Below are 57,671 nucleotides of genomic sequence, written 5' to 3' on the forward strand. Positions count from 1 at the left end.
GCTATCACGTCCCATGACGATGTTGATGCGATTGCCTTTACCGGTGAAACAATTACCGGTACTGCTATTATGAAAGCCGCCGCACCAACAATCAAGAAATTATCATTTGAACTTGGTGGGAAAAATCCAAACCTTATTTTTGCAGATGCAGATATTGACGATGTGATTGATACAACGATGCGCTCTAGCTTTATTAATCAAGGCGAGGTTTGTTTATGTGGTTCAAGGATTTACGTAGAACGTTCGATTTACGATGAGTTCCTAGAGAAATTTGCAGAAAGAACAAAGGAATTAAAAATCGGCGATCCATTTGATCCGGAAACAAAAGTTGGGGCATTGGTAAGTGAAGAACATTACCAAAAAGTGCTTAGCTTTTTAGAAATTGCTAAAGAAGAAGGTGGCACGTTCTTAACAGGTGGGAAAATTCCTGAGGGATTGGATAAAGGATTTTTCGTAGAGCCAACGATCATTACAGGGTTAGAAAAAGATTCACGATGTGTTCGTGAGGAAATCTTTGGCCCGGTAGTAACGGTTATTCCATTTGATACGGAAGAGGAAGTACTCGAGCAAGTGAATGATACGAACTATGGACTAAGCGCTAGCGTCTGGACAAGTGATATTAAACGTGCAACTCGAGTAGCGGCACAAATCGAAGCTGGGATGGTCTGGATCAACACTTGGTTCTTACGTGATCTGCGAACACCATTCGGCGGAATGAAACATAGTGGATTAGGGCGTGAAGGTGGAGCACATAGCTTTGACTTCTACTCAGAATTAACGAATATTACGATCAAACATTAGGAGGAAACGTTTATGAAAACGGAATACACACCTAATACGAAAAGCCTTGCCGAACATTTAGCTAGTGCATGGGATAAGAGGGAAGGGGTTCAGCCTGTAACAGTGCTAAGTCCTGACCTATCAGTAGATGATGCATATCAAGTACAATTGCACACGATTGAAGATGAAGTTAAAAATGGACAGCAGATTACCGGGAAGAAAATCGGGTTAACCTCTAAAGCAATGCAGGATATGTTAGGCGTTGGTGAACCAGATTATGGGCACTTATTAGACCAAATGCATGTGGAAAACGGGGGAGAAATTTCATTCTCACGTGTACTACAGCCAAAGGTTGAAGGAGAAATCGCGTTTATCCTTAAAGATGATTTAGTTGGACCAAATGTTACAACGATGGATGTACTTGCTGCGACAGAAGCAGTTGTACCAGCGCTTGAAATAGTTGATAGTCGGATTAAAGATTGGAAGATTACATTAGCAGATACAGTTGCGGATAATGCTTCATCTGGATTGTATGTATTAGGTGATAAAGCTGTAAAACTTACAGATATCGATATAAAGCAAATTGGCATGACTTTATATAAAAATAATGTATTGCAAAACACGGGTGTTGGTGCTGCAGCATTGGGCAATCCAGCAAAATGTGTTGCATGGCTTGCCAATAAACTATCAGTATATGGAATTACGTTAAAGGCTGGGGAAGTCATTTTATCAGGTGCACTTTCGGCTGCGATTGAGGGAGAACCTGGTGATACGTTTTATGCGAAGTTCTCCGATTTAGGCGAAGTACGTGTATCCTTTGTAGAATAAATGGGGAGGTACCCAAATGGACAAAGTGAAGGTTGGAATAATTGGATCTGGAAACATCGGTTCTGATTTAATGGTTAAATTAACAAATTCAGAAGTATTGGAATTAACGACGATGATGGGAATTGATGCATCATCAAGAGGAATGCAGCATGCTAAATATTTGGGTCTTCAAGTATTTGATAATGGTGTGGACGGCTTATTAGAGCAGCCTGAATTAGTGGATATCATTTTTGATGCGACGAGTGCGGGTGCCCATATTCATAATGCAGAGGTAGCAAGAAAGCTTGGCAAACAAATGCTTGATTTAACACCGGCTGCAATTGGACCATTTGTTGCACCTACTGTTAATTTAGATGAGCACCTGGACGCGGAAAATGTAAATTTAATTACATGTGGTGGGCAGGCAACGATTCCGATTATCCATGCAATCAACAGCATCGCACCTGTAGAATATGGAGAAATTGTTGCTACAATCTCTAGTAAAAGTGCTGGACCAGGAACAAGAGCTAATATTGATGAGTTTACGGAAACAACTGCGAAAGCGATTGAACAGGTTGGTGGTGCAAAGAAAGGAAAGGCAATTATTATCCTAAACCCTGCTGAGCCACCAATTATGATGCGTGATACTGTCCATGCAATTGTTGAGGAAGATAAGATGGATCAGGAGAAAATCACAAATGCAATCTCCGACATGGTGAAAAAGGTTCAAACATTCGTTCCGGGATATCATTTACGAACAGAGCCAATTTTTGATGGGAATAAAGTAACCGTATTCCTAGAAATTGAAGGTGCAGGACATTTTCTGCCGAAGTATGCTGGGAATCTTGACATCATGACTGCTGCCGCTGTAAAGGTAGCGGAAGAATTAGCAAAAAATCGTGTAAACGTATCTGTAAATTGAGTGTAGGAAAGGGGGAGCAACATGAGCAATCAATCTAAAATTAAAATTACGGAAGTTGCATTACGTGATGGCAGTCATGCAGTTAGTCATCAGTATACAGTTGACCAGGTTACAGCTACTGCAAAAGCCTTAAACAAAGCACAAGTGCCCTATATTGAAGTATCCCATGGCGATGGATTAGGGGGATCGTCATTACAATATGGATTATCTAAAACGAATGAGCTTGAATTAATTGAGGCTGCTGTTTCAGTTGCTGACTTTTCGAAAATCGCTGTATTATTGCTGCCCGGAATCGGGACGATTGGAGATTTGAAGGAAGCCGCAAATTTAGGGGCAAAAATGGCAAGAGTAGCAACGCATGTAACGGAAGCTGATGTTTCCAAACAGCATATCCAAACCGCTAAAGAACTAGGGATGGAAACCGTTGGATTCTTAATGATGAGTCACATGGCACCAACGGAGAAATTACTGGAACAGGCAAAATTAATGGAAAGCTATGGTGCGGATACGGTTTATGTTGTAGATTCGGCAGGTGCTTTACTTCCACATCAGGTAAAAGAAAGAATTAAGGCGCTAAGACAAGCATTAAACGTAAACATCGGTTTCCACGGTCATAATAATCTATCGCTAGCGATGGGAAACACGTTAGCTGCAATTGAGGAAGGGGCAACTCGAATCGATGGTAGTATCCGTTGTTTAGGAGCTGGAGCAGGGAATACGCAAACAGAGGTATTGGTTGCTGTATTAGACAAGATGGGGATCCAAACAGGCATCGACTTATACAAAATGATGGATATAGCGGAAGACATCGTTGCACCGATATTGCCAAAACCGCAAGAAATTAATCGTGATAGTTTAACTTTAGGTTATGCAGGTGTCTATTCTAGTTTTCTGTTGCATGCTAATCGAGCGGCAAAGAAATTCTCTGTAGAGTCTCGTGATATATTAGTAGAGCTTGGTAAAAGAGAAATTATTGGTGGGCAAGAAGATATGATCTTTGACGTGGCAGCAGAGCTTTCGAAAGCAACGACTAAATAACAATCTTAAATAAGGAATAATAAGGTGTATGGGGGAGAAGGACATGGACAAAGCGTTCATTCAAGAGCTGGCAAATTACACGCATCATGCGGAAAAGGAAAAACGAGAAATAAAAAAAATCACAGCAGAATTATATCCTGAGCTTACAATTCAAGAAGCATACCTTGTTCAAGAAGAACTGGTTCGTCAAAAGCTGGAAGAGGGTCATACAATCGTTGGTCCGAAAATGGGGATTACAAGCGAAGCTAAGATGAAACAAATGAATGTAGATAATCCAATATATGGATATGTATTCGATAATATGGTTGTTGAAGAAGGGGATCCAGTCTCTGTTTCCAACTATATTCATCCAAAAATTGAACCTGAAATTGGATTCGTATTAAAAAGGGATTTAGAAGGACCAGGGGTTACTGCCCTTGATGTGCTGCTTGCAACTGAATATGTATTTCCAGCAGTAGAGATTATTGATAGTAGATACGAAAATTTCAATTTTACATTACCAGATGTAATAGCGGATAATACTTCAGCTGCTGGAGCAATATTTGGTACGTATTTGCGAAGACCGGAAGAATTAGAATTGGATGTTGTCGGGGTCACATTAGCAATCAATGGTGAAATAAAATCACTCGGTACAGGGGCTGCAGTGCTCGGTCATCCAGCCAATTCTGTTGCAAGACTAGCAAATATGTTAAGCGAAAAGGGAGAAAAGGTAAAAGCCGGGCAACCGATTTTAACAGGCGGGGCTACAGCTGCAGTTTCGATTTCTCCAGGGGATTATGTACAAGTAAAATATGGTGGTTTAGGTGATGTAAGCTTTGCAGTCAAGGAATAATCAAAGACATGTCTAGGGGGTGGGGATTTGCCACTAGTAAATATTCAAATCATGGAAGGAAGGACTCCTGATAAAATTGAAGCACTACTGAAAAATATTACCAATGCTGTCAGTGAGTCATTAGATGCACCAAAAGAAAATGTACGTGTTATTGTTACGGAAGTACCGAAAACGCATTGGGCGATTGGTGGGGCATCAGCGAAAGAACTTGGTAGATAATGGAGGGGAGGTAGGGAAACCTACCTATTCTCCAGAATATCTATGATTAATAACGGAGTAGATAATCCTTTTGGCAAGCATCTCAATCTGAGAGTTTATTCGGTATTGGACAAAGACTTTATTCTGGATATTGGTAAGCGCTTTAATTTTTTTGATAACGATAGTTGATTTATATTTCCTATCAATACCAAGCTCGGGAATAATTCCAATACCTAATTCATTTGCAACTGCATTTAAAAGCATTTCGTTATTTTCGACATCAATACGAGTAACATCATGAGCGCTAATGAGTTTATGATCAATAGATTTCCATAACTCAGAGTTTCGCTTATAGCTTAAGATTGTTTCGCCTTTCAAATCTTCAATGGCTAGCGGTTGTTTTTTGCACAGTCGGTGATCGATTGGTAGAACAACGACAAGATTATTGTCAAATAAATATTCTGACGTAATATAAGGGCTATTTGGAAGCATATCTCTTGTAAAAACTAAATCAACTTCTTCCAATAGGACCTTTTCATTTAAGCTAACAGAATCGTAGCCGTCTACTACTTGAACATCGATATTACCAATAGATTTAACCGCTTTCAGTAGTTCGATAATAAAAGAATACGAATACCCTGGAGAGAAGCCAACCTTGATTACAGGGGATTTTACCATATTTTTGATTTCCTTAGAATGTTTCATATTGATTAAAATATTCTTGGCATATTCTGTAAAAATAATCGCTTCCTCCGTTAAGGAAATCTCATGGCCGATTCTAGTAAATAATTCACACTTTAATATATCTTCCAGTGATTTTATTCTAGATGTGACAGTCGGTTGTGTGACGTTAAGTGCATCCGCAGCTTTTGAATAGCTTTTATATTTGGAAACAGTAAGGAAAGTTTCCAATTGGCTTTCATTCATCTAATTACCTCCGAGGCCAACTTAATTAATGTCTAGTACTATGAACCAAAAATGTAATAAATTGTTTGCTTTCGTTTAATTTTGCAGAAAGTTTTCTAATATCAATCCAGATAATTAACAAGCTTCATAGTATAAATGATAGGCCATTAAATCCTAATTAGTCAATTGAAATAGCGTCAATAAATAGAAAAAGAAATATTTTACAAAAAATCAGTATTATAATTATCTTTGAAATTAACGGAAAAGCAAAATAAATTCAATTGGAATCAAAGTAATCAGTCTTCTATAATTAATATAAGCCAAGGTATTAAAATTAGCGAATGAAATGTAAGTGATTACATTAATATTTACCTACAGATGGAGTTAGCTTTGTAACTGGAAGATAACAAATAAAAATGGTGATGGTGATATGCTTTAACCTACATGCTAGCCAAATTAATTCAATCATAAATGGAGGGCTTAAAATGGAGCGCATTATACAAGACAATGTAGAGAAAAGTGAGTTTCTTGTGAATCGACGTGTCTTTACTGATAAGGAAATTTTAGCAAGAGAACGTGCTGAAATATTTAATAAGTGTTGGTTATTCATTGGACATGTAACCGAAATTCCCGAAGCCGGTGATTATAAACGAAAAAAAGTAGGTGGGCGTAACTTACTGTTTGTCCATAGTCAAGATGGTGAAATTAGAGCATTATTCAATACTTGTCCACATCGTGGTGCACTTGTTTGTAGGGAGGATTCAGGGAATTCAAGGGTTTTTCGCTGCTTCTACCATGCGTGGAGTTTTAAAAATGATGGTGAATTAGTAGGGATGCCTGGAAAGGATGGTTTTCCTGAAGGGTTCAATGATGAAGGAACCAAGAATATGAAAGCGGTTAATAGGTTAGAGAACTATCGTGGATTCATGTTTGTTAACTTCGATGAAAATGCTATTTCGCTGGAAGAATACTTAGGAAATGCGAAGGAATATATTGACCTAGTAGTTGATCAATCCGAGTACGGAATGGAAGCCCTTGGTGGGGTTCAGCAATATAGTGTAAGAGCAAACTGGAAGCTATTAGCGGAAAACAGTGTAGATCTATATCATGGTATGCCAACACATAAGACATATTTCGATATTAAACAAGCACAAGATCCTAACTTAAAACGTGTGAGACTAGAAGGAAAAGGAATTAATTTGGGTAACGGACATAGTGTTATCGAATATGTCGCCCCATGGGGAAGACCAGTTGCCCAATGGACCCCGATTTGGGATGAAGAATTTAAAAATGACATGGAGAAAATGAAAGAAAAATTAGCAGAACGTTTTGGAGAAGAACGCGCGAATCGTATCGCAAATTACAACCGAAACATTGTCATTTTCCCAAATCTTGTAATCAATGACATTATGGCTGTAACTGCTAGAACCTTTTATCCGTCATCACCGGGCTATATGGAAGTTCAGGGGTATTCACTAGCTCCTAAGGGTGAAAGTGATAAGCACCGTTTAGCTAGAAATAATAACTTCCTAGAGTTCCTGGGACCAGGTGGCTTTGCAACCCCAGATGATAATGAGGCACTTGAATTATGTCAGGAAGCTTATAACAATAACGGGGAAATGCAATGGAATGATATTTCTAAAGGGATGGTAAGAGGGGAAGGAAATGCATTAGCAACAGATGAACTGCAAATGCGGAGCTTCTGGAGACATTATAATTCAATTATTGCAGCATCCTTGAATAAGGAGGTTGCACATCAATGACTGTAAAAACAATAGAGCGTCAGGATATCGTCGACTTTCTTTACACAGAAGCGAAAATACTGGATGAGTGGAAATTAAATGATTGGGCAGCATTGTTCACGGATGATGGTACTTATATTGTCCCACCGATAGGCGAACCAGAAGCAATCCCAACTAAATCGCTATTCTATATTCATGATAACCGCTCGCGACTTCAAGAACGAGCAGAAAGACTGTTAAAGAAAGAAGCGCATGTTGAATATCCCCACTCTACTACGACTAGAAATTACCATAATATTTTAGTAGGTGATTTGAATTCAGATGTAATTACAGTGGAGTGCAATTTTACAACACACCGTACGAAAAGAGAAGTTGTTGACACGTTTATCGGCAAAATAAAATATGAAATTGTACGTGATAATGACCGTTTAGCGATTCAAAGGAAAAAAGTTGTTCTGAATCTAGACAGTTTACGACCACATGGGAAAATCAGCTTGATCCTGTAGAAATTTACTTCATGAAAGGTGGTGCGTGATATGAGTAACGAGAAAGAAGTAGTTGATATCACCATTATTGGTGGTGGTCCAGTGGGTATGTTTACTGCCTTTTATGCAGGCATGCGCCAGGCAACTGTGAAGTTAATCGAAAGTCTACCACAGCTAGGTGGACAGCTTGCCGCATTATATCCTGATAAATACGTCTATGATGTGGCAGGATTTCCTAAGATAAAGGCTAGTGAGCTAGTGGATCGGTTAGAAGAGCAAATGAAACAATTCGAGCAGAAGATTTGTTTGAATGAAGAAGTTATCGAGGTAACAAAGGAAGATAATGTATTCAAGCTAATTACAAGCACAGCAATCCATTATTCCAAAACAATTATTATTACTGCTGGAAACGGTGCTTTTAAACCGAGGACTATGAATCTAGATGATGAAGCTAAATTTGATAATACGAATCTACATTACAGTATTAAAGACATCCAAGATTTTGCTAATAAAGATGTTGTAATTTTCGGTGGCGGTGATTCAGCAGTTGATTGGGCTTTAATGCTGGATAAAATAGCTGCTAGTGTTTCATTAGTCCATAGAAGAGATAAGTTTCGAGCACATGAGCACAGTGTTAAACAATTAAAGGAATGCTCGGTTAATATTCTTACTCCATATGTTCCTACTGCGCTACTAGGGGACTCAAAGCTGGAATCTATTATTTTGAAGGAATCAAAGACAAAAGAGGAAATCGAGTTAAGGGCAGATCATTATTTAGTGAATTATGGCTTTATCTCCAATTTAGGCCCGATTAATAATTGGGGACTGGAAATAGAGAAGCAATCGATATTAGTCAATTCAAGGGCAGAGACGAATATTCCAGGAATTTATGCTGTTGGCGATATTGCAACCTATCCCGGGAAGGTCGAGTTAATGGCGACTGGTTTTGGTGAAGCACCAATCGCGGTTAGTAATGCGAAGGTATTCATCGATCCGAATGAATCAATGCATGTTGCTCATAGTACATCGATTATGAGTAGAAAGAGTCATCAGAAGAAGAAAGAAACAACTTCGCAGACAAAAGCGCAAGCGTCCGTTTAACGGCATACGGAGGGAAGACTTTTTCTAGTAGTCGCTGGAGATAGGCGTGGCCAACATTAGAATTGGATAGAGTATCTCTATTATTCTATTTCAAATTAAAAATATACTTAGGGGTGAAGGAATATGTCAAAGGTTTCAGAGGAAATAATTCAAGAGTCAGCACAAGTAAGGTTAGATAATTATTTGCGAACGGTTGCACATTTAGGACATGTAGAAATAAGTGTAACTAAATTTGAAGAGTCTTTATCGTTCTATAGGGAAATAATGGGATTAGAAGTAACAGAAATAGATGGGGATCGCGCTTATTTAAGAGCGTGGCAGGATTATGACCACCATACATTGGTATTAAAAGCAGCTAATGTTTCCGAGGTGAATCGTGTTGGTTGGCGTGTAGCAACCAAAGAATCTCTAGAGCTATTCGAAACGCAATTAACTAAAATGAATATTGAGTTTAGCTGGATCGATGGTGGAAGTAAGAAAGCATTAGGTGATGCCATTCATTTTACATCACCATCGGGAATTCCGATTGAGCTATATTGGGAAAAGGAATTATTCGTTACAGACGATCCGAAACTGAAATCTCCATTACCAAGTCATCCAAGTAAATATCCAGCGAGAGGTGTTTCACCACGCCGCTTCGACCACGTGAATTTCATGGTAGATGATGTTCAGAAGGAGCAGCAATGGTGGACCGAATTACTTGGTATTCACCATCGTTACTTCGTTCAAAATAAAGAAGATATCCGACTTGGTTCATGGTTAAGCAGAACAAACATTGCACATGAGATTGCATTTATGAGAAACGGCAACCAAAATGGAGGCATTTTCCATCATCTGGCATACTATCTCGATTCACCTGATGAACTATTACGTGCAGCAAATATTATGGCGGAAAATGGAATTAAAATAGAGTGGGGACCTGGTAAGCATGGAACAAGTGGCGCGCAATTCATCTATGTTTTCGAGCCATCAGGTCACCGAGTTGAAATTTGGACAGGCGGAATTTTAATGTTTGCACCGGACTGGAAGCCAATCGAATGGCCAGCAGGGGTTGGCGAGCTTGGTTTGGAAATGTGGGGAAGCAAGCCGCCAGAAAGCTACTTTACTTACGGCACGAAATTAGGAAAATAAAATGGGCGGAGATAGACATGCTTGATTGTCTATCTCTAAAATTCAAAAATATAAATGCTAGGGGAGTCCAACAATGGGGAAAAGCTTAAGGATTGATTTTCATACACATGTAATATCAGAGGAATTCTTAAATTTAGCTGAAAAATATGGGGATGATCGTTGGCCAATCTTAGAGAAAACATGTGACTGTGGTGCCAACATTATGGTAAAGGGCAAGAAATTTAGAGAAATTACGGATCAAGCATGGGATACTAATACACGATTAAAGGATATGGAGAATGAAGGAATTGATATTCAAGTTCTATCTCCAATTCCTGTTACGTTTAGTTATTGGTCAGATCCAGAACAAGGGTTGGAACTGGCAAGATCCCAGAATGATTTTATCGCTTCAATTGTAAAAGAGCATCCAACGAAATTTATCGGTTTAGCTACTGTTCCGTTGCAGGATGTTGATTTAGCAATCCAGGAAATGGATAGGGCAGTTAATGAACTAGGGCTCCGAGGGGTTCAAATCGGCAGTAATGTTAATGGTAAGAATTTGGATGATGATGCACTCGATTTATTATTCAAGGCTGCGAATGATAAAAATGTGCCACTATTTGTTCATCCATGGGAGACAATGGGAAGAGAAAGAATGCCAAGACATAATTTTATGTATATGGTTGGTATGCCATCGGAAACAGCACTTGCAGCTGGAAGCATTATTATGAGCGGAATGCTTGATAAATATCCTAACTTAAAAATTTGCTTCGCACATGGCGGTGGGTCCCTTCCATATTTATTACCTAGAATGGACAAAGGCTGGAATGTATGGCCACATATAAGAAAGACGGAGAAGGCTCCAAGTCATTATGCTAAATTACTTTATTATGACACGCTAGTTTATGATGAAAACAACTTACAATTTATGATTGACCGTTTCGGAGCGGACCAAATCATAGCTGGGTCAGACTATCCATTTCTGCTTCGTGAAGCACCATCTGGAGAAGTGGTTGATAAAGTAACAACATTGAATGACGAAGAAAAGAAAAGAATCCATGGGCTGAATGCTCTGCAATTTTTAGGATTAGATGTTAATGACTATCAACAGGCTGATCGTAGAGTAATCAATGAACAGGAGGAAGCAACGCCAAATCTTAGATAAAGGGAGAGGGTAATCTTGGCATTTGTCATTACACATCCATGTACAAATGAAAAAGCAGGAGAATGTGTCAGTATTTGTCCAGTAGATTGTATTACTGAAGGACCTGATCAATATTTTATTGATCCAAATGCATGTATTGATTGTGGTGCTTGCGTTGCTGCATGTCCAGTCGAAGCAATCATTGATGAGCATGATTTATCCGAAGAACAAGAAGTATATTTGGAGAAAGCAGAGAGCTTTTTTGGATAGATGATGCGGTGTGCTAAGATGAGTTACTTATAATAGCTGCTAAAGAAATAGGTTTCCATTAAGTGTTTGCTTATTGGTGACCCTTTTCTATTTTCTTCATCTTACCAAATAAAAAAATGGAGAGCTTTATACTGAAACTCCCCATCTGATATTTAAAAATACGATTAACTTTTTAACCTGAGTATTACTTACTCAATTGATCCACTGCTAAGATCGCTGAAGCGACATCGTCTGCTGTGATTGTTGAAGAAAGATTGCCCATTGTTTCACCTTCTTTTGTTGCAGCTTCTCCGACTCTAAGCAGATCCTCATAAGAAACTTCATCCAGATGCATTTCTTTCAATGTTGTTGGTAAACCAAGCGAACGATAGAATTCGATATATTTCAATATTTCATATTGCGGATGTAATTCAAGTACTAGCTGTGTTAAGGTTCCATATGCAACTTTCTCTCCGTGAGTAAGATGGTGAATATCACCTTCCAGCACTGTGAAGCCATTATGAATTGCATGGGCACCAGCTAGTCCACCACTTTCAAATCCAAGGCCGGATAATAATGTGTTTGCTTCAACAACTGCCTCAACATGTTGCGTTACTAGTCCTTTTTCCACTGCCTTTAGCGCTGCTTCTCCATAGGCAAATAGCGTTTTTTCGCAAGCCTCAGCAATTGCGCTGGCAGCAATACTTGTCTTACCGCCTGCCATTGTATCCCCATTGCTTTTTATCGTTGATCTTGCTTCGATCCAAGTAGCCATCGCATCTGCAATCCCTGAGGCAAATAATCGTGGAGGCGCTCCTGCAACTACTTTTGTATCAACGAGTACGAGCTCTGGATTTTTATCATAAAATTTATAGGATTCAAAAACACCGTCATCACTGTAAATAACAGATAATGCACTTGTCGGCGCATCGGTAGAAGCAGTCGTTGGAACAATAATAACACTCACTGCTAAATCATCTGCAATCGCTTTCGCGGTATCGAGTGTTTTTCCGCCACCAACACCAATTACAGTATCAACTGCATATTCTTTTCCTTCGTTGACAACACGCTCGACTTCATTTAATGAAGCTTCGCCGTTAAATTCTACATAATGAAAATCTACATTTTCTGATTTTAAGCTTTCTTCAATTATTGCACCAGTAATCCCCCAAACAACTTCATCTGAAAGAATTAAGGGTTTTTTCCCAATTGATTTTACATGTTGCCCAATACTTTGTAATGCGTCCTTACCTTGAATATACTTACTAGGTGACGTAAAGATAATGTTTGACATGCAATCGCTCCTTTGAATGTAGTTTACGTTTTCATTATACCATAGTAATTTACATATGTGAAATATTTCACATTTAATTGATGTTATTTTGCGAATCTTCACATTGCCCTCGTTCAAAAGATGCTGAAAAATAAATAGTTTAGTAAACTATTATTAGATTAGTCAAAATGAAGTCTAAGCAGGTCATCAAATAGATAAGGGCTAGCGTAATTTGGTAGTAAAGAAAATCCGTATTTCTTTCTACATAAGTTTTCTAAGAAGATATAAATAAAGGAAACGGGGGGAATTGCTATTAATATTCGTGAAATAGAAGAAAAGGATAATCTTATAATTGAAGGAATTATCAAGAAGTCATTAGAATCATTTAAGTTAGATATTCCTGGAACAGCTTATTATGACCCATATTTAAACAACCTATATGGATTTTACCAAACAGAAACAAAGGCGAGATATTGGGTGATTGAAAATGAGGAAGGAGAAGTTGTCGGTGGCTGCGGGATTGGTCCTTTTGATAAAGAGGGAAGAATTGGCGAGCTACAAAAACTCTATTTATCTCCGAAGGCACAGGGGAAAGGGCTGTCTAAGGAACTAATGCAGGTAGCACTTGATTTTGCAAAGGAGCATTATATATATTGTTATTTAGAAACATTTGCGATACTGGAAAGTGCGAATCACTTATATGAGAAATGCGGATTCAAGCGATTAAATCAATCATTAAGTGAAACAACACATGATTCCTGTGATACTTGGTTTATAAAGGAATTGTAGAAGTTGTAATTGGGAATATTTTAATCGACAGTACGAAATACAGTTATTTACATTATGATGTTAGTATTTGTTCATTCGTTGCACCTTTTTATGCCAAAAGTAGTAGTTATTTTGGATGAAGAAAATTAATAGAATATTTACTAGATTTTAATAGTTACTAAATATCTCTCTCCTATACTTAGTATAGTAAGTTAAATTTGAGAGGAGAGTTTACATGTTTAAGAAAATTGGCGTTGTTGCTTTAAGTGCTGGGCTAGTTCTTTCAGGATTAAATTTAGGAACTGCTGATGCTGCGAAGCCAGATTTTACAGGGAAAAATAGTGGGAACACAAATGCAAAGGGGAATAAGGTAGAAAACGTAATCTACATGATTCCAGATGGCTTTAGTGCAGACTATGCTTCAAATTATCGAATTTACAAAGGTGAAGATGCAGTTTGGGATTCTCATTTAAAAGGACTTTTTACGACATATTCCGCTAACTCTGACATTACTGATTCTGCTGCCGCGGGTACAGCAATGGCAACCGGATCAAAAACGAACAATGGTATAATCGGTATTGATCCAGAAGGAAACAAGCTGCAGTCAATTCTTGAAGCATCTGAAGAAAAAGGTAAATCATCTGGTATCGTTGCTACTTCTACAATCACCCATGCAACTCCGGCTTCATTTGCAGCACATGTTGAAAATCGTAATAATGAAACTGAAATTGCAAGACAATACATTGAAGGTGGTTTGAATGTTATCCTGGGAGGAGGAAAGAGTAACTTCTTACCGGCATCTGAAGGTGGAAACCAAGAGGAATTAAACTTAATTGAAAAAGCAGAAGCAGAGGGGTCTACTTTTGTAGAAACACGTGAGCAATTATTAAACATAGATAAATTAAAGATCGATAAAGGGGATAAACTGCTTGGCTTATTTGCAGACGATGCCCTAGCTCCTGAACTGCATCGCGGCGAAACAGAAGAGCCGAGTCTGGCTGAAATGACAAAAACTGCTATCGACGTATTAAAAGAAGATAAAGACGGATTTTTCTTAGTAGTAGAAGGCAGCCAAGTCGACTGGGCTGGACATGCCAATGATGCTGCATGGGCGATGTCAGATGTTGCAGCATTTGAACAAGCAGTTGAAGAGGCAATTGATTTTGCTAAAAAGGACAAGAAAACATTAGTTGTTGTTGCTGGTGACCATGATACAGGCGGCATGACTACAGGTGCAAATGACTCCATGGACTTAAACGCTTCAATCCTTCATGATGTTAAGGCAACTGGTGATTATATGGCTGCACAGCTTAACACAGATCGTTCAAATGTAAGTGAGGTCCTTAGTACCTACACAGGATTTGAATTGTCTGAAGAAGAAGTGCAATCGATTCAAGAAGCGGAAAATGCTTCACTTGCAATTAACAAAGTAATTAGTGATAGAGCATACATCGGTTGGACGAGCTCTAACCATACTGGAGCAGACATCCCAGTATATGCTTATGGACCACAATCAGATAAATTTGTTGGATTCAATGATAATACAGATTTACCAAAAATCATTGCAGAAGCATTGAAATTAGGAAAATAAATATAGTCACACGAGATAATATGCAAAGGAAACTTACCTTCTATTTGGGGGTGAGTTTCTTTTATTTTTAGACTGTATAAAAACTTCCCCTTTACAATTCCCGTGGCAAGAGAGTTTACCGTCTGATTACACATTAAATCGAGCGATAAATGCTATATTGGAGCGCTCGCCTACTAAGTCGGAGCGTTAACTCCAAACCACGAGCTCCTCCCACTGCCTGATATGGAGCGGAAAATGCTAAACCTGGAGAGCTAAATACAAAACTGAAGCTCTTCGCACACTAAGTCGGGAGCTAAATCCAACTCCGGAGCACTCTCCGACAAATAGGAGCACCAAAGGAAAAACGACCACCTCGACACCACCAACATCGGAGAACTCGCGAAGTCAGCGAATCCAATCTCAATCAGATGAAGTTCCACTGGCGACTTGATATAATTGAGGATAACTGAAAGGAGATCATAAAATATGAAACTTAGCGTGTTGGATCAAGCACCAATAACCAAGGGAAATACTGCTGCCGGGGCTTTACAGAAAGCAGAGGAATTGGCAATTTTAGCAGATGATTTAGGATATGAACGGATGTGGATGGCAGAGCATCACGGAACAGATGCATATGCAAGTTCAGCACCGGAAGTGACAGCAGCACATTTAGCAGCGAAAACGAAGAACATTCGAATCGGTACCGGTGGAGTGATGATGATGCACTATTCACCGCTTAAACTGGCAGAAGTATTTAAAACGCTTAGCGCCTTTTCACCTGGTCGGATTGATTTCGGAGTAGGTCGTGCGCCTGGTGGCGATAATTATTCCATTTATGCTCTATCTGAAGGTCGCCAGCCGATGTATGATAATATGTACGAAAAATTTGATACAGCAATGAAATTAATAAATGATGAGGTACCGGAAGATAATTTATACAATAAAAATATAGCGACACCATCGAATATTATGTTGCCTGAATCGTGGTTACTAGGATCCAGCGGGAATAGTGCATTACAGGCTGCAAGAATGGGTGTGGGCTATTCATTTGCTCAATTTTTTAATGGGGAGATGACCAAGTCAATTCTGGAAATGTATAAACATAGCTTTATTCCCTCTGCATTCATGGAAAAGCCGATTATCAATGTTGCTTATATGGTGACAACAGCAGAAACAAAAGAGGAAGCGGAGTTCGAGGCTCGTCCACAGGATCTTTCTCGTTTATGGTTGATGAAAGGAAAAGTAGGGCAGGCGTTAACTCCAGAAGAAGCGCAAAATTATCCACTTACAGAAATGGACCGGATGACAATTAAAGAAAATCGTAAACTGCATTTAGTTGGAGCGGCAAAAGAAATCGCAATCCAGCTGCAGCAGGAACAAGCGCATTACGGTTTTGATGAAGCAATGATTTGTAGCATTCCGCATTCACAAGAGAAACGATTAGATGTTTATCGATTATTAGCGAGGGAGCTTTTTTAAACGCGTTTTATTAGCTGAAAAACACCAAGTAAGGAAAGTAAATTCGATACTTGGTGTTTTTTCATTCAACTAGTTTGACACTTGCTGATTTGCTGTAAGAAAATTCCTTTGCTTAATCATATTATGTGGATCGATGACGAATTTTCTTGATACTCCGCCATCGAATTGTTTATAGCCATCAGGAGCTTCATTAATTGAGATAACAGTCGCGTTAACGGCTTTCGCAATTTGTGCCCTGCCACTTAAGATAGCTTTCATCAGATCGCGATTATATCTCATTACTGGTGTTTGTCCAGTTACAAATGTATGTGCTTTTGCAAATCCTAGACCGAAGCGGATTTTAAGTGTTCCTTCTTTTGCATCCTTGTCCGCTGCACCAGGATCTCCAGTTACGTACAAACCTGGAATACCTAATCGTCCACCTGCTCTAGTTACACCCATAATGGAATTTAATACAGTAGCAGGGGCTTCTCCAGCATCTCTCCCATGCCCACTTGCTTCAAAACCAACAGCATCGACTGCACAATCTACTTCTGGTGTACCTAATATTTGTTCAATTTGTTCGCCAAGATCATCATGTTCACGTAAATTCACTGTTTCACAGCCAAAGCTTCTTGCCTGTGCTAGACGATCTTCATTTAAGTCACCAACAATTACAACCGACGCACCCAGTAATTGTGCGGAGTGTGCAGCAGCTAGGCCAACTGGACCAGCCCCAGCAACATATACCGTCGAACCAGTCTTAACGCCTGCACTTACTGCACCGTGGTATCCAGTAGGGAAGATATCAGATAACATCGTTAAATCAAGGATTTTTTCTAATGCTTGATCTTTGTCAGGAAATTTCAACAATTGGAAGTCTGCATATGGCACCATGACATATTCGGATTGACCGCCGACCCAACCGCCCATATCTACATATCCATATGCAGAACCAGGGCGATCAGGATTAACATTTGTACATATATGTGTATCCTGTTTTTTACAACTTTCACAACGACCACATGCGATGTTGAACGGAACGGATACGATATCTCCCTTTTCGATGAATTCAACATCACTACCGACTTCAATAACTTGTCCAGTTATTTCATGACCAAGTACTAGCCCGCTTGGTGCTGTTGTACGTCCCCTAACCATGTGCTGGTCACTTCCGCAAATGTTAGTTGAAATTACCTTTAAAATAACTCCATGATTACATTTTCTTCCCACGTTTAGTGGATTGACTCCTGGACCATCGCGAAGTACTAGATCAGGATAACCGATATCACGTACCTCAACTTCACCTGGTTTAACATACACTATTGCTTTGTTACTCACAAAAAAACCTCCTTAAATAATTGTTTAGTTTCATTAAAGATGTCTTTGCAGTAAGCGCTATCATTCTAAGTTCAACTATACCAGTTTAAATATAATATTTCAATAATAAGATTAATAATAATTATTCAAAAATTTTAATAAGTATGTTATCATAAATTTTGAATATATTAAATTAGTGTTTGGAATAATTCATACTTACATAAAAGGCCTGGAGAAATTAGCATTTTAAACGTGTCCTTAATTAAAATCTATATATATCTAGTAACCAAAATCAAATCCTACTTTTTCAACTATGTTTCCATGATTTAATTAGGAGAATATTTTAGGAGGATGGTTAATTGGAAAAGGTGAAGAATCGCTGGTTAATAGCTGCATCTGCTGTTGGTGTCCATATTTCGATTGGCTCTGCATATGCTTGGAGTGTTTTTACAAACCCAATGGTTAACCAATATGGCTGGGAAGTAACAGAAATATCTTTTGCTTTTAGCATTGCGATTTTTATGTTAGGTTTTTCAGCGGCCTTTATGGGAAGATTCGTAGAGAAACATGGACCAAGGAAATCAGCACTGCTGTCGGCAATTTTCTTTAGTATTGGTGTTGCGGGTTCAGGTTTAGCAACAGCAATGGAATCGTTATTGTTATTATACTTATTCTATGGAGTAATTGGAGGAATTGGTTTAGGAATTGGGTATATTTCGCCAGTTTCGACACTAGTTAAATGGTTCCCAGATAGGCGAGGGCTTGCAACAGGTTTAGCAATTATGGGCTTTGGTTTCGCAGCGCTAATTAGTGGACCAGCTGCTGCTGCTTTAATTGAAGCAATCGGTATTACAGGTACATTTTTCATACTTGGAATTGCCTATTTCGTCGTCATGGCAATTTCTGCGCAATACTTATCCCCACCACCTGAAGGATGGGCGCCGAAGGGATTTATAGAAAATCAGCAAAGTGGTTCCACTAAAATTAAACAGGATTTATCACAGCTGACTGCTAATGAAGCAATTAAAACGCGCCGATTTTGGATGTTGTGGATGATGCTGTTTCTGAATGTAACTTGTGGAATTGCAATTATTTCCGTGGCATCACCGATGGCTCAAGATATTGCAGGGATGACACCGATTGCCGCAGCGGCAATGGTTGGCATTATGGGCCTCTTTAATGGCGGTGGAAGGCTCGGCTGGGCATCTTTATCCGATTATATCGGACGACCAAATGTGTATACTGCATTTTTTATTATCCAAATAATTGCATTTTTTATGTTACCGTTCGCAACAAATGGGATCATTTTTCAAATATTAATATTTGCAATTTTAACTTGTTATGGTGGTGGATTTGCATCAATTCCTGCTTATATTGGCGATTTATTTGGGACGAAACAACTAGGGGCAATTCATGGCTATATTCTAACTGCATGGGCACTTGCAGGAGTAGCAGGTCCGATTTTATTATCGTTAATTTACGACTCAACGAACAGTTATAATCTAACGATGGTCATCTTCGGCGTATTATTTATTGTTGCGTTTATCGTATCACTTTGGATTAGGGCCGATATCAGTAGAATACGCAATACACAGAAGACAACAAGCAAGACGATATCACAAGTAGCTGAAGAGGTTCAATAGCAAGCTTCAATCAATGAAAGAACCATTTTTTATTGACGCTTTAATTCTTACAGATAGGCTCATATCATGTCATTTGTTGCTATTGATATAAACTGCGAACTAGTGATAATTATTATTTCAGAACTTGCCAGCAGTTACTATTCGTACATGAGTCTCCAGTATTTTGCTACAATCGGCGTCGATAGTTATTGGTCTTGTCATTCTTTTTCGCTAGATTCTGCACTATCCCCAGCGGAAGAAATACTCGAAGACTCCTGCGGGAAGAAGAGCATAGGTGAGACTACGAAGTGCGACAGCACAAGTAGGCTCACCAGCTCCCCAAGGAAAGCGAAGGGTATTTCTGGAGCGGTGGACCAGGAAGCAAAATATCATCCAAAGTTATATCACACTTTATTTAGATTATGAAATATGAATAATCACATAAGAAAGCAAAAAGATTTTATAGAACTTAATTCTGATAAGAGTCTTACAACTAGTTAGTAAGATAAAATAATGTTTTTACCTAATAAGATCATGGCTATTTTAAAAATGGAGGGATTTGCGTGGGGAAAACAAAGCACACTGGTCCAATTAAATTGCCAACGAAACCGGACCCATCACTTTGGGTAAGTAAAGTTCCATTCGGTCTCGGAAAAGTGAAGCCACACCATATTCGCGATACAATGAAAGTTGTTTGGGAAAATAAAGATAATCTGCCATATGCAACGAGGATCCTCACTCAAGGGGTATGTGATGGGTGTGCGCTTGGAGTATCAGGACTTCATGATCAAACATTAACAGGCCCGCATGTATGTACAACCCGCTTGAATGTCCTAAGATTGAATACGATGTCCGCGATTGATGAAAAAATATTACATGCTGACATTGCTGATTTACGCAAAATGAGTAGTACAGAATTGCGAAAGCTCGGCAGGATTCCGTACCCACTTATCCGTAGACCTGGAGAGAAGAAGTTTAGTCGCATCAGCTGGGATGGGGCATTAGAGGAAATTGCGGAGAAAATGAGAACGCTTCATCCGAAGAATTATGCATTCTATACTACATCAAGAGGAATCACGAATGAAGCATATTATACATTAGGGAAGGTATCTCGTTTCCTAGGTACGAACAATGTTGATAATGCATCGCGTATTTGTCATTCCCCATCGAAGACGGCATTAAATCGTTCGGTTGGTGTTGGTGCATCAACCTGTAATTATAAAGACTGGATTGGTACAGATGTCCTTCTCTTTTGGGGTTCTGTTGCTGCAAATAATCAACCAGTATCAACAAAATACATGTATGCGGCAAAGCGCAAAGGCACTAAAATAATCATCATCAACCCATATCATGAGCCGGCAATGGATAATTACTGGGTTCCATCAATTGCAGAATCTGCCTTATTCGGCACGAAAATTGCAGATGATGTGTATCAAGTCAATATTGGCGGCGATATTGCTTTTATGCATGGAATCATGAAGCACTGGTTTGCTATGGAGGAGAATTCTTATGGTTCTGCAATCGATCATGAATTTGTCTCAAGGCATGTGAATGGACTTGAGGAGTTGAGAGAAAAGGCGATTGCTTATGAATGGGAACAGTTGGAAAAGTCGTCTGGAATAACGAAAGAACGAATGGTGGAATTAGCTGAGCTTCTAGCTAAATCAAAATCTGCGGTATTTGTCTGGTCAATGGGATTAACCCAGCACCGATTTGGTACGGATAATATATCGCAAGTAGCGAACCTAGCCCTACTAAGAGGATTCTTAGGAAGAGAGCATTGCGGATTAATGCCAATACGGGGTCACTCCGGTGTTCAAGGCTCAGGAGAGATGGGGGCAGATCCATTTGTGCTCCCAGGTGGTGGATTTGATGAAGCCAACCGGAGCCGGATGGAGTCGATGTGGGGGTTCGATATTCCAATATGGCAAGGTGACATTGTTGGGGTCTCTTTAGAGAATGCGCTGCTTCCAGAAAAGCATGAACGAAAACTAAAGCTTTATTATATGTCCGGCGGTAATTTTCTAGAAACGATGCCGAATCCTGATTTTGTAAAGCAATGTTTAGAAAATGTAGATATACGTGTGCACCAGGATATTATTTTTAATACGTCAACACTAGTAGATGCGAAGGAAGCTGTCATTGTTTTACCAGCGATGACACGATACGAGCAACCAGGTGGGGGAACATCTACTTCTACAGAACGGATGGTATACTATTCCCCGGAAATAAAAGGACCAAGGATTGAAGAAGCAAAGGCAGAATGGGAAATTTACGTAGACCTTGCTAAAAGGGTAAAACCAGAAGATAAGCATTTGATTGATTTTAAAAATCCATTTGAGATTCGGGAGGAAATTGCAAAGGCAGCACCAAATTATAATGGAATCCAGCATTTGAAAGATAAGGGAGATCTCTTTCAATGGGGTGGTGCATGGCTATGTGAGGACGGAATATGCCCAACACCAGATGGAAAGGGGAATCTCATTACGGTTGAGCTGCCAGAACTTCGCAAGCCAGAAGGACATTTTTATGTGACCTCACGACGGGGGAAACAATTTAATTCGATGATTTATAACGATACAGATCCATTCAATAATGCAGACCGTTATGACCTACTATTAAATGAAGCAGACGCAACAGCGATAGGCATAAAGGAAGGCGATGCGGTTGTCGCCTTTAATCAATATGGCACATTTCATGGACGTGCAAAATTTGTAGAAATAAGACAGGGAAATGCCGAAGTACACTGGCCAGAAGGGAATGCACTTATACCTAAAGGTGTCTACGAAAAATATGCAGGCATACCAGAATACAATGCGGCAATTATCGTGGAGAAGGCGGAAACTTATTTTGCACATAAAGATACGAAATATGCGGAAAAGAGAGTAGAGGAGCTTGAGATGGAAATAAGCTAGGGGGAATAAAATGAATGAAACGAAGGAGAATAGCTGGGAAATTATCCGATTTAGTGGAGATTCAAAGTCTATCTTAAATGAAGAAGTTGCAATTGAAAGGCCATTTACCATTATGTTAAATGGAGAAGAGTTTGCGACAATCGTATGTTCACCAACGGATCTTCAGGATCTTATCATAGGATTTCTTGCGGCAGAAGGGATTATTCGTTTCCATGATGAGATAAAATCGATTGCAATCGATGAGGAGCGAGGATTTTCCTATGTTCAATTAAATAAAACGTTAGACGTCATTCAACTTGATCACTCGAAGCGATTTATCGGTTCTTGTTGTGGGAAAAGCCGACAGTTTTATTTTAAAAGTGATGTTCGTACAGCAAAGACGATTACGAGTAAGCTTAGCCTCTCAGTGAATCAGTGTTTCTCCTTAATGAAAGCAATGCAAGCGCAATCCGAGCAATTTATTAAAACAGGCGGGGTGCATAATGCTGCACTGGCAACGCCGAATGAACTTATTACAATCCGTTCCGATATTGGCAGGCATAATGCATTGGATAAATTATATGGCCATGTAATTCAAAATAGAATTGGATTAGGTGATAAAGTCGTCGTTTTTAGCGGAAGAATTTCCTCTGAAGTATTACTGAAAATATCCAAGATGGGTGTTGGTATTCTAATTTCCAAATCAGCACCGACAGATCTAGCATTACAACTTGCAGATGATTTGGGAATTACAGCAATCGGATTTGCACGAGGTAATCGATTAAATATTTACACACACCCTCATCGGATTGTGGAAGCAACTAAGGTGTGAAAATTTACCTTATCAATAGTCGAAGACTTGATGATGGTAAGGGAGGGGAAATCTATTTGGCTATTATAACAGATAAATTTGGACGTCCACTGCAAGATCTTCGTATTTCTATTATTGACCGCTGCAACTTTCGGTGTACATATTGTATGCCGAAAGAAATCTTTGGCAAGGATTTCGCCTTTATGCCAAAGGAACAATTATTAAGTTTTGAAGAGATCGAGCGGTTAGCTAAAAACTTTGTCGAATTAGGAATTAGAAAAATACGATTGACTGGTGGTGAACCACTGCTACGAAGGGATTTGCCAGTATTAATTGAGCAGTTAGCTAGACTTCATGATTTAGAGGATATTGCATTAACAACAAATGGCTTTCTTCTCGGCGCACTGGCAAATAAGTTAAAGGATGCGGGATTACACCGGGTCAATGTTAGTCTAGATGCACTGGATGATAGAGCATTTAAGGAAATAAATGATAGTGGGGTTGGTCCGGCGCGTATTTTAAGAGGAATAACCAAAGCACAAGAGGCTGGACTTGAAGTGAAAGTGAATATGGTTGTTAAAAAGGGGATGAATGACAGCCAAATTGTACCTATGGCAAGTTATTTTAAGGAGCAGGGAATAACATTGCGCTACATTGAATTCATGGATGTTGGGCAAACAAATGGCTGGGATTTCAGTAAAGTAATTACGAAAAAAGAAATTCTGGAAGAACTTTGTAAACATTTTTCTTTAGAACCTGTAGAACCAAACTATATTGGCGAGGTTGCGAAGCGGTATCGTTATGCGGGGACAAGTACGGAAGTAGGCTTTATTACGTCGGTTTCTGAATCGTTTTGTTCCACATGCACAAGAGCGAGGGTTGCAGCAGACGGGAAAGTTTACACCTGTCTGTTTTCTGAAGGCGGTTTTGACTTTAGGGAGCTATTAAGAACAGGAAAAAGCGATGAAGAAATAAAAACAGCCATTATGAATATCTGGAACAGCCGCGAGGATCGCTACTCAGACGAAAGAACGGAAGAATCAGCAAAAAACAAGAAAAAGATAGAAATGTCATATATTGGTGGATAATTAGTCGATTTTATAAATGGTAGTTAAGAAAGTATAAAATATTTATTACTACATAAGTGGCCTAGGGCTGTCACAGAAAGGCTTGAGTTAAACCTAAGTTTTCTAAGAAAGGAATAATGGCTTATGACAGATAGGTATTCCCGTCAAATACTGTTTAAACCAATTGGTGAAAAAGGGCAGAAAAAAATTAGGGGAAAACATGTGCTCATCCTTGGCTGTGGTGCACTAGGAACGGCCAATGCGGAAAATTTAGTCCGTGCAGGTATCGGTAAATTAACGATTATTGACCGCGATTATGTAGAGTTAAGCAATCTTCATCGACAGCATCTATTTACAGAAAAGGATGTAATGAATCAAGTTCCTAAGGTTATTGCAGCGAAAAGTAAGCTGCAGGAAATCAATTCTGATGTCATCATTGCTGCACATATATTGGAGGCGGATGCTGTCACACTTGCACCTTTATTAGATAATGTCGATCTTGTCATCGATGCAACAGATAATTTTGACACAAGGTTTATGATGAATGATCTATTACAAAAAAGGCAGATTCCTTGGATATATGGGTCATGTGTTAGTAGTACAGGCATGAGCTATACCATTCTGCCCAGGCAGACACCATGCTTAAAGTGTCTCCTTAATACAGCCCCTGTTAGTGGGGCGACATGTGATTCAGTTGGAATTATTTCACCAGCAGTCCAAATGGTAGTAGCGCATCAAACGACAGAAGCTTTAAAACTGTTAGTTGAAGATGTACAGGCATTACGATCAAAGCTGCTCATGTTTGATCTTTGGACGAATCAATATCAGATGATTGATATCGAAAAAGCGAGGAAAAGTGAATGCCCTGCATGCGGAATTAATCCTACATATCCTTATTTAACCTATGAATCTGTTACGAAAACAGAAATACTTTGTGGCAGGAATACGGTGCAAATCAGGGCAAATCGACAGGTGGAGCTTGCAGAACTTGCCAGCCATCTGGAAAATATCGGACAAGTAAAAGGAAATGATTATTTATTATCGATTGATTATAAGACCTACCGATTAGTATTCTTCCAGGACGGCAGAACGCTAGTCCATGGAACTGATTCAATTGAGAAAGCAAAGCGCATCTATTATCAATTAACGGGATGAAGGTGACTAAGAATGGCAGTTGAGAGAAGAAATCCAATAAAAGTAAATGAAGCAATCGAGCGGGTCATGACATATAAGCGGGAGGGAAGTATCAGCTATGTGCCGATTGAACAAAGCTATGGTAATTTTCTTGGCGAGGATTTAATTGCTGACCATCCTATTCCACCATTTGATCGTTCGCCATATGACGGATTTGCTATCCAATCTGGGGATACAATTGATGCTTCAAGGGGGAACCCGCTAGTCTTTGAGGTTATTGGGGAGATTGGGGCAGGAAGTGTGTTTACAAATACGGTTGGCAAGATGCAGGCAGTACGGATTATGACAGGTGCACAGATCCCAGATGACTGTGATGCAGTGGTGATGCTGGAAGTTGTAAAAGAGCTGGAGGATGGAGGAAAATCTTATTTCGAGTTGAAGCGCAGCATTGAAAATGGAGACAATATTTCCTTTACCGGTGAGGATACGGAAGCGGGCACAGTGCTTGCGGCAAAGGGAACGCATATTAATCCTGGTGTAGTGGCACTGCTTGCCACATTCGGCTATAAAAATGTTCCAGTTAGTGTGAAGCCCAAGATTGGGATTATTGCAACCGGAAGTGAATTATTAGCGCTTGATGAGCCATTACAGCCGGGGAAAATTAGAAATAGTAATGCATATATGACTTATTCGCAAATCTTAAGAGCGGGTGGGGAGCCAATTTACTTTGGACAGTTTAATGATGATTTAGATACCTGCTTTGAACAAGTACAGGCTGCATTTGAGGAAGTAGATCTGCTAATTACAACTGGCGGTGTTTCTGTTGGTGATTTTGATTATTTGCCAGCAATCTATGAAAGATTGAATGCTAACGTACTGTTTAATAAAATTGGCATGCGCCCGGGCAGCGTGACAACCGTTGCAGAAAAGGATGGCAAATTATTATTTGGACTTTCAGGAAATCCATCTGCATGCTATGTAGGATTTGAGTTGTTTACAAGACCGATTATCCGTACATATTTACATTCTGATGCTCCCTTTTTGAAAAAAGAAATTGCTTTCCTTGGCGCGGACTTTCCAAAAGCAAATCCATTTGATCGGTTTGTCCGTGGACATCTCACTTATAAAGAAGGAAAAATGATTGCAACTCCAGTCGGCTTGGATAAGTCAAATGTTGTAACCAGCTTAGCAGATGCAAATGTTCTGATTGTCTTACCTGGTGGGACGAGAGGATATGAGCAAGGAATGGAAGTTGCCATCATTTTACTGGAAGACCAAGAAGGTGCGACATTTAATCATTTTACCTGGAATGATATTAATTCGAGAAGGAGTCATAGACATGTCTGACGCACTTTTTGAAATTGTCGATGTGCCGGTTCGAATAGAACAATTAATAAAGAAGGTTGAGCGAAGAAAAGCAGGCGCGATAACGACATTTATTGGTACTGTCCGTGAATGGACAAAGGGAAGGAGAACGATTTTCCTCGAATATCAGGCATATATTCCCATGGCAATAAAAATGCTGGCAGCGATTGGCGAGGAAGTTGAAACGAAATGGCCGGAAACGAGGATTGCGATTACACATCGCATTGGCAGGCTTGAGATCTCTGAAATTGCTGTTGGTATTGCCGTTTCTTCTCCGCACCGGAAAGCGGCATATGAAGCGAATGAATATGCAATTGAAAGGATTAAGCAAATCGTTCCAATCTGGAAAAAGGAGCACTGGGATGATGGAGAAACATGGATTGGCGACCAATTAGAAAATGTGCCTTATAGTTCTGGATTCCCAAGTGTTGAGGAGGTTGAAAGTTGATTAAGATTCTTTTATTTGCCCATTTGCAAGAGGCGGTTGGTAAAGGAGAAATTCAATTAGAAATCGGCCAAACTACCGTCGAACAATTAAAAGCTGAATTGCAACAAAAATATCGTATTGCTGGACTTGAACATGTAATGATCGCAATCAATGAGGAGTACGCCTTGGATAACAGCATAATCAATCCTGGCGATACAGTCGCATTTATTCCACCTGTAAGCGGAGGTTAATGATGAAAGTAATTCAAATCATCGGCTATAAAAATAGTGGAAAAACAACAGCCGCAGCAGCATTAATCAGTGCATTATCTGAAATTGGGATTCGTGTTGCTTCTTTAAAACACCATGGACATGGCGGTGTCCCAATTTGTATTGAAAACACAGACAGCGCTAGACATCAGCGTGCTGGAGCACTCGTAGCAGGAGTAGAAGGTGAAGGAATGCTGCAGATAACGAGTCAAAATGATTGGCAATTGGATAAGCTGATAGCAATCTATCAATTACTGGATATTGAGGTCTTGGTGATAGAGGGATTTAAGCAGGCACCTTTTAAAAAAGTTGTAATGCTGGACAAGGAGGAAGATGTTCTTCTCTTAAATGAATCAACGAATGTTCTTGCGGTTATCACTTCTGGTCCTCTAGCCAATGTCTCAATAGATTGCCCAGTATTTGAAAGTAAGGATTTGCAGGGGTTTTGTGACTGGATGATAGAGAGGTTAGACACTCTCTAGTAGACTATTATTTTTTAAAAATTACTAAATTTAAGTCGATGCATTTTCTAATATAAGAACATCAGAGGGGTAATTGGAATGAAATTAATAGGCATTGTTCTGGCTGGTGGAAAATCGCGACGATTTGGTTCACCAAAGGCATTTGCATCTAAAGATAATAAAGCCTTTTACACATATTCCATAAATGCGTTGAAACCTTATATTTCGAGGCTTGTTATTGTGACGAACCCGGAGCTTGAAACAAACTTTACTAGTGAAAATATAACTAGCGATATTATTCAGGATGTCAATGAATATACCGGACAAGGGCCACTTGCTGGAATTTATTCTGCGATGGATCGATATGTTGGCGAGTGGTATATCGTCTTACCGATCGATGTTCCATTTATTGAATCATCGGTGATTGAAAGACTAATAGAACAGATTTCTCCAGAGGTGGATGCAATTGTACCCGTCGTTGCTGGAAAATTACAGCCGCTTATTTCTATCTATCAGTTTAATGTGAAACAGATTATCCAAGAACAATTAGATAGTGGATCCCGTTCTGTGAAATCGGTTTTGGATAACTGTAGGGTAAAGTATGTGGCAATAGACGAAGCAGAGCCCTTCGTCAACATCAACTCCCAGCTGGATTATGAACATTATATCGGTAAGCAAAACGAGTGAGGGGGATTTTAGATGGAAAATGATCAGCATAGTAATATCGAGAAGAAAGTATTATGTGCGGTAATAACAGTGAGCGATACAAGAACTGATAATACAGATAAGAGTGGCAGATTAATAATAGATTTGCTGAAAAGTGATGGGCATCAAGTGAATGAATACATAATTGTCGAGGATGATAGCGGGAAAATCAGGCAAACAGTAGAAGATGTAGTACAGCGTGCTGATATTGAGGCAGTCCTTATTAGTGGTGGAACGGGGATATCGCAACGTGATGTAACCATTGAGTCGCTTCAGCCTTTATTTGATAAAACATTACCAGGGTTTGGCGAATTATTCCGCTGCTTAAGCTATCAATTCGATATTGGCAGCAGAAGTTTGCTTTCAAGGGCAATTGCAGGTGTTGCAAACAACCGCGTAGTTTTCTCTATGCCAGGTTCAACGGGTGCAGTAAAATTGGCGATGGACAAGCTGATACTCCCTGAACTTGGACATGCAGTAAAGGAAATAAACAAAGATTTATTCTCAGATAAGGAGTTTTAAAACTATATTATTTTAGTGTATTCGACAAAATTCGGGGAGTGACAGGCACCATGAAGACAGGCACCATGAAGAGGGTTATGATACTTTTTATTTTTTTAGTTTTGACAGCTTGCGCTGAGAATGAGGAGCCAGTTGAAAGTGCAGAAACGGTGGAGTTAACAGTTTCAGCTGCGGCGAGTTTAAAGGATGCAATGGATGTAATTGCAGATAAGTATGAAGAAGAAAATCAAAATATCACATTGCAAATAAATTATGGCGGTTCTGGATCATTGCAGCAGCAAATATCACAGGGGGCACCAGCCGATTTGTTTTTCTCAGCGGCCGAGGATAAATTCGATTTATTAGTAGAAGAGCGAAATATTGAGGAAGAGGATGGTATCGATTTACTTGGAAATGAACTTGTATTAATAGCTCCAACGGATGGAGCTGAGGAAATGGAAGGTTTCCAAGAACTAATAAATGAGAACGTGGATAAGATATCGATCGGCACTCCAGAAACGGTACCAGCTGGGGCATATGCAATTGAATCCTTTGAGGCAATGGGAATCTGGAATGATATTGAATCAAAGGTTGTGTATGCAAAGGATGTACGCCAAGTTCTATCCTATGTAGAAACTGGAAATGTTAGCGCAGGAGTTGTCTATAAAACAGATGCACTCATTTCAGATGAGGTGGCGATTGTTGAAACAGCAGATCCAAAGACACATACGCCAATTATTTACCCATTAGGCGTAATTAAGGATTCGAAACACTACGAAGAGGCACAGGATTTTTATCAGTTTCTTCAAAGTGAGGATGCATTAAAGGTATTTAGGGACTATGGATTTACTGCAGAATGAGGATTTTTTACAGGAATTTTTAAGCCCGATTATCATCTCTCTCAAGGTGACAGGTATTGCAGGTTTGTTAGTTATCTTGATTGGGACATTGGCAGGTCGATTATTAGCAAGAAAGCAGTTTAGAGGAAAGGCAATGCTGGAAACATTGCTTATGCTGCCAATGGTGCTCCCGCCAACGGTCGTGGGCTTTTTTCTAATTGTTATTTTTGGCAAGCATAGTATTGTAGGACAAGCAATTGAATGGTTTTTCAAGCAACCAATTATTTTCACTTGGTGGGCCGCTGTGATTGCTGCGATTATCGTTAGCTTCCCGCTAATGTACCAGTCAGCTAAATCAGGATTCCAAGAAGTAAATCCTGATATTGAAGCAGCAGCGAGGATGGATGGTGCAGGTGAATGGAAAGTATTTTTATTTATTTCCATTCCACTGGCATATCGGGCATTAATTGCTGGCAGTGTATTAAGCGTTGCACGTGCATTGGGGGAATTTGGTGCAACCTTAATGTTCGCAGGGAATATTCCTGGAAAAACGCAAACAATCCCTACCGCAATCTATATTGCAATTGATTCTGGAAATATGAAAATGGCTTGGCTATGGGTCATCGCGATAATGCTCATTTCATTCTTGATGTTGCTGGTAATTCAGAGGAAACAAAATTAACGAGGATAGCCAATATGGTTCTCCTCGTTAATTTTATGTGCAATATACCAATTGTTCATGAAATCGTAAGAAAGTGGCGATGCAAAGTTACCAATTCACATGATATAATATATACATGTGAATGATAGATTGAGGTCACTTTGCCCTTTGGGGAATAAGTCATAAAAACAGCAGTAACAAACTGTATTTTCTAAAAATGTAAAGGATGAGTAAGCTTGAATGAACATATAAATTCTTCGGTAGCATTAAATAAGTCCGTAACAGGACAAAGCACAACAATACTTCAAGATATAAAATCGCTTGTTAAGTTCATCGTTTTAATAGCGAACGTGCTGCCAGTAATCGCTGGATTTTGGCTAGCAATTCATTTTACCAATACCTCACTTACAGAGCATTGGGGTACTTTTTTACTGACCATGGGCGGAAGTGGTCTCATCATCGCCGGTGCGTTGATTCTTAATAACTGGTATGATGTCGATATTGATAAGGTAATGAAAAGAACACAGCAACGGCCGACAGTTACAGGTAATTTCTCATTAAGAGCAGTTTTAATCGCTGGGATCGTTATCTCCTTAATTGGATTTATTCTTTTATTATTTACTTCGCTTGCAGCAGTTATTTACGGACTGATTGGCTGGATAACATATGTATTTCCCTATACGATGTGGTCAAAACGTAAATATACGTGGAATACAATTATTGGCAGTGTATCTGGTGCAGTGACGCCATTAATTGGCTGGGCAGCAATTGATTCCAGTTTTCATATTATTCCATTTGCGTTATTCTTACTATTATTTATTTGGCAAATGCCACATACCTACTCAATTGCAATAAAGAAAAATGATGAATATACAGCTGCAAAGGTTGCAATGCTGCCTGCTGTACGTGGATTTAAAGTAACGAAAATCCATATGGTTATCTATATTGCACTCCTAATACCACTACCATTTATGATGTCCGCATTAGGATCTGTATTTGTAACGATTGCTTCAGTATTAAATATTTGTTGGTTGATTTTAGCAATTAAAGGATTTAATGCGAAAGATAATTATAAGTGGGCGAATTGGAATTTCCTTTATTCTGTTAACTACATGACGATTTTATTTGTATTAATGATAGTAGTAACACTACCATTCTTTAATAATTAGTGTTTCGTAGACATGTTAGGAATAAGGACAATTGAATATGAGTGAACGGAAAGGAGAATTCGTCTTAGATGAATTCTCCTTTTTGAATAGGATTAATAAATAAGTATTCGTACATAATAAGTATTTTAAGCGAGTATAAGTAGAAAGGAAAGAAAATAGGCATGTAGATAGGGGGCGGAGGTGAGTATGTTGCAAGGCTTGTAAAGCTTGTTTCTTTTGATCTTGAAATTGCTGTTCTATTAATGGCTGATTTAATTGGGCCTCCTGTATAGTTTGTTCCAATTGTTGCTGCTCGAAGCTTTGTGCACTTTCCTCTTGATTCAAGAGAAATCCTCCTATCATAAAAAACTTATTATGAATAGTGTTCTATTTATTCAGGAAGATTATTCATAATTAAAGCTTCCGCCGTTATATTAATCCTCTTGTTGTTAATTGCTCTTTTTAGAATAGATATAAATAATGGGCTGAACGACTTTCTTCAATTGATTATTCATTATTTCCGATGGGAGTGAAGACCATGGCAGTTGTAAAGGCAAGAGATGCAGATATCGATTTATTAGCAAGGTTACTTCGCGCTGAGGCCGAGGGCGAAGGGGAACAGGCAATGTTGATGGTTGGCAATGTGGGGATTAATCGAGTGCGTGTAAATTGTTCCGATTTCAAGGATGTTCGAACGATTGAACAAATGGTTTATCAACCACATGCATTTGAAGCTGTAACACATGGTTATTTCTATTAACGAGCAAGGGAGAGTGAAAAACGTTTAGCTCGCAGAATTGTTGATGGAGAGCGGCTCTGGCCATCGAAATATACGCTATGGTATTTTAGACCTGAAGGCGATTGCCCACCAACCTGGTATAATCAGCCATTAGTCGGACGTTTTAAGCTTCATTGCTTTTATGAACCAACAGCGGAAGAGTGTGAAGATATTTATATGACATATTAGTTCATTAGATAAATAACATTAGCAATCAATTTTAAATAAAGTAAAAAGACCGCTCTATCATGATTCGAGATGGAGCGGTTTTTTCGTATAAAAATGACCAAAATTGGGAAAAAGAAGTGGAGAAGGATTACATTAGCGGATTAGAAAAGGTTTAAACCATACCTGCAATTAAAGCTGTACCCTAATGGCCCCAAAACTGAGGTGAGAGAAAAATGGCACGGACTTCCTTTTTTAATCGACGTAAGATGAAAACAAGCAAGAGCAAGCAAGAAAATCAAATAAAAACTACGATTGAATTAGGAACCAATTTAGCTGATAACTTAAAGAATATTCGAACGCTATTAGGTGAACCGGGCGATTTAATTATTCGCGAAACAACCTTAGGTGAGACGGATACTAAATGTGCAATTGTCTATCTAAGTGGATTGGTTGACCAAGATCTTGTGAATAACAATATATTAAAAGTTATCCAATCTAATATAAATGAGATTGATACCAATCGGATCAATGAAGTATTTCAACAAATAATTGCAATCACAGATATTAAAAAAGGAACCAAGTTCGATGATGTGATTAACTCCTTATTATCAGGAAGTACGTTGTTCTATTTAGATGACATGGATACCGTGTTGATCTTGGGTACTACTGGTGGGGAAAGACGCTCGATTGAAGAACCCCAATCAGAGGCATTAATCCGAGGCCCAAGAGAAGGATTTGTTGAAAGTGTCCACACAAATATTGCATTATTACGTCGAGATATTAAGAATCCAAATTTGCGATTTAAGTCCTATGAAGTAGGGAAAAAGTCGAAGCGAACGATTGTTGTAAGTTATTTGGAAGGAATTATCAATCCGACATTATTAAAGGAAGTAAACCGAAGATTGAAGTCAATCAATCTGGACATTGTGTCGGAATCAGGGTTTTTAGAGCAATGGATTGAAGATAGCTTCTTGTCACCATTTCCACAAATGATTAATACGGAAAGACCAGATAGGGTATCAAGCTCATTGTTACAGGGAAAAGTGGCGATTCTAGTAGATGGGACCCCGTTTGCCTTGATTGCACCGATTACATATAGTGAAACATTAAAATCATTAGAAGATTATTATGAACGCTGGTTGGTTGGTACGCTAATCCGAATACTACGCTACTTAGGAACATTTATTGCGTTGTTTCTACCTGCTATTTATATTGCCTTGGTTTCTTATCACCAAGGCATGATACCGACGGAGTTAGCATTTTCTATTGCATTAACGAGGGAAGGGGTGCCATTTCCATCATTTGTAGAGGCGCTGTTAATGATTATCACGATGGAAATATTACAGGAGGCGGGAGCCCGTTTACCGAAGAATTTAGGTCAGACAATTGGAATTGTAGGTGGGTTAGTGATCGGCGAAGCGGCGGTTAGCGCGAGTATCGTCAGTCCAGTTATGGTCATTGTTGTTGGACTTACAGCCATTTCCTCATTTACAAATCCAAGTTATAGTGCTGGCATTGGCTTTCGAATGCTTCGTTTAACCTTCATGATTGCTGCTGCGATATTGGGCCTGTATGGAATTATCCTGGCTTATATTATGCTTAATATCCACATCGCTAATTTGAAAAGCTTTGGAGTCCCATATTCTGCACCTTTTGCCCCAACATATTTTAGCGATTGGAAAGATACTATTATTCGGGTGCCGATTACAATGTTAGAGAAACAGCCTAAATATATGAAAATAGAGGATTCTAAGGCGAAGTCAAATGAAGAGGAGCAAAAGTAAATATGACCCCGATGGAAGATAAAGATTTACAAATCTCTGAAAAGGATATCGTAATTTTAGTCCCTTCAATCGTTGTGGCAGTTGGAATCCTTTCCTTACCAGCAAAGTTGGCTGGTGTAACGATATCATCAGATGGATGGATTCCGTTGCTTGTAGGTGGAATTATTATGATTTTTGTAACATGGTTAGTCGTTAAATTAGCCACTAGTTTTCCTAATCAAACCTTTCTTACTTACGCATCGAAACTAGTGACAAAGCCGATTGCGATTGTCTTTACCCTTCTCTTTGTTATTCAAGGAATTATCATTGCAGCTATAGAGGTTAGGGAAATAGCTGATATTTCCAAAGTTTATTTGTTAAACAATACTCCTGCTGAAGTGCTGTCACTTAGCTTTTTATTGGTGGTCATTTATGCTGTCTCGGGCTCAAGAGCGGGAATTTTTCGCTTGAATATGCTGTTTTTTCCATTCATTATATTCATCTCACTTCTTATCATCATTCTATCGATAGGCTGGATTAGCCTGGAAAATTTACTTCCTGTATTTCAAACAAGCATAGGGGGCTACGCGGAGGGGATGAAAACGGGTATTATTTATTATGGTAATATCGGCTTTCTTCTATTTTATATGGCATTTGCAAAACAGCCGAAGAAAGCACCAAAAATGGCTGCAAGGGGTATGTCGATTGTTGTTGTATTATATATATTACTATTTTTCGTTTGTATCGGTGTTATGGGAAATGGAGCGACAACGAATTTAATTTATCCTACCATTGATTTAGCAAAGGAGCTGGAAATACCGGGTGGTTTTTTTGAGCGGTTTGAATCGGTCTTTTTTACGATTTGGGTGATGGCAATCTTTACTACTGCTTTAATAGCACTTGATGGCGCAGTTCTGGCGCTTCAGTCTGTAATGAAGAAGATACCAAAGTTAACCATCATTTTTTGTTTAGCACCACTAGTATATTTCATTGGTTTACTTCCGAAAGATTATGTCGAGCTCTCAACATTTGGAACGTATATGGCTTATTTCTCATTAATTCTACTCTTCTGTGTGGTGATATTACTTATGATATTTTCGAAGATTAAAGGGGTGAAATAAGTTGCCTATGAATAAAAAGCTACTTCTTATCCTCTTGATTGGACTTGTATTTCTAACAGGTTGCTGGGGGAAGGTTGAAATAGAGAATAGAGGATTCGTGGTCGGCACAGCAATCGATTTAGAAGAGAAAAAAGGAAATGGAAAGTACAAATTAGTGATGACAAACCAATTAATTAATCCTGCCGCGGCAACAACACCATCGAATGCCGGCAACGCGCAAAAGGGTTTCATGAATATAAGTGTAGACGATGAAAGTCTTTTTGCTGCTTCACGTAAAATGAGGCAGTTAACAAATTTAATTCCTTATTACCAACATTTAAAAGTGATCCTAGTCTCTGAAGCAGTTTTGAGCCAACCAGGATTATTCACAGACGTGATGGATGTATTTGTCAGAAATCATGAATTACGGAGAGGGGTAAAGGTATTTGTTACAAAAGATAAGGCAAATAAAATATTGGAATACGTACCAGAAGTTGAAAAAACGCCTTCCATGTTTCTTGATAAACTTGCAAATAATGGTAAAAATGCTGGGCTCCTAGAACCTAAGAAGATCGATCGACTTCAAAATATTTTTATCTATGAGCGGAGCTATTTTGTACCGCGAGTCAAGCTAGAAAATAATAAAATTGTTTATGATGATGTAGTTGTTGTACAGGGCTCTAATAATCAAATGGTGGGAATACTTAATGCGGAAGAGACGAAGGGATTACTATATATTACCTCCCCTACAAAGGGAGGAAGTATTGAAGCAAATTTTGATGGGAATTCGATAAATGTGGAAACCACAAATGCAAAAACCAAGATTAAATTAACAAACAAGGATAAGGAAAACCTTGCTTTCTCTTTAAAGGTTAATTTTGAAGGTAGTATAGAGGAACACTATGGGCAAGCAAATTTATTAACAGAGAAATCGCTTGTTGAAATAGAAGCAGCTTTAGAAAAGGATATAAAGAAAATGGTGGAGCGGACGATCGAAAAAGTGCAAAAAGAGTATAAATTAGACGTGCTTAAATTTGGTGATACAATCAGAAGAGATCATTATGACTTATGGAAAACGATAGTGGATAATTGGGATCGTGGAGAGAATTATTTTTCAAAAAGTACAGTGGATGTTAAAGTGGAGGCGAATATTATTTCTACGGGCGCTTCGAATCGGATTAAACAGAAGGGAAAACGTGATGAATGATGTGGCAGAACATTGTCGATAGAATACCTAATATGCTGGGGATAGTCTGCACAGTATTGGCCTTTATTATCCCGTATTCGGTCTATAAAATAAATCAAACGCTACATAAACACGGGGATCCACCTTGGAAGAAAGAAGAATCTGAGGAGCAGAATAGATGATACGTTAACGCAATTAAATTACTTTTACCATAGTTGAATGCTACACTAAGATTACTATCTTAAAATGGGGTGTAGTTTTGGATCAACATACATATCTAACTTTAGATGCAACAGAAATGGCAGAATTGGTTAAGAAGAAGCAAGTGACGCCGAAAGAACTGGTAGAAATGGCTTTTGAGCAATTGGAGAAAGTGAATCCGACATTGAATATATTGACAAGCTCGAGAAAGGATAAAGTATTAAAAGAGGCGGAGAATCTTGCATTAGAAAATGCTCCATTTGCAGGTGTTCCAATTTTATTGAAAAATATTTCGCAAAGCGTAGAAGGGGAACCACTCACATCCGGTTCAAAGCTTTTAACATCTTCTATTTCGAAGCATGATTCATATTTCGTTAAAAGACTTCGTGATTTAGAGTTCCTTTTTTTGGGGCATACGAATGCACCCGAATTCGGATTGAAAAATATTACGGAGCCAGAACTTTATGGACCAACAAGAAATCCGTGGAATCTGGAATACTCTCCTGGTGGCTCTAGTGGAGGATCTGCTGCAGCAATTGCAGCAGGTGTTGTACCGCTTGCAGGTGCGAGTGATGGTGGTGGATCGATTCGAATTCCAGCATCATTTACCGGATTATTTGGATTAAAACCAACAAGGGGAAGGACACCCGTTGGTCCAGGGTATGGCCGATCATGGCAAGGTGCCTCGATTAATTTTGTTTTAAGCAGGAGTGTTCGTGATAGTGCAGCAATGTTAGACCACCTCCAAGTTGTCCAGCCTGAAGCGGCATACCAAACGCCACTCTTCCCTGGAAGCTATGTGGAACAAATGAAAGAGGATTTCGCTAAACCATTACGTATTGCCTTCACAACGAAGTCACCTGTAGGGACACCTGTTTCAGAGAATGCTAAAGAAGCAGTTATGAAAACCGTAAAGTGGCTTGAACGAGAGGGACATATTGTAGAAGAAAAGGACAATCCTGTTGATGGTCTCCAATTGATGAAAGACTATTATTTAATGAACAGTGGTGAAATGCATTCAACAATCCGTGGCTTAGAAAAAGCACTCGGACGAAATATCACTGCGGCTGATGTGGAAATCGAATCGTGGATCTTAAGTGAGGCTGGAAAGTCGGTCTCAGCAGCTGAATATTCAGAGAGCCTAGCTTCATGGGATGTAGCTGCAGAACGAATGGCTAATTTCCATCGGATGTATGATTTTTATATTATGCCTGCAACTGCAGATACAGCGCCAAAGGTTGGGCAGTTATCTTTATCTGGTGAAGAACAGTCCGAGCTTATTGTACGTGTCGGCAAAGTAAGTAAAGCCGAACAACAAAAGATGATATATGATATGTTCCTGCCAAGTCTAACCTATACACCGTTTACACAGCTTGCCAATCTGACCGGCCAACCTGCAATATCATTACCCGTTCATTTAGCGGATAATGGTCTGCCACTAGGTGTACAAGTTATGACACAAAAGGGGGAAGAACATCGTTTAATACAGCTCTCAGCGCAACTGGAACAGTCTGAATTGTGGGTAGGTATGAAAGGAAATCCTTATTTCAATGGTATCTATTGATTGGTGGTTTGTGTGGTGAGGAGCGCTCGGCGAAGAGCGCTCCTCTTTTGTAGTTGGAATTCGTATATCGAGCGGGGACATAGCAAATTCGAGCGACTCCATTTAAGGCTCTAACTGCTCCACAAAGCACACTACCCGCTCAGTCAACCCCAAACAAACCAAGTATATAAAACTATTCATCTGTAAATACTGTAAATACGAATAATTCCGCTTTTACTTCTCAATCTTTTCTTGTATAGTTATAGTAGAAGAGATAGAAAATGCCGTTTAGAGGGTGGAGAGAGGGGCAATAAAAAGATGCAAGAGACGCAGACATATAATGAAAAGATTGAAAGAGTTTTATTAAATATAAATAAAGTGATCATTGGAAAAGAGGGGGCTGCAACGCTTAGTTTAGTGGCGCTGCTCGCTGGTGGACATGTATTGTTAGAAGATGTTCCTGGAGTTGGTAAGACAATGCTTGTTCGAACAATTGCGAAATCATTAGATTGTGATTTTAAGAGAATTCAATTCACCCCAGATTTATTGCCATCCGATATTACAGGTGTTTCTATTTACAATCCGAAAGAAATGGAATTTGAATTTCGCGCGGGTCCAATTTTAGGGAATATTATTCTCGCGGATGAAATCAATCGAACCTCACCGAAGACACAATCCTCACTGCTCGAAGCAATGGAAGAGAACAGTGTCACAGTAGATGGCCAAACGATTCCATTAAAAGAACCTTTCTTTGTAATGGCAACCCAGAACCCAATTGAATATGAGGGGACATATCCACTCCCAGAGGCCCAATTAGATCGTTTTATTTTGAAACTGAAAATGGGCTACCCTTCCTATCAGGATGAACTAGAAATGCTAGAGCGTACATCAAGAAATCATCCAATCGAAGCAATCCATTCCGTTTTAAGCAGGGAAGAATTAATCACGATTCAAGAGGAAGTAAAAGATGTCTATATTGACCGGAATGTCCAACAATATATTATTAATCTTGTAACGAGAACAAGGGAAAATTTGTCTATCTATTTAGGAGTCAGTCCGCGTGGCTCGATGGCATTGATGAAGGCAGCGAAGGCCTATGCATATATCCATGGGAGAGATTATGTTTTACCAGATGATGTGAAATTCCTAGCACCTTTTGTTATGGCACACCGAGTTATTTTAACATCAGAGGCGAAATACGAAGGGAAAACAAGTGAAGAAATTATTGCTTCCATTGTAAAAACAACACATATCCCGATTCGAAAGGAATTTCTTGAATGAAGGCATTGCTAAAATTCATCCGTAATTTTCTTTTTGTTATTGTTGCTTTCATTGCTTTATTTGCCTATGCAATGTTTCAAGGTGGGTTTGTTAGTTGGTTTCTTTTTTATGGTTTTCTTCCAATCTTGCTTTATCATTTCAGCTTATTGTTTTACCCGATAAAAAATTGGAAAGTAACCCGACGCCTTAATCATTCTGTTATCCATGCGGGAGATGGGGTAGAGGTTACAATCGAACTAGAGCGATCCGTCCCTTTTCCATTATTTTATTGCATTGTGGAGGAGAAACTTCCAACGACTTTAAATAGAATGGATACCCGTCTTAATAAATATCATTCGATGGACAAGCCGAAGCAATTTTATGGTTATCGCAAAATGAAAAAGGTAATGTTTCCTTTATTTAAGCGGAAGATTGAATTGTCATATAAGCTCCCGCAAGTTCCGCGTGGGGAGCATCGATTAACAGGTATTGGGTTGCAGACTGGTGACGTGTTCGGGTTTGTGAAAAAAGAAAATGTTTTTCCAATTGTTGACCAATTTACTGCATATCCGAATGAACGGCCACTTCGCATCAATGAAAGGGTAAGCAGCTTTGAGCATGGTTCCATTGCTTCTTCAGCTCATAATTTAAAGAACACGAATGTTGCAACAGGAGTTCGCGAATATGCACCAGGTGATCGATTTTCCTGGATTGATTGGAAGCAGACTGCTAGGAAGAATGCGGTCATGACAAAGGAATTTGAACAGGAAAAAAATACAAATATGCTTGTCATCCTCGATCATTGCAATTATCAAGGGATGAACGCCTTAGCATTTGAGGCGACGATTGAATTAACCCTCTCATTAATGGAGACGATTCGCAAACAAGCAACACAGATTGGGTTGGTATCAATCGGTCAAGATATGATGCGATTTCCAATCTATGATACAACGACAAGTGATGTAATCAAACGGCATTTAACAAGGCTTGAACCAACAGGTGAACGACCCTTTTCGTTAATGCTAAAGGAAAAAGTTAAGGAGATAAGCAATGGGGAGTTTGTTATTTTAATTACCACACATTTAGATGACTTCTTCAAACAAACGGTACAGCAAATGAGCCAGCGCATCAATCAAGTCGCTGTTATTTTTATACAGTCTGCAGCACTGATTTCGGAAAAAGAACAGCAGATCATCAAGCAGTTTGCGTATTCAAATGTTGGTATCCAAGTTTTGACGGAACAACAATTAGTGCAGAATCCAATTGAGGTGAGCTTAAGATGAGTAAATCCAAACCATTTCAATCACCAACCGTCTACGCCTCTATTTTGTACTTTCTCGGTCTTTTATTGTTTTTGGAATGGTTATATCCGATTAAGGATGTGACTGATACCGAAAGTTTAACCGTGTTCATTATTTATTCTTTGTTTTGCTTTTTCATCTCAATCTTTCAGCTTAAGTGGTGGCTGTCCTTTCTATTAAAAGGACTTGCGATGGTGTTCATTCTGAATGGCTTATATTTTGATGAGCCGATCTTGAGCAGTCTGTGGTATGAGCAACTAGTAATGGAATTCACATTTAATTTCGAGGCCCTCTTTTCTCAAGAATGGTACGCATTAACGCCGGTATTTCGGAGTTTCTTATTTTTATTATTAATTTGGTTGATGAGTTATCTCCTATATTATTGGTTTGTACAAATGAAACGAATCTTTCTGTTTGTATTGTTAACCATTATCTATGTAGCAGTCTTGGATACATTCACACTATATGATGGGACAATGTCGATTGTAAGAACGTTTATTATCTCCTTACTTGCATTAGGTATTGCAAATTTCATGAAAGAAATCGACATGGAATCGTTTCGATTTCAGTGGTTGAAGCGGAGCCCAATTTTGCTGCTTCCAATCATTGCGGTCGCAATTTTTTCAACGATTATTGGGGTTGCAGCTCCTAAATTAGAACCGCAATGGCCTGATCCTGTTCCATTTATTCAGAGTGCTGCAGAGAATGCTGGCGGGGGAAATAGATCAGTGATTCAGAAGGTTGGCTATGGTGAGGATGATTCAAGACTTGGCGGTTCATTTGTTCAGGATTATACGAATGTATTCTTTGCTACTGTGAAAGACAAACAGTATTGGCGGATTGAATCGAAGGATGTATATACCGGCAAGGGGTGGGAGCTTTCAACGCAACCCAGCTATGAACCACAGCCAAATGGAAATATTACGTTTGAAACGTTCAATCGTAAGGTAGAATCAGAAAGAATGAAAGGAACAATCATCTTAAATAATATGGAGATTGGCAAGCTCATTTATCCATATGGAATTAATCATGTACAGAGTCAAGCGGACTATGCGTTGGATCTGCATTCTGGTGCGATACAATTAACTCCGCATAATGAGGATGCGTTATCACTTCAATTTGACATGACATTTGATCAGCCATCCTTTTCAATTAATGTGCTGCAGGAAAGCAGCGAACCTTACCCGACAGAAATTATCAATCAGTTTACCCAGCTACCGCCGGAATTGCCAGAAAGGATTGTCGCGTTAGCCGAGGAAATTACAGCCACGCATGATAATCGCTATGATAAAGTAAAGGCGGTTGAAAACTACTTTAGCAGCAATGATTTTGTCTATCAAACGACAGATGTACCAGTTCCTAGTCAAGACCAAGATTATGTGGATCAATTTCTATTTGATTCAAAGGTAGGGTATTGTGATAACTATTCTACTTCTATGGTTGTTTTGTTGCGGACATTGGATATTCCGGCAAGATGGGTAAAGGGCTTTGCGAGTGGAGAAATTGTTGAGCGTGGGGCAGATGGCTACAATCTTTATGAAATAACGAATGCAAATGCCCATTCTTGGGTAGAAGTATATTTCCCAGAGGTTGGCTGGGTTCCATTTGAGCCGACACAAGGATTCGCCAATGCAACTGATTTCCATACGGACACCGAGGGAAATCGTGAAGCGGTGGAGAATGATGCCATTACTCCGAAACCAGAAAGCGAGAAGCCGGAAGAGCAAATGGAGGAGCCAGTCGCACCTGAAAAGGAGAATGCAGCTGACAGCAACACAGGGACTTGGTTATTTACAATAAACTGGTGGTATGTAGCGATTGGATTGGTTGTATTCGTTGTTGTCCTATTTATCATTTACAAAACAAGATTCCGTTTGCAAATGCATCTTATTTCGCTGAAATTTACAAATAAACAGGATGCCAGGACATTCCAGGAGGCGTATCACTTCTTAATTAAAATTTTAAGTGGACGCGGCTATGAAATAGAGCCTGACCAAACATTGCGTGAATTTGCAAAGAGGGTCGACGCGCTTTATAGCACAGATGAAATGGGACAAATAACGAGCAATTATGAGCGGATGTTGTATAAGAATGAAATCAATGATGTGGAGTTTCAAAAGCTAACGAAATTATGGAAAAATTTAATTAAACGGATAATGGGTTGACCAGATAGATCTTGCTTAGTAGAATAAAAGCATCTTAAAACATTATATGCCTCGTATATCCTTGGAAATATGGTCCAAAAGTTTCTACCGGAGCACCGTAAATGCTCTGACTATGAAGGCAGAATATCTAGTTATTTTTAAGGAACCTGGATTTCTGTCTTTTTATAGCTATATGAAAATTTTGTATAGATGTGAGAAGCTGAAGTCTAGGCTTTTTTGGTAGAATTAAGGATTCTTAACATAAAATTAAAGAATCCTGTTATGAGGGTTTAGACGCTAAATTAGGAAGCTACTAAATTTCGCAACAATAGAAGGAGCATAATCATGGAAAACAATGAAATGATTCTCGTATTGGATTTTGGAAGTCAATACAATCAACTAATTACACGTCGTATCAGGGAGTTTGGCGTGTATAGCGAATTGCACTCACATAAGCTAACAGCGGATGAGATTAAAGCAATCAATCCAAAAGGAATTATCCTTTCTGGTGGGCCACATAGTGTGTATGATGAAAATAGTTTCCGCCCGGATAAAGATATCTTTGACCTAGGCATTCCAGTTCTTGGAATCTGTTACGGGATGCAATTAATGGCACAGCATTTCGATGGCACCGTTGAAAAATCTAAGAATCGTGAATATGGAAAGGCACTAATTGGTCTAGCACATAATCCGATTCTTTTCAAAGATACACCTACAAAGCAAACGGTGTGGATGAGTCATGGCGATAAAGTTACAGCAGCGCCACCTGCATTCCAAATTGACGCGACAAGCAGTTCAACACCAATTGCAGCAATGAGTAATCCAGAGAAAAACCTCTATGCAGTACAATTTCATCCAGAGGTTCGTCATTCAGAATACGGAAATGATGTATTGAATCATTTTGTGTTCGATGTGTGCCAAGCTACAGGTGACTGGACAATCCAAAGCTTTATTGAAACAGAAATTGCAGCAATTCAAGATAAAGTTGGCGACCGTAATGTATTATGTGCGTTAAGTGGTGGTGTTGATTCATCAGTTGTTGCAGCATTAATACATAAAGCAATCGGCGACCAGCTGACATGTATTTTCGTTGATCATGGCCTGCTTCGCAAAAATGAAGCAGACGATGTAATGAAAGTATTCGCAGATGATTTCCATATGAATATTATCAAAGTGGATGCAAAAGATCGTTTCCTATCGAAGCTTAATGGTGTAGATGATCCAGAAAAGAAACGGAAAATTATTGGTAATGAATTCATCTATGTGTTTGATGATGAAGCAGCGAAGTTGAAGGGCATTGATTTCCTTGCACAAGGAACATTGTATACGGACGTCATTGAAAGTGGTACGGAAACAGCACAAACAATTAAATCCCATCATAATGTTGGTGGATTACCAGAAGACATGCAGTTCGAGCTGATTGAGCCACTAAATACATTATTTAAAGATGAAGTGCGTGAGCTTGGAAGCCAGCTTGGAATTCCAGATCACATTGTTTGGCGTCAACCTTTCCCAGGACCTGGTCTTGCAATCCGTGTTCTTGGAGAAGTAACAGATGAAAAGTTAGAAATCGTTCGTGAATCAGATGCAATTTTGCGTGAAGAAATTGCGTTAGCAGGACTCGACCGTGATATTTGGCAATACTTCACAGTCCTACCTAATATCCGCAGTGTAGGTGTAATGGGTGATACAAGGACGTATGATTACACAATCGGTATTCGTGCTGTAACATCCATTGACGGAATGACTTCTGATTGGGCACGTATTCCTTGGGATGTACTTGAAAAGGTATCTACAAGACTCGTGAATGAGGTAGATCATATTAATCGGGTTGTGTATGATATTACGTCTAAGCCGCCTGCTACTATTGAGTGGGAGTAAGATATATAGGCGATTATGAGGGGGAATGCTGATTTAACGGCATTCCTTTCAATCTAAATTACCTTGAAACCATGCAATACAATTTAGGTCCCTACCAAACACACCACCAAATATTAATAAAGCTCGTTAAGCTTCTCAATTCTCAAAACGTTAATATTATATTAAAGTTTACAAAAACCTTTCTCACATTATGGGAAAGGTTTTTTGTTGTTTAGCGTATTTTTAATATCCAATCAATTTTATAAGCCTCAGGAGTTAGCAATCCACAGTACTAAAGTTATTAAAAGTAAGATGGGAATGCTTGAGAATGATGAGTTAGGATTACAATTATGCATTCAATACACTTTCCATATGGAAGGTGTATTTTTCTTGAAATTAAATTGCAATTAAAATGTTATTACTTAAATAATAGCAATACATAAAGTAAATAATCATACTTGTATTATTAAATGATATACTTATATTAAAAATATGAAAATTAATGATTACGAGAAACTTCTTTAATAAGCCATAATCTAATTAGAGAGGGTCTGTATGATGAGTAAAAATCAAGAATATCAGGATAATATCGGGCAAAGATGCTTGGATTTTGTAAAGAATGATATGAATGAGAAAGATTGTTTTGGACTATCCATTAAACAGTACGTTGAATTGAAAAGATGGTTAAATGAAGCTAAGCCTAATTCCAATAGTAATAAATTTCCCGATTTTGTTTTTAATGATGGCTTTATAGAACATTTTGCAGTTACCTCCTCATTAGAGAACAAAAAAGGTGCAAAGCAGAAAAAAGAATCTATTGTTTTTAAAAAAAATAGTGAAACTAATTTTTTAAGTAATCTTGATAGTATTGAAGAAGAAATACTGTTAAGTCATTCGTATGGTCGAAAATTTGAAGAACATACACATTTTAATATTGTAAATTCAATAAAAAAGAATTGGGGAAAGCATATAGAAAGTTACGATAAAAATATTTCCACATCTAAACATGGTATTTTCCTAATTCAATATATAGATATTAATATCGAAACAGCGGTTTCTAGAGAAAATGAGCCAGCAGAAATTTTTGAGACATATCGAATAAGCGTTGACAAGCATTTGCCAAATTGGATATATACATACAAAGAAAAAATAGATTATTTAATTTTTGTTAATCTTCTCTTGACCTCTATAGAGGTAATAAGAATAGATAATATTCCAGAGCTTATAGAGGGGATTTCAAATGTTATGTATGCATCTACTATAGGGATGGAAACTCATAAATATGTAGGTTTTAAAATTAGGAAAGAAGATATTTAATAACACATTGGTAGAGTAAAATAAAAATTGGTTTGTCAAAAAAAGTGTGTAAGTAAGAGAGCGTACGGCTCTTACTTCGCAGTTTAGTTTACACTCCCTAGTTAATTTGTATCTTCACCAATGTTAATTCAATTTACTGAAATATGAAAAGCTTGTAGAGAATATAACATCCTTCTCTACAAGCAATAAAAGTACTTCTAATATCCAAACTAAATCAAAACACTTTTTCCTCCGTTTTCACCACAGGGAACCAACCTTCAACCTCTAAAATTAATTTCCATAACGGCGTCGGGATGACTGCTTTTTGCTGATCGCTTTCTGTTAAATGTCGATTGATCGTTTCTTCCTCATTATTTTTTACCTTTTCTACCCAATATGGATCAACGACGATTGCACGTCCAATTGCAGCAAAGTCTGTTTTCCCTTTTTCTAACACAAGTGCTGCATCATCTGGTGTTTGAATGCTGCCAACACCAATGACAGGGAGGCGTCCGTTAACATATTCGGTAATTAATTCGGTACGTGATTTTTCACTAACGATGCCCCTTCGTGCTTTGGCCCATGCGTTTGTCGTAGCGATATGAAGATAATCAAGGTCTGCTTGGATAAGCTCGTCAATTAATGCAAAAGTTTCCTTCATTGTTATTCCGGGTGTTTCTGGCTCTTCAGGTGAAAAACGATATCCGATTAGGAATGGTTTTGTTGCATGTTCATGTATGACATCTTTCACTTCTTCAATTATTTTTAGTGCAAATAAATTTCGGTCCTGAAACTCATCTGTTCTTAAGTTCGAGTGAGGCGAAACAAATTGCTGCAGTAAATAACCTGTTGCACCGTGCAGTTCAACTCCATCAAATCCTGCTTCAATCGCTCGACGTGTTGCTTGGCCAAAATCCGTAATCACTTCATATATTTCTTCCGTTGTTAATGCTCTTGGTGTTTGCTGAATACTGTAAAATCCTCGATCACCGAGGGGAGCGACGGCACTTGCACTAACGGTTTCCCCATTTGGAGTAAGTCTTGGGACAGCTAAACGACCGCCATGGTACAGTTGAACAACACCTTTAGCTCCACCTTCATGGATAACGTCAGCTAATTTAGAAAGACCCTGGGTAGTATCATCATGATCGATGCCCATCTGTCCATCAAAACCTTTGCCATTTTTTGAAACATAGGCACAAGCGGTGATGATTGTGCCAACACCATTCGAGCGTTCACCGTAATACTGAAGCTCTTCCTGTGAAACATAATCATTATCATCTGCGGAAAAAGTTGTCATCGGCGCCATCATGAGACGGTTTCTTACATGGACACCACTTTTAAATGTAAAATCTTGAAATAAAGACTGATATTTGCTCTTCATGTTGTTATTCCTCCGTTGGTTTTAATTTAATTTTCATCGTCTAACTTCGCTATTTCCTCCGTAATGGCATTGCTTCCTGCATTCAGCTTTGTGACAATCTCTTTAATATTGCCACGTGAAACTTGATCTGCTGGTGCTCCTATCGCCAATGCTGCAATTACTTCCTTATTACGAAAGACTGGTACGGCGATACAACGGATGCCAATGGTTATTTCCTCATCATCAAAAGCATAGCCATCCTCTTGTATCGTTTTTAAATGATAACGAAATAGCTGTGGATCCTGGAACGTGTTTTTTGTTGCGGGCTCTAATGACATTTTATCCAGTAAGGACTCAAGCCTTCTTTCATCAAATTGAGCCAAAATTACTTTTCCTAAAGCAGTTTGATGCAGTTTGGTTCGGTTTCCGACTTCTTCGCCTGCAGTATGCTGGAATGGAGCATGTAATACTTGGGTCATGACAAGATCCGTACCATCGACTTTGCCTAGGTAAGTGCTCATTTGCAGATTTTGCGCTGCTTGATAAATAGAATGTAAGGATGCCCAGTCCCTAATAGAACGTCTCTCAGATAACTCCATAAAATTCTTGGGATTAAAAAAATATTGCGTTTGAATTTTATAAATATAATCCATATCTTCTAATGTCGTTAATAATCGAAATGCTGTAGATTTACTTAATTGAAACTCTTTCATCACTCCTGCCAGAGTGATTCCCGGGCTTTGTTTTATGAATTCCAATACGAGAAGTCCTTTTCTTAACGTAGCGACTTGATTTTGTGTCATATGACCACCTCATCTACTGTTAGTATAGTTGATTTAAAACTTAATACAAAAAAATTTGATGGAGTTTCATTATTTGAAACTTCGAGGCGAAAATTTGGATTTTTCACGTCGAAAAATTATGCTTATGCTAATCAATGTTGAGGAGGAAGAAACATGAAATATACAAAATTAAAAAAATCCAATATCGAAATATCTGCGATTGGTTTAGGTACAAATGCAGTTGGCGGTCATAATTTATTCGAAAATTTAAATGAGCAGGACGGTAAGGACTTTGTTAGAGAAGCATTAAATCTTGGGGTAACATTTATTGATACAGCGGACATTTATGGTCTTGGTCGTTCCGAGGAGTTAGTTGGAGAGGTATTAAAAGAATTTAAACGTGATGATTTTGTGATTGCAACGAAGGGTGCGCAAAACTTTACAAATTTAAATGATGTCAAAGCAGATAATCGCCCGGAATACTTAAGAGAAGCCGTTGATAAGAGCTTACAAAGGTTACAATTAGACTATGTAGACTTGTATTATTTACACTTTCCAGATAATGTAACACCATTTGCTGAATCAATTGGAGAATTAGTTCGTTTAAAAGAAGAAGGAAAAATTCGTTCGATTGGAATTTCGAATGTGTCCATCGAGCAGTTAAAAGAAGCGAATGCTCATGGTGATATTTCTGTTCTGCAATCTCCTTATAATATGTTAGATCGGTCAGCTGAAAAGGAATTATTACCGTATGCGGTAGAAAATAATATCTCCTTTATTCCATATGGCCCGTTGGCGTTTGGATTACTCGGTGGAGGATTCACAAAGGAATCTAAACTTGATGCTGGGGATTGGCGTCAGTCCATTCCATTATTCCAAGAAGAACAATTTATCCAAACGATTGATAAGGTAGATAAATTAAAAGAGTTTGCGGTAAGTAAGGAAACGACTTTACCTAATTTAGCATTAACATGGTTACTTGCTCAAGAAGGTGTGGATGCAGTAATCCCAGGTGGAAAACGTAAAGAGCGCATACGTGAAAATGTTCAAGCAAGTGAAATTCGTTTATCTCAAGAAGAATTAAGTGTAATCAATGATATTTTAAATAAATAATACAATGGGATGTAAAAGGGTTGTCCTGCCAATCAGTGAAATGATTTTGGAAGGACAACCCGTTTTAATTTTTCTTTTCTTTACGGATGGAATAACTGATTCATTTAACCTTTATTCGAAGCGAACAATCTTAAGCGGCACTTAAGGAGCTTCTAGATAATCAATTTCTTCATTTGTCAGCACTACATCAACTGCCTTTACAGTAGTTTCAACGTAACTAAATTTTGTTGCTCCAATAATAGGTGCTGTTACTGTTTGCTTGTGAAGCGGCCAAGCTAGTGCAATCTCTGCGTTGGAAATCTTCCTTAATAAAGCGAACGTTAAATAAATTTTACATTTTTTTGTTCGTATTTTGTTGACAATACCAATAACGGCTAGTAATATAATAATGTAATTTAAATAAAAGGCGTATAATTTCGGGAATATGGCCCAGAGTTTCTACCAGATCACCGTAAACGATCTGACTACGCAGCGGATGTTTGTATGATTGGTTGTATTGTTATACACGAATCATCTCATTACATTTTCTGAAATCGTAGTTATGTAGCACTCTTGGGAGATTCATAGAGTGCTTTTTGCATTCCATAATAGGAGGAAACGTAATGAAGAAGTATTTTCAGTTTGATGAACTAGGAACAAATTTTAAAACAGAAACAATCGCCGGGATTACTACATTCTTAGCAATGGCATACATTTTATTCGTTAACCCAGCAACACTTGGAGAAGCTGGAATGGATAAGGGGGCAGTATTCACTGCAACAGCACTTGCAGCAGCTATCGGTACATTGATTATGGGACTAGTTGCGAAATATCCGGTTGTGCTTGCACCAGGTATGGGGCTTAATGCATTCTTCACTTACACAGTTGTTATCGGTTTAGGGATTCCTTGGGAAACAGCATTATCAGGGGTATTAGTTTCAGGTATTATTCTTGTTTTACTTACATTAACAAAAATCCGTGAGAAAATTATTGATGCAATCCCTAGTGGTTTAAAACTTGCAGTTGGTGCAGGAATTGGATTCTTCATCGCTTTTGTAGGCCTGCAAAGTGCTGGAATTGTTGTTAATAATGATGCGACATTAGTTGGTATCGGTAATCTAACGTCACCACATGTTCTATTAGCAATATTTGGATTAGTAATTTCCGTTATCATTTTAACATTTGGCAATAAAGCAGGTATTTTTTATGGAATGATTATTACAGCAATTGTCGGGATGGTATTTGGCATTATTCCACTTCCACAAGGTATTAGTGGAATTGTTGGTCAAGTGCCAAGCATCGAGCCGACATTCGGTCAAGCATTTTTAAATTTAGGGAATATCTTCACAGTCGATATGTTAGTTGTTGTTTTAACATTTATGTTCGTTGACTTCTTTGATACTGCAGGGACGCTTGTTGCTGTTGCATCACAGGCTGGTATTATGAAGGATGATAAATTACCGCGTGCAGGCCGTGCGCTCGTTTCTGATTCATCAGGTACTGTAGTTGGAGCGATACTTGGTACTTCAAGTACAACTTCTTATGTAGAATCAACAGCAGGTGTAGGTGTCGGCGGGAAATCAGGATTTACTGCAGTAGTTGCCGCAATATGTTTTCTACTGGCATTGTTCTTCTCGCCATTATTAAGTATTATCACTTCTGCAGTGACTGCACCAGCATTAATCATTGTAGGTGTCATGATGGCCTCACAATTGAAGAATATTGATTGGGATCAGTTTGAAGTGGCTGTACCAGCATTCTTTATCGTTTTAATGATGCCACTTACGTACAGTATTGCGACGGGTATTGCGATTGGCTTTATCTTCTATCCGATTACGATGCTTGTAAAAGGGAAAGGAAAAGAAGTACATCCAATTATGTACGCTTTAGCAGTTATCTTTATTTTGTACTTTATTTTCTTGAGTTAGTAATGAAAAGGTCAGGAGCACGTTTTGTGTTCCGGGCCTTTTTTCACAATAGCCAACGATAATCTTGTCGGCAATCTAATATATAATTAGACAAACATACTTACAAAAATAGCTGTAATAAAGCTTGCCATCGTACCAGCAATAATGGCTTTAAAGCTCATAGAGGCAATTAACCTTTTCTTTGATGGTGCTAAGGAACCAAGACCTACTATTAACTGCCCAATAGAAGAAAGGTTCGTGAAATTACATAATGCAACAGTTAAAATGGCAACAGTTTGCGGGTTTAGTTCCTTTTGGATATTAAGTACCTCTTGGAATGCAATCAGTTCATTAGCTGCAAGTTTTGTTCCGATAATGGATGCAGCACGGAAAGCATCTTCAATTGGAATCCCAACAAGTAAAGCAAAAGGAAAGAAAACATAGCCAAATATAGTAGCAAGATTCGTACCGAAGATGCCAAGTATACCGTCTAAGAGAGCCAATAAACTGATAAACGCAATAAGCAAACCGCCAATATTAGCAGCAAGCTTCACCCCGCTTACAGCACCTTCCGAAATGGCTTCAAAAATATTTGTATGTCCTGCATCCTCCATTTCGATATTTTCATTCGTCATAGATTCTTCCGTTTCAGGTTCCATAATTTTAGACATTACAATAGCGACAAAAGGGACAGAGAATACAGAGATAAGTAAATACTTAATATCAATCCCCATTTGTGCATAAGACAATAGAATCGCACCACTTGCTGAAGCTGTACCCCCAACCATAACGGTAAATAGTTCCGAACGTGTAAGTTTTGATAGATAAGGCTTAATGAGTAATGGGGATTCCACCACGCCTAACATCGTATTCGCAACTGTATTAAAAGATTCAACACGAGTGGTACCGAATACTTTACCAACAAGCCAACCGAGTATGCGTACAACGAAAGGGATGATTCGTAAATAATACAAGGCTGACACTAATGCCGAAATAAAAATAATCACGGATAAGACCTGAATTGCAAAAACAAATCCAACATTCGTTCCTTCCGCAAAAAAACCACCAAATAAGAATTCAATGCCTGCTTGGCTATAGTCAAGTACGTTTTGCACACCTTGGGCAGCGCTTGTAAGAAGAAAACGGCCTAAGGACACATTGAGCATAAAGTAAACGAAAATTCCTTCTAATACCACACCAACTATAATCGTGCGCCATTTGATCGCCTTTTTATGTTTACTTAGAAGCCAAGCTAAAATAAGTAACCCAATTAGGGATAATAAACCATATATAATATTCATGATACCCTCCTATTGTAGCTTCATATATCCTGATAATTAGCAGTCCAAACAATTTTATGATAAAAAAAGTGCATCCTCTTCATCTAAAAAGAAAAAAGAGAATGCACTAAGATTCACGAATGACGTTCGGACTTCACTAATAGTCCGGCATTTTACGGCTGCCAGGTAGAAACTTATGGACCATATTTCCATTGATATAAAAGGATTGTATGAAGTTGATCTGTGAATTTTAACAGAGGCTGTCCGAATATACAATAGATGAATAAAAGGTAATAAAATACTAATTTCTACAATCTGCATTTACTTTGAACGAATATAGAACATGTTAACGCTTAATATAAATTATCTGATTAAAGCTTTAATTACAAAGAAGAACCTCTTCCTGATGAAGAAGTTCCCTTTCGTTTATTCCATTTCCCGGACAGTATTTTCTTTTCCATATGGCAATACATGGTAGAGGATAAGCAATATCGTGCCAATTGCTGTAAGGCAGCCCATTGCAAAATATAATGTGCTCCCGCCAAAAGTATCCATAATCCCACCGCCGACTAAGGAACCAATCACACCGGAAAGTCCGAAGTAGACCGAGAAAAATACAAGATGTCCTGTTGACTGCAGTGTTTTTGGAATTAATCTAGTTACATATTCAAATGAAGCAGTGTAGAATATCGCAAAGGTTAATCCATGTAAGAATTGGAGTGCGATGACATGCATTGGGTCCTCTGCAAAGGCATAAAGGAACCAGCGGATCGTGTAAATTATCGATGCAACAATAATAAAGATTAATGCCCGATATTTTTTAAACCAAAATCTTGCAAGTGCAAAGACTGCGGCTTCCGCGATAACTCCAACAAACCAGGCCTGTCCTACTAATTCTTCACTTCCACCAAGCTCGGTAATGTATAATGCCATGAAATAATCATTGATTCGATGCGTAATCGTGATGAAAACAATCACTGATAAAAAGAGGAGAAATGGCTTGTTTGTAACAATCTTACGAACATCTTTGAAATTAATAGGTTCGGATTCCACCGTTACATCCTTTAATGGGAAAAGGATGCATAGCGCCATCGTCCCAAAAATTAGATATGGCCAAATCATATATTGGATACCGAATCTAGCAAGCACTTCACCGACAATCAGTGAGGAAATTGCAAATCCGACAGATCCCCACATTCTGATGGAGCCGAAAGATACGTTCAGTTCATTTGCTCTCCGTTGTGCGAAGCTATCCGTTAATCCACCGACAGGAGATGCGAAAAAGTAAAAAATTGCACCCATCAATAAAATGGTTGGCAATGTATTCATTTGGAAAAAGAATGTACTACCAATCAGCAGTCCAATCACGCAAATGAATAAGATTTTCTTAACGGTTTTATACTTGTCGCTTAAATAGCCCCAAAATGGTGGTGCAAGGATAGAGGCGAACGATTCAACCGCGAGCACCCAGCCAATTTCTGTACCGTTTAATCCTTTAAATTGTAAATAAAGTGGCAAGAAGCTAATCAAAATGGTATTGGAGGCATGGTAACTTAAAAATAATGTTTTCAATGGAATTAATGAACTTTTTCTAGACAAATTTTTCTCTCCAAACGTATACATCTCATCATATTATTAGTACAATATACCATTATTTCTGTGCTTTGTATGTGTAATTATTATAAAATAATTCATACAATGGAATTGCAGATTAAAACAAGGTACAGTTAAAGTGTGGAATTTTATGAATATTAACAGATTACAGGAAGAAAGGAGCTTGATGATGAGGCCGATAATTGGAGTTACTCCGTCAATGGAGATAAGTCAGGTTAAGTATTCGGTGATGAATGATAATGTAAAAGCAATATTACAGGCAGGCGGGATTCCTGTTATACTGCCATACCTTACATCAGACGCGGATCTGGAGCAAATTGCAAATCAAATCGACGGACTGTATGCAACAGGAGGGGATGATATTGATCCCACTTTATTCGGCGAAGAGCCCCATCCAAAGCTTGGGGCAATTATTCCTGTCCGTGATCAATTTGAGATTGCGCTCGCGAAGAAAATGCTAGAAATAGAGAAACCAATACTTGGAGTATGTCGGGGGGCGCAAATCTTAAATATAGCTGTTGGTGGAGGTATGTATCAGGATATTTATGCGCAAATTGACCGTGATTTATTACAGCATTCGCAAAAGGCACCACGGGGATATGGCTCGCATTTTGTTGATGTGCTCGAAGGTTCGTTATTACATCAACTTACAGGGATGGAGAAACTGCGTGTGAATAGTTATCATCACCAAGCAAATCGCACTGTAGGGATTGGTTTTCAAATAAGTGGATATGCAAGTGATGGTGTAGTTGAAGCAGTGGAAAGCAAGGTGCATCGATTTGTGCTCGGCGTACAGTGGCATCCGGAAGCAATGGTAGCGGGAGCGGATGATACATCGTTGAAGATATATCGGGGTTTTATTGCAGCATGTGATAAATAATTGGCTCTTATTTGATGTGCTAGGCTAGGCACCAAATAAGAGCTCGCTCGAACTAGGAAGCTGGTCGCTCGAATTAGATGTGTGCTCGCTCGAATTAGGAGAATGTCGCTCAAACTAGAAGTGAGCTCGCTCGAACTAGGAAGCTGGTCGCTCAAACTAGAAGTGAGCTCGCTCGAATTAAGAGAATGTCGCTCGAACTAGAAGTGAGCTCGCTCGAATTAAGAGAATGCCGCTCGAAATAGATATAATCTAGCTCGATATGAAATTTTTCTTCAAATTATCAAGCAGGATTTAGCGATAACTGATTATTTTTCCCACGCCTCAGCAATAAACTCGTCTCTTCCAGATTTAGCGCGATCTTCCTCATATTCTTTTGCACTTTTTTTATAAAAGTCCTGATGATAATCCTCAGCAGGATAGAATTTAGCAGCAGGAAGAATTTCTGTCACAATTGGTTTAGAGAATTTACCACTGTCTCCAAGTGCCTGCTTGGAAGCAGCCGCAATTTCCTGTTGCTCTTCATCTTGATAGAAGATTGCAGCACGATATTGGTTGCCGCGGTCTTGAAATTGTCCGCCAGCATCTGTTGGATCGATTTGTTTCCAGTAGAGATCCAGAATCGTTTCATAGCTTATGAGTGCCTGGTCAAAAGTAATTTCAACTGCTTCATAATGGCCAGTGTTTCCTTTTTTGACCTCTTCATATGTAGGATTCTCTAATTTTCCTCCAGTATATCCGGAAATTACACTGTGGACCCCGTCCCATTGGTCAAATGGCTTGACCATACACCAGAAGCACCCACCAGCAAACGTAGCCTTTTTTATATTTGACAATTGAAGCGCCCCCGTTTCAAATTAGTAATATATTTAGTAGAATAAAGATAATATACCATAGAAGTTAGGGGCATGGCATAATGGATGAACCATATGTACATAAAATATTTATCAATAAAGTAACACAGGATATTAATAATGAAATTTGGCTTAGCAAGTCTGGGCTTACAAAGGAAGAAAGTCCAGATTTGGATAGGGCTGTGATGGCTTATCCAATCAAGCATTATACGCATTGGAATGATGAAATAGAAGGTAATGTAATGGAGCCGGGCGAAATTGGGGAAAATTTTTCCGTATTAGAAATGGATGAATACCATGTTTTTATTGGTGATTCTTATCGAATTGGCGATGCAATCATTCAAGTTTCCGAACCAGGTTCTATCGGAAATCTGCCATCAAAAATAGGCTTGAAAACTGGCTGGTATTATCGTGTGCTCAAAGAGGGCATCGTGAAAGCTGGGACAGACATGGAATTAATTGAACGACCATATCCGGAGTGGTCGATTACAGCTTGTAATGAGGTCATGCATGTTTTTAAGGACGATCTTCGCACGGCAGATGATCTAGTATCTTGCAGTCTATTAAGTAATCGTTGGAAGCGAGCATTGAAAAAGAGATTGCGAGGATTTTAATTTGAGCCCGCCTGCTGCAAGGGAACAAAGCAGGCGAACTCACCAATGACTCACGCATCTTCCAGTAATCGTACATTTACTTTATTTCTTCGACTTGTTTCAGAAATCAGCCTGTGAAGCTGAATAAATACGAGTCCATTTTTATATGTTGCTTTAATCTTATCTGCGCGCACAGGGAAAGGCAGTGAAATCTCTCGTTCGAATACCCCTTGGAGGATTTCCTCTTTAAAGACATTACCGCTGACATGCTCAAGATCAATTGTGCCACGAAGCTCCAATGTTGCATAATCAATGTAAATATTCAGCTGATCCAAATCATTTAGTCCAGGTACATTTACAATACACATCATCTCATTTTCTGTATGATACATATTGACTTGAGGAATTGTCGGTTTGATGATACCATCAAATTCATTCCAAAAATTATCTCCGAAGAAGTTATCCAAATTCTTTCTCCACTCGCCCATTTGCTTAAAAGGATCCATACTGTCACCCCATTATTATGATTACTATCGCTTCTATAGGCTATGCCTAGAAAGAATATATGGTGAAAAAATTTTAACTGTAATGATAGCTTTTATAATACGTATTTAAGCTTTGATAAAAAGATCTCTTAATCTGGAGCACCGCCCCGAATCAAACAATTTTTGCATTTTTATTTTCATCTTCCATGGATTTGCTGTATCCTAAGAGTATACAGCTAAGGAGGAATCAGATTGCTTGAAAATGCGTTTATAATGGTATTCATCATATTTGCCGTCAATGTCGTGTATGTATCGTTAATGACTGTCCGGATGATATTGACATTAAAAGGACGTACATATATTGCGGCATTTGTTAGTATGTTTGAAGTGGTCGTTTACATCGTCGGTTTGGGTCTTGTATTAGATAATTTAAATCAAATTCAGAATCTGATTGCCTATGCTTTAGGTTATGGAACGGGGTTAATTATTGGTTCCTTCATTGAAGAGAAGCTTGCACTAGGTTACATTACGGTGAATGTTGTCTCTACAAATCCAGATTTAGAATTCACAAGAAGAATACGTGAAAAAGGATACGGTGTTACAAGTTGGTCTTCTTA

54 protein-coding genes, 1 pseudogene and 3 riboswitches (2 of these 58 cut by a window edge) are annotated in these 57,671 nt (G+C 38.7%); of the genes and pseudogenes, 44 read left to right on the forward strand and 11 right to left on the reverse strand.

The window, feature by feature from the left end; genetic code table 11:
• The 6 genes in view from CWR48_RS05415 to CWR48_RS05440 are tightly spaced (at most 43 nt apart) and all read left to right on the forward strand, a layout consistent with a single transcriptional unit that may run on beyond the window.
• Positions 1-801, forward strand: the 3' portion of a protein-coding gene (locus CWR48_RS05415; protein WP_115772101.1) for an aldehyde dehydrogenase. The gene continues 666 nt to the left of window position 1, outside the view; 801 of the gene's 1,467 nt are visible here — the last part of the coding sequence; its start codon lies off the left edge, out of view; it ends in the stop codon at positions 799-801.
• A gap of 12 nt (positions 802-813) precedes the next feature.
• A complete protein-coding gene (locus CWR48_RS05420) occupies positions 814-1,608 on the forward strand; it encodes a 2-keto-4-pentenoate hydratase (RefSeq protein WP_115772103.1) in 795 nt (264 codons plus the stop codon).
• 16 nt (positions 1,609-1,624) lie between these two features.
• The gene (locus CWR48_RS05425; protein ID WP_115772105.1) at positions 1,625-2,509 is read left to right on the forward strand and encodes an acetaldehyde dehydrogenase (acetylating); all 885 of its coding nucleotides are present in this window, start codon (positions 1,625-1,627) and stop codon (positions 2,507-2,509) included.
• Positions 2,510-2,530: 21 nt separating this feature from the next.
• A complete protein-coding gene (dmpG, locus tag CWR48_RS05430) occupies positions 2,531-3,547 on the forward strand; it encodes a 4-hydroxy-2-oxovalerate aldolase (protein ID WP_115772107.1) in 1,017 nt (338 codons plus the stop codon).
• A 43-nt stretch (positions 3,548-3,590) separates the two neighbouring features.
• The gene (locus tag CWR48_RS05435; RefSeq protein ID WP_115772108.1) at positions 3,591-4,379 is read left to right on the forward strand and encodes a 2-keto-4-pentenoate hydratase; all 789 of its coding nucleotides are present in this window, start codon (positions 3,591-3,593) and stop codon (positions 4,377-4,379) included.
• 27 nt (positions 4,380-4,406) lie between these two features.
• Positions 4,407-4,598, forward strand: coding sequence for a 4-oxalocrotonate tautomerase (locus tag CWR48_RS05440; RefSeq protein WP_115772110.1), 192 nt, complete (start codon positions 4,407-4,409; stop codon positions 4,596-4,598).
• A 24-nt stretch (positions 4,599-4,622) separates the two neighbouring features.
• On the opposite strand, the gene CWR48_RS05445 is transcribed toward CWR48_RS05440, so the two are convergent.
• Positions 4,623-5,504: a LysR family transcriptional regulator gene (locus tag CWR48_RS05445; protein WP_115772112.1), complete on the reverse strand. Its 882-nt coding sequence runs from the start codon at positions 5,502-5,504 to the stop codon at positions 4,623-4,625.
• Positions 5,505-5,968: 464 nt separating this feature from the next.
• Between CWR48_RS05445 and CWR48_RS05450 the strand changes: the two genes are divergently transcribed.
• From CWR48_RS05450 to CWR48_RS05475, 6 genes are all read left to right on the forward strand, one after another.
• Complete coding sequence (locus CWR48_RS05450) at positions 5,969-7,246, forward strand: aromatic ring-hydroxylating oxygenase subunit alpha (protein WP_115772114.1); 1,278 nt, start codon at positions 5,969-5,971, stop codon at positions 7,244-7,246.
• Positions 7,243-7,731, forward strand: coding sequence for an aromatic-ring-hydroxylating dioxygenase subunit beta (locus tag CWR48_RS05455; RefSeq protein ID WP_115772117.1), 489 nt, complete (start codon positions 7,243-7,245; stop codon positions 7,729-7,731). The genes CWR48_RS05450 and CWR48_RS05455 overlap by 4 nt, the downstream gene beginning before the upstream one ends.
• A 30-nt stretch (positions 7,732-7,761) precedes the next feature.
• Complete coding sequence (locus CWR48_RS05460; protein ID WP_115772119.1) at positions 7,762-8,811, forward strand: NAD(P)/FAD-dependent oxidoreductase; 1,050 nt, start codon at positions 7,762-7,764, stop codon at positions 8,809-8,811.
• 123 nt (positions 8,812-8,934) lie between these two features.
• Positions 8,935-9,942 carry a VOC family protein gene (locus CWR48_RS05465; RefSeq protein WP_115772121.1) on the forward strand — a complete coding sequence of 336 codons (1,008 nt, stop codon included), beginning with the start codon at positions 8,935-8,937 and terminating at the stop codon, positions 9,940-9,942.
• Positions 9,943-10,015: 73 nt separating this feature from the next.
• On the forward strand, positions 10,016-11,086 hold the full coding sequence (locus tag CWR48_RS05470) for an amidohydrolase family protein (RefSeq protein WP_115772123.1): 1,071 nt from the start codon (positions 10,016-10,018) through the stop codon (positions 11,084-11,086).
• A 15-nt stretch (positions 11,087-11,101) separates the two neighbouring features.
• Positions 11,102-11,335 (forward strand): DUF362 domain-containing protein, encoded by a 234-nt coding sequence (locus CWR48_RS05475; RefSeq protein ID WP_115772125.1) that lies wholly within the window; start codon positions 11,102-11,104, stop codon positions 11,333-11,335.
• 184 nt (positions 11,336-11,519) lie between these two features.
• Here the strand turns inward: CWR48_RS05475 and CWR48_RS05480 are convergent, their stop codons facing one another.
• Complete coding sequence (locus CWR48_RS05480; RefSeq protein WP_115772127.1) at positions 11,520-12,608, reverse strand: glycerol dehydrogenase; 1,089 nt, start codon at positions 12,606-12,608, stop codon at positions 11,520-11,522.
• Positions 12,609-12,899: 291 nt separating this feature from the next.
• Between CWR48_RS05480 and CWR48_RS05485 the strand changes: the two genes are divergently transcribed.
• From CWR48_RS05485 to CWR48_RS05495, 3 genes are all read left to right on the forward strand, one after another.
• Positions 12,900-13,376 (forward strand): GNAT family N-acetyltransferase, encoded by a 477-nt coding sequence (locus CWR48_RS05485; RefSeq protein WP_115772129.1) that lies wholly within the window; start codon positions 12,900-12,902, stop codon positions 13,374-13,376.
• A gap of 214 nt (positions 13,377-13,590) precedes the next feature.
• Positions 13,591-14,946: an alkaline phosphatase gene (locus tag CWR48_RS05490; protein ID WP_115772131.1), complete on the forward strand. Its 1,356-nt coding sequence runs from the start codon at positions 13,591-13,593 to the stop codon at positions 14,944-14,946.
• A 465-nt stretch (positions 14,947-15,411) separates the two neighbouring features.
• The gene (locus tag CWR48_RS05495; RefSeq protein ID WP_115772133.1) at positions 15,412-16,404 is read left to right on the forward strand and encodes an LLM class flavin-dependent oxidoreductase; all 993 of its coding nucleotides are present in this window, start codon (positions 15,412-15,414) and stop codon (positions 16,402-16,404) included.
• Between the two features lie 69 nt (positions 16,405-16,473).
• On the opposite strand, the gene fdhA is transcribed toward CWR48_RS05495, so the two are convergent.
• A complete protein-coding gene (fdhA, locus tag CWR48_RS05500; protein WP_115772135.1) occupies positions 16,474-17,724 on the reverse strand; it encodes a formaldehyde dehydrogenase, glutathione-independent in 1,251 nt (416 codons plus the stop codon).
• Positions 17,725-18,062: 338 nt separating this feature from the next.
• Between fdhA and CWR48_RS05505 the strand changes: the two genes are divergently transcribed.
• The 14 genes from CWR48_RS05505 (at position 18,063) to cyoE (ending at position 31,628) form a co-directional block, all read left to right on the forward strand.
• Positions 18,063-19,346, forward strand: coding sequence for an L-lactate MFS transporter (locus tag CWR48_RS05505; RefSeq protein WP_115772137.1), 1,284 nt, complete (start codon positions 18,063-18,065; stop codon positions 19,344-19,346).
• 542 nt (positions 19,347-19,888) lie between these two features.
• Positions 19,889-22,240: an FdhF/YdeP family oxidoreductase gene (locus tag CWR48_RS05510; RefSeq protein ID WP_115772139.1), complete on the forward strand. Its 2,352-nt coding sequence runs from the start codon at positions 19,889-19,891 to the stop codon at positions 22,238-22,240.
• Between the two features lie 10 nt (positions 22,241-22,250).
• Positions 22,251-23,051 (forward strand): formate dehydrogenase accessory sulfurtransferase FdhD, encoded by an 801-nt coding sequence (gene fdhD / locus CWR48_RS05515; protein WP_115772141.1) that lies wholly within the window; start codon positions 22,251-22,253, stop codon positions 23,049-23,051.
• A gap of 62 nt (positions 23,052-23,113) precedes the next feature.
• Entirely contained in the window at positions 23,114-24,118 is a 1,005-nt protein-coding gene (gene moaA / locus CWR48_RS05520) for a GTP 3',8-cyclase MoaA (RefSeq protein WP_425453883.1), read from the forward strand.
• A gap of 123 nt (positions 24,119-24,241) precedes the next feature.
• On the forward strand, positions 24,242-25,252 hold the full coding sequence (locus CWR48_RS05525; RefSeq protein WP_115772143.1) for a MoeB/ThiF family adenylyltransferase: 1,011 nt from the start codon (positions 24,242-24,244) through the stop codon (positions 25,250-25,252).
• 12 nt (positions 25,253-25,264) lie between these two features.
• Positions 25,265-26,578: a molybdopterin molybdotransferase MoeA gene (locus tag CWR48_RS05530; protein WP_115772145.1), complete on the forward strand. Its 1,314-nt coding sequence runs from the start codon at positions 25,265-25,267 to the stop codon at positions 26,576-26,578.
• Positions 26,571-27,044: a molybdenum cofactor biosynthesis protein MoaE gene (locus CWR48_RS05535; protein ID WP_115772147.1), complete on the forward strand. Its 474-nt coding sequence runs from the start codon at positions 26,571-26,573 to the stop codon at positions 27,042-27,044. The genes CWR48_RS05530 and CWR48_RS05535 overlap by 8 nt, the downstream gene beginning before the upstream one ends.
• Positions 27,041-27,274, forward strand: a complete 234-nt coding sequence (gene moaD, locus CWR48_RS05540; protein ID WP_115772149.1) for a molybdopterin converting factor subunit 1 — start codon at positions 27,041-27,043, stop codon at positions 27,272-27,274. The genes CWR48_RS05535 and moaD overlap by 4 nt, the downstream gene beginning before the upstream one ends.
• Positions 27,274-27,774, forward strand: a complete 501-nt coding sequence (gene mobB / locus CWR48_RS05545; protein ID WP_115772168.1) for a molybdopterin-guanine dinucleotide biosynthesis protein B — start codon at positions 27,274-27,276, stop codon at positions 27,772-27,774. The genes moaD and mobB overlap by 1 nt, the downstream gene beginning before the upstream one ends.
• Before the next feature lie 78 nt (positions 27,775-27,852).
• On the forward strand, positions 27,853-28,440 hold the full coding sequence (gene mobA, locus CWR48_RS05550; RefSeq protein ID WP_115772170.1) for a molybdenum cofactor guanylyltransferase: 588 nt from the start codon (positions 27,853-27,855) through the stop codon (positions 28,438-28,440).
• 12 nt (positions 28,441-28,452) lie between these two features.
• A complete protein-coding gene (locus tag CWR48_RS05555; RefSeq protein ID WP_115772172.1) occupies positions 28,453-28,980 on the forward strand; it encodes a MogA/MoaB family molybdenum cofactor biosynthesis protein in 528 nt (175 codons plus the stop codon).
• Between the two features lie 50 nt (positions 28,981-29,030).
• Positions 29,031-29,819 carry a molybdate ABC transporter substrate-binding protein gene (modA, locus tag CWR48_RS05560; protein WP_425453879.1) on the forward strand — a complete coding sequence of 263 codons (789 nt, stop codon included), beginning with the start codon at positions 29,031-29,033 and terminating at the stop codon, positions 29,817-29,819.
• Positions 29,800-30,480 (forward strand): molybdate ABC transporter permease subunit, encoded by a 681-nt coding sequence (gene modB, locus CWR48_RS05565; protein WP_115772174.1) that lies wholly within the window; start codon positions 29,800-29,802, stop codon positions 30,478-30,480. The genes modA and modB overlap by 20 nt, the downstream gene beginning before the upstream one ends.
• Before the next feature lie 215 nt (positions 30,481-30,695).
• Complete coding sequence (gene cyoE / locus CWR48_RS05570; RefSeq protein WP_147294867.1) at positions 30,696-31,628, forward strand: heme o synthase; 933 nt, start codon at positions 30,696-30,698, stop codon at positions 31,626-31,628.
• A 15-nt stretch (positions 31,629-31,643) separates the two neighbouring features.
• On the opposite strand, the gene CWR48_RS05575 is transcribed toward cyoE, so the two are convergent.
• Entirely contained in the window at positions 31,644-31,952 is a 309-nt protein-coding gene (locus CWR48_RS05575; RefSeq protein ID WP_115772176.1) for a hypothetical protein, read from the reverse strand.
• 193 nt (positions 31,953-32,145) lie between these two features.
• Here CWR48_RS05575 and CWR48_RS05580 point away from each other — a divergent pair.
• From CWR48_RS05580 to CWR48_RS05625, 10 genes and pseudogenes are all read left to right on the forward strand, one after another.
• Positions 32,146-32,574 (forward strand): annotated as a pseudogene (locus tag CWR48_RS05580) (cell wall hydrolase).
• 212 nt (positions 32,575-32,786) lie between these two features.
• The gene (locus tag CWR48_RS05585) at positions 32,787-34,337 is read left to right on the forward strand and encodes a spore germination protein (RefSeq protein ID WP_115772178.1); all 1,551 of its coding nucleotides are present in this window, start codon (positions 32,787-32,789) and stop codon (positions 34,335-34,337) included.
• Positions 34,338-34,339: 2 nt separating this feature from the next.
• Positions 34,340-35,437 carry a GerAB/ArcD/ProY family transporter gene (locus CWR48_RS05590; RefSeq protein WP_115772180.1) on the forward strand — a complete coding sequence of 366 codons (1,098 nt, stop codon included), beginning with the start codon at positions 34,340-34,342 and terminating at the stop codon, positions 35,435-35,437.
• A gap of 7 nt (positions 35,438-35,444) precedes the next feature.
• Complete coding sequence (locus tag CWR48_RS05595; RefSeq protein ID WP_245976747.1) at positions 35,445-36,623, forward strand: Ger(x)C family spore germination protein; 1,179 nt, start codon at positions 35,445-35,447, stop codon at positions 36,621-36,623.
• A gap of 238 nt (positions 36,624-36,861) precedes the next feature.
• A complete protein-coding gene (locus tag CWR48_RS05600; protein ID WP_115772184.1) occupies positions 36,862-38,367 on the forward strand; it encodes an amidase in 1,506 nt (501 codons plus the stop codon).
• Between the two features lie 297 nt (positions 38,368-38,664).
• Positions 38,665-39,627: an AAA family ATPase gene (locus tag CWR48_RS05605; protein WP_115772186.1), complete on the forward strand. Its 963-nt coding sequence runs from the start codon at positions 38,665-38,667 to the stop codon at positions 39,625-39,627.
• The gene (locus CWR48_RS05610; RefSeq protein ID WP_115772188.1) at positions 39,624-40,889 is read left to right on the forward strand and encodes a DUF58 domain-containing protein; all 1,266 of its coding nucleotides are present in this window, start codon (positions 39,624-39,626) and stop codon (positions 40,887-40,889) included. The genes CWR48_RS05605 and CWR48_RS05610 overlap by 4 nt, the downstream gene beginning before the upstream one ends.
• Positions 40,886-43,072, forward strand: coding sequence for a DUF4129 domain-containing transglutaminase family protein (locus tag CWR48_RS05615; RefSeq protein WP_115772190.1), 2,187 nt, complete (start codon positions 40,886-40,888; stop codon positions 43,070-43,072). Before CWR48_RS05610 ends, CWR48_RS05615 begins: the two co-directional genes overlap by 4 nt.
• A gap of 31 nt (positions 43,073-43,103) precedes the next feature.
• Positions 43,104-43,205, forward strand: a riboswitch (purine riboswitch).
• 191 nt (positions 43,206-43,396) lie between these two features.
• Complete coding sequence (gene guaA, locus CWR48_RS05620; RefSeq protein WP_115772192.1) at positions 43,397-44,932, forward strand: glutamine-hydrolyzing GMP synthase; 1,536 nt, start codon at positions 43,397-43,399, stop codon at positions 44,930-44,932.
• Positions 44,933-45,466: 534 nt separating this feature from the next.
• Positions 45,467-46,228: a hypothetical protein gene (locus tag CWR48_RS05625; RefSeq protein ID WP_147294868.1), complete on the forward strand. Its 762-nt coding sequence runs from the start codon at positions 45,467-45,469 to the stop codon at positions 46,226-46,228.
• 214 nt (positions 46,229-46,442) lie between these two features.
• Here the strand turns inward: CWR48_RS05625 and CWR48_RS05630 are convergent, their stop codons facing one another.
• Together CWR48_RS05630 and CWR48_RS05635 are read right to left on the reverse strand one after the other, a co-directional pair.
• On the reverse strand, positions 46,443-47,591 hold the full coding sequence (locus CWR48_RS05630) for an NADH-dependent flavin oxidoreductase (protein ID WP_115772196.1): 1,149 nt from the start codon (positions 47,589-47,591) through the stop codon (positions 46,443-46,445).
• Between the two features lie 26 nt (positions 47,592-47,617).
• Entirely contained in the window at positions 47,618-48,373 is a 756-nt protein-coding gene (locus CWR48_RS05635) for an IclR family transcriptional regulator (protein ID WP_115772198.1), read from the reverse strand.
• Between the two features lie 153 nt (positions 48,374-48,526).
• Here CWR48_RS05635 and CWR48_RS05640 point away from each other — a divergent pair, with 153 nt between their 5' ends.
• Positions 48,527-49,465, forward strand: coding sequence for an aldo/keto reductase (locus tag CWR48_RS05640; RefSeq protein ID WP_115772200.1), 939 nt, complete (start codon positions 48,527-48,529; stop codon positions 49,463-49,465).
• Positions 49,466-49,606: 141 nt separating this feature from the next.
• Here the strand turns inward: CWR48_RS05640 and CWR48_RS20755 are convergent, their stop codons facing one another.
• On the reverse strand, positions 49,607-49,891 hold the full coding sequence (locus CWR48_RS20755; RefSeq protein WP_170140719.1) for an aldo/keto reductase: 285 nt from the start codon (positions 49,889-49,891) through the stop codon (positions 49,607-49,609).
• Positions 49,852-49,952: riboswitch (purine riboswitch) on the forward strand. (Overlaps the previous gene by 40 nt.)
• Positions 49,953-50,067: 115 nt before the next feature.
• Here CWR48_RS20755 and CWR48_RS05650 point away from each other — a divergent pair.
• A complete protein-coding gene (locus tag CWR48_RS05650; RefSeq protein WP_115772202.1) occupies positions 50,068-51,372 on the forward strand; it encodes an NCS2 family permease in 1,305 nt (434 codons plus the stop codon).
• Positions 51,373-51,458: 86 nt separating this feature from the next.
• Here CWR48_RS05650 and CWR48_RS05655 read toward each other — a convergent pair whose 3' ends face one another.
• Together CWR48_RS05655 and CWR48_RS05660 are read right to left on the reverse strand one after the other, a co-directional pair.
• Positions 51,459-52,652 carry a NupC/NupG family nucleoside CNT transporter gene (locus tag CWR48_RS05655; RefSeq protein ID WP_115772204.1) on the reverse strand — a complete coding sequence of 398 codons (1,194 nt, stop codon included), beginning with the start codon at positions 52,650-52,652 and terminating at the stop codon, positions 51,459-51,461.
• Positions 52,653-52,772: 120 nt separating this feature from the next.
• Positions 52,773-52,874, reverse strand: a riboswitch (purine riboswitch).
• A 183-nt stretch (positions 52,875-53,057) separates the two neighbouring features.
• Positions 53,058-54,230, reverse strand: coding sequence for an MFS transporter (locus CWR48_RS05660; RefSeq protein ID WP_115772206.1), 1,173 nt, complete (start codon positions 54,228-54,230; stop codon positions 53,058-53,060).
• A gap of 184 nt (positions 54,231-54,414) precedes the next feature.
• Between CWR48_RS05660 and CWR48_RS05665 the strand changes: the two genes are divergently transcribed.
• The gene (locus tag CWR48_RS05665; protein ID WP_115772208.1) at positions 54,415-55,125 is read left to right on the forward strand and encodes a gamma-glutamyl-gamma-aminobutyrate hydrolase family protein; all 711 of its coding nucleotides are present in this window, start codon (positions 54,415-54,417) and stop codon (positions 55,123-55,125) included.
• A gap of 305 nt (positions 55,126-55,430) precedes the next feature.
• Here the strand turns inward: CWR48_RS05665 and msrA are convergent, their stop codons facing one another.
• Complete coding sequence (gene msrA / locus CWR48_RS05670) at positions 55,431-55,958, reverse strand: peptide-methionine (S)-S-oxide reductase MsrA (RefSeq protein ID WP_115772210.1); 528 nt, start codon at positions 55,956-55,958, stop codon at positions 55,431-55,433.
• 80 nt (positions 55,959-56,038) lie between these two features.
• On the opposite strand from msrA, the gene CWR48_RS05675 reads away from it, so the two are divergent.
• Positions 56,039-56,590: an MOSC domain-containing protein gene (locus tag CWR48_RS05675; protein WP_115772212.1), complete on the forward strand. Its 552-nt coding sequence runs from the start codon at positions 56,039-56,041 to the stop codon at positions 56,588-56,590.
• A 50-nt stretch (positions 56,591-56,640) separates the two neighbouring features.
• Here CWR48_RS05675 and CWR48_RS05680 read toward each other — a convergent pair whose 3' ends face one another.
• On the reverse strand, positions 56,641-57,075 hold the full coding sequence (locus CWR48_RS05680) for an Hsp20/alpha crystallin family protein (RefSeq protein ID WP_115772214.1): 435 nt from the start codon (positions 57,073-57,075) through the stop codon (positions 56,641-56,643).
• A gap of 231 nt (positions 57,076-57,306) precedes the next feature.
• Between CWR48_RS05680 and CWR48_RS05685 the strand changes: the two genes are divergently transcribed.
• Positions 57,307-57,671, forward strand: the 5' portion of a protein-coding gene (locus CWR48_RS05685) for a DUF2179 domain-containing protein (protein WP_115772216.1). It continues 214 nt past the right edge of the window; 365 of the gene's 579 nt are visible here — the first part of the coding sequence; the start codon lies at positions 57,307-57,309; its stop codon lies beyond the right edge, outside the window.

The organism is Oceanobacillus arenosus (genome assembly GCF_003369575.1).
Lineage (GTDB): Bacteria > Bacillota > Bacilli > Bacillales > Amphibacillaceae > Oceanobacillus > Oceanobacillus arenosus.

Excerpts from the sequence above, each read along its gene's own strand:
- CWR48_RS05495 (WP_115772133.1), top strand. The coding sequence starts at position 15,412 with ATGAAACTTAGCGTGTTGGATCAAGCACCAATAACCAAGGGAAATACT.
- CWR48_RS05595 (WP_245976747.1), top strand. The coding sequence starts at position 35,445 with ATGAATAAAAAGCTACTTCTTATCCTCTTGATTGGACTTGTATTTCTA.
- CWR48_RS05630 (WP_115772196.1), bottom strand. The coding sequence starts at position 47,591 with ATGAAGAGCAAATATCAGTCTTTATTTCAAGATTTTACATTTAAAAGT.
- CWR48_RS05480 (WP_115772127.1), bottom strand. The coding sequence starts at position 12,608 with ATGTCAAACATTATCTTTACGTCACCTAGTAAGTATATTCAAGGTAAG.
- CWR48_RS05605 (WP_115772186.1), top strand. The coding sequence starts at position 38,665 with ATGCAAGAGACGCAGACATATAATGAAAAGATTGAAAGAGTTTTATTA.
- CWR48_RS05585 (WP_115772178.1), top strand. The coding sequence starts at position 32,787 with ATGGCACGGACTTCCTTTTTTAATCGACGTAAGATGAAAACAAGCAAG.
- CWR48_RS05490 (WP_115772131.1), top strand. The coding sequence starts at position 13,591 with ATGTTTAAGAAAATTGGCGTTGTTGCTTTAAGTGCTGGGCTAGTTCTT.
- CWR48_RS05655 (WP_115772204.1), bottom strand. The coding sequence starts at position 52,652 with ATGAATATTATATATGGTTTATTATCCCTAATTGGGTTACTTATTTTA.
- CWR48_RS05615 (WP_115772190.1), top strand. The coding sequence starts at position 40,886 with ATGAGTAAATCCAAACCATTTCAATCACCAACCGTCTACGCCTCTATT.
- CWR48_RS05530 (WP_115772145.1), top strand. The coding sequence starts at position 25,265 with ATGGCAGTTGAGAGAAGAAATCCAATAAAAGTAAATGAAGCAATCGAG.
- modB (WP_115772174.1), top strand. The coding sequence starts at position 29,800 with ATGGATTTACTGCAGAATGAGGATTTTTTACAGGAATTTTTAAGCCCG.
- CWR48_RS05675 (WP_115772212.1), top strand. The coding sequence starts at position 56,039 with ATGGATGAACCATATGTACATAAAATATTTATCAATAAAGTAACACAG.
- dmpG (WP_115772107.1), top strand. The coding sequence starts at position 2,531 with ATGAGCAATCAATCTAAAATTAAAATTACGGAAGTTGCATTACGTGAT.
- CWR48_RS05635 (WP_115772198.1), bottom strand. The coding sequence starts at position 48,373 with ATGACACAAAATCAAGTCGCTACGTTAAGAAAAGGACTTCTCGTATTG.
- modA (WP_425453879.1), top strand. The coding sequence starts at position 29,031 with ATGAAGACAGGCACCATGAAGAGGGTTATGATACTTTTTATTTTTTTA.
- CWR48_RS05555 (WP_115772172.1), top strand. The coding sequence starts at position 28,453 with ATGGAAAATGATCAGCATAGTAATATCGAGAAGAAAGTATTATGTGCG.
- CWR48_RS05665 (WP_115772208.1), top strand. The coding sequence starts at position 54,415 with ATGAGGCCGATAATTGGAGTTACTCCGTCAATGGAGATAAGTCAGGTT.
- CWR48_RS05525 (WP_115772143.1), top strand. The coding sequence starts at position 24,242 with ATGACAGATAGGTATTCCCGTCAAATACTGTTTAAACCAATTGGTGAA.
- mobB (WP_115772168.1), top strand. The coding sequence starts at position 27,274 with ATGATGAAAGTAATTCAAATCATCGGCTATAAAAATAGTGGAAAAACA.
- CWR48_RS05450 (WP_115772114.1), top strand. The coding sequence starts at position 5,969 with ATGGAGCGCATTATACAAGACAATGTAGAGAAAAGTGAGTTTCTTGTG.
- CWR48_RS05465 (WP_115772121.1), top strand. The coding sequence starts at position 8,935 with ATGTCAAAGGTTTCAGAGGAAATAATTCAAGAGTCAGCACAAGTAAGG.
- CWR48_RS05640 (WP_115772200.1), top strand. The coding sequence starts at position 48,527 with ATGAAATATACAAAATTAAAAAAATCCAATATCGAAATATCTGCGATT.
- mobA (WP_115772170.1), top strand. The coding sequence starts at position 27,853 with ATGAAATTAATAGGCATTGTTCTGGCTGGTGGAAAATCGCGACGATTT.
- CWR48_RS05470 (WP_115772123.1), top strand. The coding sequence starts at position 10,016 with ATGGGGAAAAGCTTAAGGATTGATTTTCATACACATGTAATATCAGAG.
- CWR48_RS05455 (WP_115772117.1), top strand. The coding sequence starts at position 7,243 with ATGACTGTAAAAACAATAGAGCGTCAGGATATCGTCGACTTTCTTTAC.
- CWR48_RS05535 (WP_115772147.1), top strand. The coding sequence starts at position 26,571 with ATGTCTGACGCACTTTTTGAAATTGTCGATGTGCCGGTTCGAATAGAA.
- CWR48_RS05460 (WP_115772119.1), top strand. The coding sequence starts at position 7,762 with ATGAGTAACGAGAAAGAAGTAGTTGATATCACCATTATTGGTGGTGGT.
- fdhD (WP_115772141.1), top strand. The coding sequence starts at position 22,251 with ATGAATGAAACGAAGGAGAATAGCTGGGAAATTATCCGATTTAGTGGA.
- guaA (WP_115772192.1), top strand. The coding sequence starts at position 43,397 with ATGGAAAACAATGAAATGATTCTCGTATTGGATTTTGGAAGTCAATAC.
- CWR48_RS05590 (WP_115772180.1), top strand. The coding sequence starts at position 34,340 with ATGACCCCGATGGAAGATAAAGATTTACAAATCTCTGAAAAGGATATC.
- CWR48_RS05445 (WP_115772112.1), bottom strand. The coding sequence starts at position 5,504 with ATGAATGAAAGCCAATTGGAAACTTTCCTTACTGTTTCCAAATATAAA.
- CWR48_RS05650 (WP_115772202.1), top strand. The coding sequence starts at position 50,068 with ATGAAGAAGTATTTTCAGTTTGATGAACTAGGAACAAATTTTAAAACA.
- CWR48_RS05420 (WP_115772103.1), top strand. The coding sequence starts at position 814 with ATGAAAACGGAATACACACCTAATACGAAAAGCCTTGCCGAACATTTA.
- CWR48_RS05625 (WP_147294868.1), top strand. The coding sequence starts at position 45,467 with ATGATGAGTAAAAATCAAGAATATCAGGATAATATCGGGCAAAGATGC.
- CWR48_RS05435 (WP_115772108.1), top strand. The coding sequence starts at position 3,591 with ATGGACAAAGCGTTCATTCAAGAGCTGGCAAATTACACGCATCATGCG.
- CWR48_RS05425 (WP_115772105.1), top strand. The coding sequence starts at position 1,625 with ATGGACAAAGTGAAGGTTGGAATAATTGGATCTGGAAACATCGGTTCT.
- CWR48_RS05610 (WP_115772188.1), top strand. The coding sequence starts at position 39,624 with ATGAAGGCATTGCTAAAATTCATCCGTAATTTTCTTTTTGTTATTGTT.
- CWR48_RS05680 (WP_115772214.1), bottom strand. The coding sequence starts at position 57,075 with ATGGATCCTTTTAAGCAAATGGGCGAGTGGAGAAAGAATTTGGATAAC.